The sequence below is a fragment of the Streptosporangium sp. NPDC006007 genome, assembly GCF_040614315.1.
In the GTDB taxonomy this organism is placed as follows: Bacteria; Actinomycetota; Actinomycetes; order Streptosporangiales; family Streptosporangiaceae; genus Streptosporangium.
On record NZ_JBEXUG010000044.1, the window covers coordinates 1 to 43,618 of the forward strand.

36 protein-coding genes, 1 pseudogene and 1 CRISPR repeat array are annotated in these 43,618 nt (G+C 70.9%); of the genes and pseudogenes, 23 read left to right on the forward strand and 14 right to left on the reverse strand.

Annotation, left to right across the window (positions count from 1 at the left end):
* Positions 1–143 precede the first annotated feature (143 nt).
* Together ABZ194_RS25565 and ABZ194_RS25570 are read left to right on the forward strand one after the other, a co-directional pair.
* Entirely contained in the window at positions 144–386 is a 243-nt protein-coding gene (locus ABZ194_RS25565; RefSeq protein WP_355599547.1) for a hypothetical protein, read from the forward strand.
* A 175-nt stretch (positions 387–561) separates the two neighbouring features.
* Complete coding sequence (locus tag ABZ194_RS25570; protein ID WP_355599582.1) at positions 562–735, forward strand: BldC family transcriptional regulator; 174 nt, start codon at positions 562–564, stop codon at positions 733–735.
* A gap of 208 nt (positions 736–943) precedes the next feature.
* Here ABZ194_RS25570 and ABZ194_RS25575 read toward each other — a convergent pair whose 3' ends face one another.
* Positions 944–1,072: a hypothetical protein gene (locus ABZ194_RS25575; protein WP_355599548.1), complete on the reverse strand. Its 129-nt coding sequence runs from the start codon at positions 1,070–1,072 to the stop codon at positions 944–946.
* Positions 1,073–1,205: 133 nt separating this feature from the next.
* Positions 1,206–2,881: direct repeats of the CRISPR family, unit length 28 nt; unit sequence GTGCTCCCCGCGCACGCGGGGATGGTCC.
* Positions 2,882–3,525: 644 nt separating this feature from the next.
* On the opposite strand from ABZ194_RS25575, the gene ABZ194_RS25580 reads away from it, so the two are divergent.
* Positions 3,526–4,029 (forward strand): hypothetical protein, encoded by a 504-nt coding sequence (locus ABZ194_RS25580; RefSeq protein ID WP_355599549.1) that lies wholly within the window; start codon positions 3,526–3,528, stop codon positions 4,027–4,029.
* An 89-nt stretch (positions 4,030–4,118) separates the two neighbouring features.
* On the opposite strand, the gene ABZ194_RS25585 is transcribed toward ABZ194_RS25580, so the two are convergent.
* The 3 genes from ABZ194_RS25585 to ABZ194_RS25595 all read right to left on the reverse strand — a co-directional run bounded on the left by ABZ194_RS25585 (position 4,119) and on the right by ABZ194_RS25595 (position 8,191).
* Positions 4,119–4,838 (reverse strand): universal stress protein, encoded by a 720-nt coding sequence (locus tag ABZ194_RS25585; protein WP_355599550.1) that lies wholly within the window; start codon positions 4,836–4,838, stop codon positions 4,119–4,121.
* Positions 4,839–4,921: 83 nt separating this feature from the next.
* Positions 4,922–7,519 carry a glycosyl hydrolase family 65 protein gene (locus ABZ194_RS25590; RefSeq protein WP_355599551.1) on the reverse strand — a complete coding sequence of 866 codons (2,598 nt, stop codon included), beginning with the start codon at positions 7,517–7,519 and terminating at the stop codon, positions 4,922–4,924.
* Between the two features lie 141 nt (positions 7,520–7,660).
* Entirely contained in the window at positions 7,661–8,191 is a 531-nt protein-coding gene (locus tag ABZ194_RS25595) for an STAS domain-containing protein (protein WP_355599552.1), read from the reverse strand.
* 360 nt (positions 8,192–8,551) lie between these two features.
* Here ABZ194_RS25595 and ABZ194_RS25600 point away from each other — a divergent pair.
* Positions 8,552–8,923, forward strand: a pseudogene (locus tag ABZ194_RS25600) (OsmC family protein); the annotation flags it as partial.
* Between the two features lie 16 nt (positions 8,924–8,939).
* On the opposite strand, the gene ABZ194_RS25605 reads toward ABZ194_RS25600, so the two are convergent.
* A complete protein-coding gene (locus tag ABZ194_RS25605) occupies positions 8,940–9,680 on the reverse strand; it encodes a phosphoribosyltransferase (protein WP_355599553.1) in 741 nt (246 codons plus the stop codon).
* Between the two features lie 734 nt (positions 9,681–10,414).
* Between ABZ194_RS25605 and ABZ194_RS25610 the strand changes: the two genes are divergently transcribed.
* Positions 10,415–11,290, forward strand: coding sequence for a universal stress protein (locus ABZ194_RS25610; protein WP_355599554.1), 876 nt, complete (start codon positions 10,415–10,417; stop codon positions 11,288–11,290).
* 6 nt (positions 11,291–11,296) lie between these two features.
* Here ABZ194_RS25610 and ABZ194_RS25615 read toward each other — a convergent pair whose 3' ends face one another.
* Together ABZ194_RS25615 and ABZ194_RS25620 are read right to left on the reverse strand one after the other, a co-directional pair.
* Positions 11,297–11,425, reverse strand: a complete 129-nt coding sequence (locus tag ABZ194_RS25615; RefSeq protein ID WP_355599555.1) for a hypothetical protein — start codon at positions 11,423–11,425, stop codon at positions 11,297–11,299.
* 66 nt (positions 11,426–11,491) lie between these two features.
* On the reverse strand, positions 11,492–13,375 hold the full coding sequence (locus ABZ194_RS25620) for an ABC transporter ATP-binding protein (RefSeq protein WP_355599556.1): 1,884 nt from the start codon (positions 13,373–13,375) through the stop codon (positions 11,492–11,494).
* Between the two features lie 556 nt (positions 13,376–13,931).
* Here ABZ194_RS25620 and ABZ194_RS25625 point away from each other — a divergent pair.
* Together ABZ194_RS25625 and ABZ194_RS25630 are read left to right on the forward strand one after the other, a co-directional pair.
* On the forward strand, positions 13,932–14,180 hold the full coding sequence (locus tag ABZ194_RS25625; protein ID WP_355599557.1) for a DUF6400 family protein: 249 nt from the start codon (positions 13,932–13,934) through the stop codon (positions 14,178–14,180).
* Positions 14,167–14,397 carry a hypothetical protein gene (locus tag ABZ194_RS25630; RefSeq protein WP_355599558.1) on the forward strand — a complete coding sequence of 77 codons (231 nt, stop codon included), beginning with the start codon at positions 14,167–14,169 and terminating at the stop codon, positions 14,395–14,397. The genes ABZ194_RS25625 and ABZ194_RS25630 overlap by 14 nt, the downstream gene beginning before the upstream one ends.
* Positions 14,398–14,487: 90 nt before the next feature.
* Here ABZ194_RS25630 and ABZ194_RS25635 read toward each other — a convergent pair whose 3' ends face one another.
* Positions 14,488–15,456, reverse strand: a complete 969-nt coding sequence (locus ABZ194_RS25635; RefSeq protein WP_355599559.1) for a magnesium transporter CorA family protein — start codon at positions 15,454–15,456, stop codon at positions 14,488–14,490.
* A 268-nt stretch (positions 15,457–15,724) separates the two neighbouring features.
* Here ABZ194_RS25635 and ABZ194_RS25640 point away from each other — a divergent pair, with 268 nt between their 5' ends.
* The gene (locus ABZ194_RS25640) at positions 15,725–16,207 is read left to right on the forward strand and encodes a hypothetical protein (protein WP_355599560.1); all 483 of its coding nucleotides are present in this window, start codon (positions 15,725–15,727) and stop codon (positions 16,205–16,207) included.
* 160 nt (positions 16,208–16,367) lie between these two features.
* On the forward strand, positions 16,368–17,585 hold the full coding sequence (locus ABZ194_RS25645) for an MFS transporter (RefSeq protein WP_355599561.1): 1,218 nt from the start codon (positions 16,368–16,370) through the stop codon (positions 17,583–17,585).
* Positions 17,586–17,595: 10 nt separating this feature from the next.
* Here ABZ194_RS25645 and ABZ194_RS25650 read toward each other — a convergent pair whose 3' ends face one another.
* Complete coding sequence (locus tag ABZ194_RS25650) at positions 17,596–17,919, reverse strand: hypothetical protein (protein ID WP_355599562.1); 324 nt, start codon at positions 17,917–17,919, stop codon at positions 17,596–17,598.
* 178 nt (positions 17,920–18,097) lie between these two features.
* Between ABZ194_RS25650 and rho the strand changes: the two genes are divergently transcribed.
* The 3 genes from rho (at position 18,098) to ABZ194_RS25665 (ending at position 22,073) form a co-directional block, all read left to right on the forward strand.
* Entirely contained in the window at positions 18,098–19,210 is a 1,113-nt protein-coding gene (gene rho, locus ABZ194_RS25655; protein ID WP_355599563.1) for a transcription termination factor Rho, read from the forward strand.
* A gap of 66 nt (positions 19,211–19,276) precedes the next feature.
* The gene (locus tag ABZ194_RS25660) at positions 19,277–20,131 is read left to right on the forward strand and encodes a putative RNA methyltransferase (protein WP_355599564.1); all 855 of its coding nucleotides are present in this window, start codon (positions 19,277–19,279) and stop codon (positions 20,129–20,131) included.
* 175 nt (positions 20,132–20,306) lie between these two features.
* Entirely contained in the window at positions 20,307–22,073 is a 1,767-nt protein-coding gene (locus ABZ194_RS25665; protein WP_355599565.1) for a prolyl oligopeptidase family serine peptidase, read from the forward strand.
* 159 nt (positions 22,074–22,232) lie between these two features.
* Here the strand turns inward: ABZ194_RS25665 and ABZ194_RS25670 are convergent, their stop codons facing one another.
* Positions 22,233–23,774 carry a SpoIIE family protein phosphatase gene (locus ABZ194_RS25670; protein WP_355599566.1) on the reverse strand — a complete coding sequence of 514 codons (1,542 nt, stop codon included), beginning with the start codon at positions 23,772–23,774 and terminating at the stop codon, positions 22,233–22,235.
* A 121-nt stretch (positions 23,775–23,895) separates the two neighbouring features.
* Here ABZ194_RS25670 and ABZ194_RS25675 point away from each other — a divergent pair, with 121 nt between their 5' ends.
* Together ABZ194_RS25675 and ABZ194_RS25680 are read left to right on the forward strand one after the other, a co-directional pair.
* Entirely contained in the window at positions 23,896–28,074 is a 4,179-nt protein-coding gene (locus ABZ194_RS25675; RefSeq protein ID WP_355599567.1) for a HAMP domain-containing protein, read from the forward strand.
* A complete protein-coding gene (locus tag ABZ194_RS25680) occupies positions 28,075–28,707 on the forward strand; it encodes a response regulator (RefSeq protein WP_355599568.1) in 633 nt (210 codons plus the stop codon).
* 180 nt (positions 28,708–28,887) lie between these two features.
* On the opposite strand, the gene ABZ194_RS25685 is transcribed toward ABZ194_RS25680, so the two are convergent.
* Positions 28,888–30,120, reverse strand: a complete 1,233-nt coding sequence (locus tag ABZ194_RS25685; protein WP_355599569.1) for an NYN domain-containing protein — start codon at positions 30,118–30,120, stop codon at positions 28,888–28,890.
* A 271-nt stretch (positions 30,121–30,391) separates the two neighbouring features.
* Here ABZ194_RS25685 and pyrE point away from each other — a divergent pair, with 271 nt between their 5' ends.
* A complete protein-coding gene (pyrE, locus tag ABZ194_RS25690) occupies positions 30,392–30,928 on the forward strand; it encodes an orotate phosphoribosyltransferase (RefSeq protein WP_355599570.1) in 537 nt (178 codons plus the stop codon).
* A 28-nt stretch (positions 30,929–30,956) separates the two neighbouring features.
* On the opposite strand, the gene ABZ194_RS25695 is transcribed toward pyrE, so the two are convergent.
* Complete coding sequence (locus ABZ194_RS25695) at positions 30,957–31,364, reverse strand: hypothetical protein (protein WP_355599571.1); 408 nt, start codon at positions 31,362–31,364, stop codon at positions 30,957–30,959.
* Positions 31,365–31,442: 78 nt separating this feature from the next.
* The gene (locus ABZ194_RS25700) at positions 31,443–32,168 is read right to left on the reverse strand and encodes a VTT domain-containing protein (protein ID WP_355599572.1); all 726 of its coding nucleotides are present in this window, start codon (positions 32,166–32,168) and stop codon (positions 31,443–31,445) included.
* A 165-nt stretch (positions 32,169–32,333) separates the two neighbouring features.
* Here ABZ194_RS25700 and fbaA point away from each other — a divergent pair, with 165 nt between their 5' ends.
* The 4 genes from fbaA to ABZ194_RS25720 all read left to right on the forward strand — a co-directional run bounded on the left by fbaA (position 32,334) and on the right by ABZ194_RS25720 (position 36,295).
* Positions 32,334–33,356: a class II fructose-bisphosphate aldolase gene (fbaA, locus tag ABZ194_RS25705; protein ID WP_355599573.1), complete on the forward strand. Its 1,023-nt coding sequence runs from the start codon at positions 32,334–32,336 to the stop codon at positions 33,354–33,356.
* A gap of 96 nt (positions 33,357–33,452) precedes the next feature.
* Complete coding sequence (locus ABZ194_RS25710) at positions 33,453–33,872, forward strand: DUF3151 domain-containing protein (protein ID WP_355599574.1); 420 nt, start codon at positions 33,453–33,455, stop codon at positions 33,870–33,872.
* 127 nt (positions 33,873–33,999) lie between these two features.
* Positions 34,000–35,283 (forward strand): adenylosuccinate synthase, encoded by a 1,284-nt coding sequence (locus ABZ194_RS25715; RefSeq protein ID WP_355599575.1) that lies wholly within the window; start codon positions 34,000–34,002, stop codon positions 35,281–35,283.
* Between the two features lie 88 nt (positions 35,284–35,371).
* The gene (locus ABZ194_RS25720; RefSeq protein ID WP_355599576.1) at positions 35,372–36,295 is read left to right on the forward strand and encodes a glycerophosphodiester phosphodiesterase family protein; all 924 of its coding nucleotides are present in this window, start codon (positions 35,372–35,374) and stop codon (positions 36,293–36,295) included.
* Between the two features lie 195 nt (positions 36,296–36,490).
* Here ABZ194_RS25720 and corA read toward each other — a convergent pair whose 3' ends face one another.
* Positions 36,491–37,630 (reverse strand): magnesium/cobalt transporter CorA, encoded by a 1,140-nt coding sequence (gene corA / locus ABZ194_RS25725; protein WP_355599577.1) that lies wholly within the window; start codon positions 37,628–37,630, stop codon positions 36,491–36,493.
* A gap of 495 nt (positions 37,631–38,125) precedes the next feature.
* Between corA and purD the strand changes: the two genes are divergently transcribed.
* The 4 genes from purD (at position 38,126) to ABZ194_RS25745 (ending at position 43,468) form a co-directional block, all read left to right on the forward strand.
* The gene (gene purD, locus ABZ194_RS25730) at positions 38,126–39,361 is read left to right on the forward strand and encodes a phosphoribosylamine--glycine ligase (RefSeq protein WP_355599578.1); all 1,236 of its coding nucleotides are present in this window, start codon (positions 38,126–38,128) and stop codon (positions 39,359–39,361) included.
* A 99-nt stretch (positions 39,362–39,460) separates the two neighbouring features.
* Entirely contained in the window at positions 39,461–40,498 is a 1,038-nt protein-coding gene (locus tag ABZ194_RS25735; RefSeq protein ID WP_355599579.1) for a hypothetical protein, read from the forward strand.
* 191 nt (positions 40,499–40,689) lie between these two features.
* Entirely contained in the window at positions 40,690–41,958 is a 1,269-nt protein-coding gene (gene murA, locus ABZ194_RS25740) for a UDP-N-acetylglucosamine 1-carboxyvinyltransferase (protein WP_355599580.1), read from the forward strand.
* A 223-nt stretch (positions 41,959–42,181) separates the two neighbouring features.
* Positions 42,182–43,468 (forward strand): GTP cyclohydrolase IIa, encoded by a 1,287-nt coding sequence (locus tag ABZ194_RS25745; RefSeq protein ID WP_355599581.1) that lies wholly within the window; start codon positions 42,182–42,184, stop codon positions 43,466–43,468.
* Positions 43,469–43,618: the final 150 nt, after the last annotated feature.

Below are 43,618 nucleotides of genomic sequence, written 5' to 3' on the forward strand. Positions count from 1 at the left end.
CCCGTTGAAAGGAGACGCCTTCCTCGCGGAGCAGGATGCGCAAGCCCTCATGGCTGATGTCGTCGACCACCCCCTCGGCGACCAGGAAGTCGGCCCGGCGGCCGGGCATCACCCGCCCGCCCCCACGCACCGTCAGGAGAGCCGTGCTCGACACCCTGATCCTCACGCTGTGGCTGTACGGCGCCGGCGCACTGGCCTGGCTCACCGGATGCGCCCTGCACATCGCCACCACCCCACGCCTCACCCACCGCCTCTTCACCCCCGGAGCCCGGCACCTGGGCATGCGCCCCCGCTCCCTGATCATCCTGGCCACGCTTGGCAGCAGCCTGCTGTGGCCCCTAACCGCCCTGCTGATATGCGCCAACCTGCTCCGGCGACGACCGTGACCGACCGCGACCTCGACATCATCACCCCGCCCGGCGTCATCCACGACCAGGCCCGCCGATAGTCCCCCCGACACCCACCAAGAGAGATTCCCCCATGCAAGACATCAAGGTCATCGGTGGCGACGGCTCCGCCCTCGTCACCCCCTTCCCAGCCCTCCCGCCCCGGTTCGAGGCGCTGCTCACCCCCACCGAGGTCGCAATCATGTTCCGCGTCGACCCCAAAACCGTCACCCGCTGGGCCCAGGCAGGAAAACTCACCAGCATCCGCACCCTCGGCGGACACCGCCGCTACCGCCAAGCAGAAGTCCTCGCACTCCTGGCAGACAGCACACAGAAACGCGACAAGTGACACGCCGCCTGCCGGGACGTCCCCGCTGACCCCGGACGGCTCGTGATGACGCGCCCCGCGAGCCGCCTGGGGCGCCACCGGCCGTCCGGGCACCACCCTGTCCGGGCGCCCCCTGTCTGAGCGGTTCCCGCTCACGCCGTCCAGGTCGCGGTCGCGCTCCCCGCGCACGCGGAGGGTGGTCCACAGGGACGCCCCGGGGTGCCGTCGGTTACCCGGTGGTGGCCGTCCACCGGCCGCGCCGCAGATGGATCGTCCCGTCCGGGGTGGTCCGTACCGTGGCGCCGTAGACGGGCGGGCCGCCGTACTGGAGCCGGTGGGTGCGGGCTGCGTCGAGCACGTCCCACGGCAGGCGTGGACTACCCTGCTGCAGGACGTGGAGACAACAAATCCAGGTGGCGCCCGAAATGTCCGACCCTTTGAAAGTGCTCGAATTTCACGCTCACCGCCGACAACCCCGCAGGTCAGGCAGAGTGCTCCCCGCGCACGCGGGGATGGTCCCAGCGGCGACGGGCAGCCGGTCACGCACACCCTGTGCTCCCCGCGCACGCGGGGATGGTCCCGCACGCTCAGGCACGAACAGGCCCCCGTGGGGGTGCTCCCCGCGCACGCGGGGATGGTCCCCTTGACCGAATAAAAGACATTACAAGTGGGGCGTGCTCCCCGCGCACGCGGGGATGGTCCCCGCCCGGCCTACCTGTCGACGTCACACGAGGTGTGCTCCCCGCGCACGCGGGGATGGTCCCATTTTGGCGTCCGGAATCCCCGGCATGAGCGGGTGCTCCCCGCGCACGCGGGGATGGTCCCGCCGGGAGGATGGCCAGCTCCCCCAGTGCGGCGTGCTCCCCGCGCACGCGGGGATGGTCCCCCGAGCCGACTCCCGTTGGTACCTGATGACCAGTGCTCCCCGCGCACGCGGGGATGGTCCCGGCCAGGGCGAGAACCTGCTGGGCATCACCCAGTGCTCCCCGCGCACGCGGGGATGGTCCCGTGTCGGGCCCGGCCCAGGTCACGGTCACAGCGTGCTCCCCGCGCACGCGGGGATGGTCCCAGATCCCGACAGCGTGGGAGGGCGACCCGACAGTGCTCCCCGCGCACGCGGGGATGGTCCCTGATCGGAAGGTGATCACATGTCACCGATGGCGTGCTCCCCGCGCACGCGGGGATGGTCCCGTTCCGGCATCTGTGCTCACGAAACTGGAGGAGTGCTCCCCGCGCACGCGGGGATGGTCCTCAGAGCGGCAAGAGCGGCCGGGCGGCCTTCATGTGCTCCCCGCGCACGCGGGGATGGTCCTCGCACCCTGAGAGGAAAATATGGAGAGCAGCCGTGCTCCCCGCGCACGCGGGGATGGTCCCTCGCAACCCTCGCGCGGGAGCAGATGCAACCGGTGCTCCCCGCGCACGCGGGGATGGTCCCGCCAGTGCCGCGTCCAGGTCGAACCGGTGGGCGTGCTCCCCGCGCACGCGGGGATGGTCCCGGGGCCGGCTCGCGCCGGTCTCGGCTCCCCCCGTGCTCCCCGCGCACGCGGGGATGGTCCCAGCGGCCGCGCGATCTCGTGTTCCTGCCAGAAGTGCTCCCCGCGCACGCGGGGATGGTCCCAGCCTGTTGGCCGCCCGGAACGCGGAGTTGGAGTGCTCCCCGCGCACGCGGGGATGGTCCCCGGGTCTCGCCGCGTGGCAGGGCATGGGAGGCGTGCTCCCCGCGCACGCGGGGATGGTCCCGTCGAGGCGCTCGCCCTGGTCTGGTCGGCGATGTGCTCCCCGCGCACGCGGGGATGGTCCCGCACCGAGCGGCAGGGGCCTTGACGGCCTGTCGTGCTCCCCGCGCACGCGGGGATGGTCCCAGGCACGTCTTGACGTGCGCGCCCTCCGGGACGTGCTCCCCGCGCACGCGGGGATGGTCCCGGAGACCTTCCACCGGGTGGTCTTCTGCCGTCGTGCTCCCCGCGCACGCGGGGATGGTCCCAGAGCGGCCAAGATTCCCTCTGCGTACTGCTTGTGCTCCCCGCGCACGCGGGGATGGTCCCGGCCTCCTGCCGCGTTCGGAACCGACTCCGTCGTGCTCCCCGCGCACGCGGGGATGGTCCCGTGGAGTCGCCCATCTTCTGCTGAATGCTGTCGTGCTCCCCGCGCATGCGGGGATGGTCCGAGTAGGTCACCTACCGCGTATTCGATCGAGGATTTCGCTGTGCCGGGCGAGGACGGCGGCCAGGTGTTCGGGGACCGACCGATGGAGGTGCGGACTCCGGCCGCGTGCTGAGCGGGTGTGAGCGACCGGTGGTGGGCGTGGCAGAACCCGATGACCTTCGTTCCACGGGTGGACTGAAAGCGACCAAGCCGGAACGGCCTGACGGGCGCGGGGGCGGGGGCGGGGGCGGGCAGGGTCTCTTGGCCATGGGGAAAGGGACCTTCGGCACTGCTTGCGGCGCCCGGTCGGGCCGTACCGTTTGTGATCAAGAGTTTTGGCGTGAGGAGGTGCTGCCTCTAGCGAATCTTGATGATGGAACAGGGCCGCTTGTCCGGCCTCTCTCGCCTGGGGGGCGAAGAGTTCTGTGCTGAACGGCGCCGCTGCCCTCGCCGTACGGTCTCCGCAGGATGGGCCTCGGAGACGGACGCGAGGGCTCGGCGCCGAATCGCCGTACCTGTGAGGCGCGGTGGTCATCGGGGGAATCTCGGACGTTCCGTCAGCGTGGCCGATGGGTCCCTGTGGATGAAAGACGGCATGGCGCGTGGTCCCACCGGGGCGGTGCGCGGGGAGGCGTGCCGAAAAGCGGGGGTAACGGGGGGCCGTTCATGGACGGCGTTGTGGTGGAGACGCTGGAACCGCTCATCGCCGAGCTGTGGTCCCGTGGTTTCACCGTTGTCGGGCCGACGGTGCGGGACGGGGCCGTCCGGTTCGCCGAGATCTCCTCCGCCGGGCCGCTGCCCGCCGGGCGAGGGGACGAGCAGCGGCCCGGCTGTTACCGGCTGACCGAGCGGGATGACGATCTGGTGTTCGGTTTCGCCGCGAGCCCCGACTCGGCCGAGCGCTACACCCAGCCGCCCCGGCAGGCGCTGTCCCGGATGCGCGACGGAGCGGTGGAGGGGGCCGGCCAGGAGGCTCCCCGCGTCGTCCTGCTGGGGGTGCGTTCCTGCGACTTGGCCGCGATAGCCGTACAGGAGCGGGTGTTCCTCGGCGGCAGGCACCCCGATCCGGCCTACCGCAGGCGGCGTGAGGCGCTGTTCCTCGTCGCGGTGAACTGCGCGGTGCCCGGTGGCACCTGTTTCTGCGTCTCCATGGGCACCGGGGACCGGTGACACCGGTCCCGCCCGTAGATCCGCGCGGGGACTCAGGCGGGGATCCGCGCGGAGGTTCGGGCGGGGCGGCGCCTCGGGGGCGGAACGCCTCAGGGAGGGGGCGGGGGCGCCGCACGCCGTGTCATCGGGATCAGCATGACCGGGACGTCGGCGTCGGCCACGATCCTGCGGACGGTCCGCGCCCTCCCCCGGCCGATCCGCCGTGACCAGCCCAGCGTGATGAGATCCACGTACTCCTCGACCGCCACGTTCACCACCTGCTCCTCCACGACCCCGCTGCGCAGTTCCATCCGCACGCCGGGATGCGCGCAGTGGCGGGCCAGGAACTCCTCCTCCCACGCCTGCCTGGCGTGTGCGGCCTGGTCCCAGCAGCGGGGAGTGGTCACCTGGTCGAAGACGTGCAGGACCACCAGGTCGACGCCGGTGCGGGTGAACAGCCCGGCCGTCTCGGTGACGGCGGCGGCGGCCTCGGGGGAGCCGTCCAGCGGCAGGAGCACCCGTGAGATGACCTTGCGAGACGCCTCGGGTGTTCTCATCCGCGAGGGCAGCAGGATGACCGGTTTGGTGGATCGGCGCACGACACGCCAGGAGACGTCCCCGGGCAGGGTGCCGTCGGCGAGGACGCCGAGGATCGTGCCCTTCTGTTCGAGCTCGTGGAGCACCGCCGTCTCGACGTCCCGCCCTCCGGAGCCCACGGCGATACGCACCTCCCGGACGTCCGCGCGCAGGACCTCCGCCATCGCCCCGGCGACGGCGATCACGCCCGAGGCTCCACCCGTGTCGTCGACGACGGCCAGCACATGTCGCATGTTCCCTCCCCTCGCGTGTGTCGTCTCTCCCCCGTGGTGTTATCCCTCCTCCCCGTGGCGCCTCTTTCCTCGCTTCCCCCGCGTCATTCGCGCCGCCGCGGCAGGCGGGCGGGGCCGTCCAGGCGCCGCGCCTCTGCGGCGTCCAGCCTCAGCCACAGTTCTCCGTCGGTCCAGACGTCCACCGACTCGCGGGTGATGTCCAGCCGGACGCGACGGCCCAGGCAGCGGAACCGCAGGCCGAGGCTCCCCCATGCCGTGGGCAGTCTCGGGTCGAGGCGGAGGATCCCGTCGTCGCCCACCCGCGCGCCGGCGAAGCCGGTGAGCAGCGCCTGCCAGACGCCGCCGAGCGTGGCCATGTGCAGGCCGGTGGCGGTGGTCCCGGTCAGATCGTCGAGATCGAGGGCCAGCGCGACGCGGAGCAGGTCGAGCGCCTCGTCCGGACGTCCCGCCCGGCTCAGCAGGCAGGCCGTGATCGCCGGTGAGAGCGAGGAGCCGTGCGCGGTACGGGGGCCGTAGAAGTCGAGGTTTCTCTCCAGCGAGCCGGCCTCGGCCTCTTCGGGCACCAGGTGGTGGAGCATGAGGACGTCGGGCTGTTTGATGATCTGCGTGGCGGCCAGCCGCTTCCGGCCGAGCAGCAGGTCCGCGGCGACCGGCGGGACGGCGACCTGCTCCATCGTCAGCGGTTCCAGCCGGAAGTAACCGGCGAACTGCTCATACAGGCCCGACGCGGGGTGGTAGCCGTCCACCAGGCGGTCCGCGAGCGCGCGCCACCGACGCCCCTCGGCGTGGTCGGGGCCGACCAGGTCGGCTGCCCGTCTCAGGTTCCACCGGGCCATCACATTGGTGAACGCGTTGTCCGTCACCGCCTCGTGATACTCGTCCGGCCCGATCACGTCGCCGAGGTGCGCCCCTCCCTCGTCGTCCACCTGGCAGCGCGACGCCCAGTAGCGGGCGGTCTCGATCAGGAGGGGACGCGCCGGGCCGTCCAGGAACCCCCGGTCGCCGCTCCACCGCGCGTGGTGGACGGCCGCCCAGGCGATGTCGGCGGTGATGTGCTCCTCCAGTTGCCCGGTGAGGATGGGGACGGCCTCACCGCCCAGATGCCCCGACTCGGGGGTCACGTCGTCGCCCGTGGCCGCGGACTCCCAGGGGAATCGCGCGCCCGCGCAGTCCACGGCCGCCGCGCGGGCCCGCGCGGCGGCCAGCCGACGGAGACGGTAGGCGACCATGGCCCCGGCCTCGGCGGGGCGCATGCTCGCCACGGCGGGCAGCACGAACACGTCGGCGTCCCAGAAGACGTGACCCGCGTAACCGCCGCCCGACAGTCCTCGCGCGCCGACGGCCACCTCGTCGCGGCGGTCGACGTTGTTCCAGAGCTGGAACAGCGCGAACCGGACGGCGAGTTGCGCGGCGGGGTCGTCGGGAATGGAGACGTCCACGTCCTCCCAGCGTGCGGCCCACGCCGCTCGCTGCTCGGCGAGCAACCGGTCGAATCCGGCCCGCTCGGCCGCCTCCAGCGCCGCGGCGGCGTCGCGGAGCACCGGCCGGCGGGCGGGGTCGGCCACGTAGGCGGCGATCCGCTCCAGGGTGCGCACCCCGTCGTCACGGCCCACCCGCTGCGCCGCCACCGCGGCCATCCCGGCGCGACCGGCGGCGACACGTGCCCAGCTGTGACCGTCGAGCCGGCCCTCGGTGACCTGCCCCTCCGGGGGAGGCCGCAGTGGCGATCCCGCGCGCAGCCGTCCGGCACCCGCCTCGGCGCGCATCGCCACCACCCCCGGACGGCTCACGCACGCCAGTCGCAGCATCCGCACGGGCGGTGTGTGGCCTGTCTCCTCCCGGGTCAGCACGCCGCTGCGCAGGTCGAGTGTTCGCAGATCCTCCTCGGGTGGCGGGTCAAGGAGGAGGCCGGTCCACAGGGGCCCCGGCAGCAGGTGCTGTCCGGCCCCGCCGCCGGTGTAGATCCCCGCGGCGAGCACCAGCGGAACCGATCCCGGGGTGGGCTCCTCCACCGATCCTCGGGTGGCGAACCCTCCGGCGCCCAGGGTGAACAGCGCCTCGGTCACCCGGTGCCGCGCCGGGTCGCCGCCCGTCTCGCGGATGGTCCACGCCGGATCGTCGTCCACGCCGGGGGTCCGCCGGTGCCGCCTGCGCCGTACCTGCCGGTCGAGCAGGCTCAGCAGCGTGGCCGGCCCTCCTCCCAGGTGGAGCACCTCGGGCGGTGAGCCGCCGGGTTCCGGCCCGACCGACACCGCGGTCGCCCGCGCCATCTCCGGGATGAGAGGGATCGAACCGCCGAGTGTCCCCCGGCCGGGCGGACCGAAACGATCACCGATGATCAGAATCAGCCCGGCGCCGACGCCGCGTTCCGCCAGGGAGACGAGAACCGCCCGTACGGCCTCGGCTCCGTCGTCCGGTCCGCCCTCGGTGGGTCCGCCGTCACCGCCGCGCACGCACAGCCAGAGGCGTCCCGGGCCGTCCGGCCGGGCGCGCGGCTCCCCGCCGACCGTGTCGCGGTCCCCGTCACCCATCACCACGACGTCCACACCGGCGGCGCGGAGCATAGCCACCCGGCGGCGGATCGGTACGGCGCAGGCCCCTCCCGGCACCCCCGTGGCGTACCAGTCGAACATCACCGCCTCGAAGGTGCGGTCGTACGGCCGGTGGTGCGGATCGTCCATTGGCCCTCCCCGTGGTGCTCAGCTCATGGCCGGCGCACCGCCTTCCGTCCGGACGAGGCGTTGTTCCCGCGGACTCCCCGGCCGATGGGTGGACAGGTCCACTGGGGCACCTCCTCACTCGCCGTCACCGTGCGCGTCCGGTCAGTTCGAGCTCTGATCGGCCTCGGGAGGCAGGCGCAGCGTCTCCCAGGACGAGGGGGACGTGCGCGGCGGGAATGTCGGCCGCACGGTTCCGGGGAGAGGGCGGTACAGCAGATGGGGGCGGGTGGGCGTGGAGTCGAAGCCGTTGAGCGTGGAGACGACGGGCGCGAAGGCACGCCAGAAGCCGCTGACCTCCATGAGCCAGAGCATCCGGTCGGACAGGCCGGCCAGCATCAGCGTGCCGTCCAGGGCGTGTACGTCCTCGCCGCAGCGTCGCAGCGTCCACAGGCCCGACGTGTCGCAGAAAGTGATCGCGGAGAGGTCGAGCGTCACCCCCGGCCCGCCACAGAGGACGGCGGTGTTCACCAGGTCGCGGAGCGGCTTCTCCGTGGCAATGTCCAGTTCGCCCCGGATCGACAGCACGATGACGCCGTGGGGACGGATCCGCGTGATCGCACGGAGCGGATTCCAGGGGCGGGACAGTATCTCGCCCCTGCCTGCCGGGCGACCACTCCACCTGAGTTCATCCATCTCCGTCGGAACCTCCGGTGCCGAAAACAGGAAACAGCGGTTATGAAAATGCTCGCGAGCGCTTATCCCCGCCCGTAGGGCCAAAAGTCCCGAAAATAACGGCCAAGCGGACCTAGTACTGAGACGGACGACCGGTGGAGACGATCGGCCGCCCGAATTGGACCTGAGGCCGTCACACCGAGGGCTTAAGTCCCTGGTCAGATGGGATCGTACGGGCACAGGTTGAGAGAGACAACGGGAAAAAAAAGGGGGCGTGCTCGATCTCGGTGTCGCGACCGTGCGGCAGTACGAGCGACGGACGGCCGCCGGGGCCTCCTCACCCCGGACGCCGGAGACTTGAACACACCCGGGGAGCCACCCATGGAGCAGAACCGGAACGGCACCGTGAAGATCAGCTGGCGTGGCGGCGACCGCTTCGACGTCCAGATCCGCCGGCACACCCTCCGAATCGACCAGTCCAGGGACTTCGGCGGAGGCGACACCGGCCCCGACCCGGTCGAGCTGCTCGTCGGGAGCCTCGCGGCCTGCGTCGCCCATCGCGCCGAACGCTATCTCCACCGGTGTGAGCTACCCGCCGGTGTCACCGTGACCGCCCACTACGACCTGGACGTACGGCCGGCGCGGGTCGGCCGGATCGAGTTGGTCGTCGAGGCCCCTGGGGTGCCCGAAGGGCTGCGAGACTCCTTCACCACGGTCATCGAGCACAGCGCCGTGCACAACTCCCTGCGACTGCCGCCGGAGATCATTTTTAAGATCCGCACCACGGAAGACGCCCCCACCACGGATCGGAATCCGCCGTACCCCCGGCGGGATCACCCGCGGGATCCGGTGAGTCCTCAGGACACCCACCCGGAGGAGACGCGGCCCGCCTGAGCAACTCGACCACCTGCTCATCGGTGATCTGCGTGAAATCGGCGTACCAGGAGCCGATCGCGTAAAGATGATCGGGCATCCGCAGACAGACCACCTCGTCGGCGACCTGGCGCAGATCCGCGATCGTGCCCGGCGTCCCCACCGGCACCGCGAGCACCACGCACGAGGCACCGCGTTCCCGGACGACCTCACAGGCCGCGCGGGCCGTGCCTCCGGTGGCGACCCCGTCGTCCACCACGATCACCGTACGGCCCACCAGGCTCACCGCGTCCCGGTCGCCGCGGAAACGGCGCGCGCGGCGCAGAAGTTCAGCCCGCTCTCGCGTCTCCACGGCGGCCATCTCGTCCTCGGTGAGGCTCGCGAGCCGCACGACATCGCGATTGAGGACGCGCACTCCGTCCTCACCGATGGCGCCGAACCCCACCTCCGGCTGGAACGGCACTCCGAGCTTGCGGACCACGATCACATCCAGCGGAACACCGAGGGCCCTGGACACCTCGAACGCCACCGGCACACCGCCCCTGGGCAGCCCCAGGACGACCGTGCTCTCCACGCCGGCCAGCCCATGCAGCCGTTCGCCCAGCTGCGCACCCGCGTCCTGACGATCTATGAACACTCCGCTCACCCCTCCCGGACGCTCATGGCGTCACCGCTCACCGGCGGGACGGCCAAGGCCGCTCGTGCTCGTACGGCTCACACGAGTCGTACGGCCCGGCATCGGAGGATCACCGCGACACCACACGTGGTAACCGGCGACGGCAGGTCTCACCCACCAATATCAGCCAAAAAGCAGGTCGGCGGAAGGGCTGAAAGTCCCGATTCAGGACTCCCCATCCGGGCACCGATCGGCCCGAGCCCCGGTCAGCACGAATGCCGTACCCGATCCCCAAAGATGTGGCCCTGTACGGACCAACGCCCCGAAGACAGGGGTCCTTGGCCCCTTTTCCGCGGGATGAGCCGGACCGGAGGATCAAGGGCACCGAACCCGGAGCGCGTTCAGGGCCTCCGGGAGCCCCCCCGGGGAACCCGGGGCGTTCGCTGAACGCCCCGGGTTCCCGCCCGCTCCGATACGTGTGTTTGACTTCCTCCCCACGGCTGAGGCCGGGGACTCCACCCTCACGGGATGGGGTTCCCGCTTCACCACCAGGTGCCCGCCGGACTGTCGCCCTTGAGGTCCTACCCTGGCTCTACAGGCGTTTTACCTCGCCGCCGGCCCGGCGGCGAGGAGACAACCACGCATCCGGTGGCCTGGTTATCGCCACCGCCGGGCACGCTACCAGCCCGTGCGGCGCCATACCGGCTCTCCTCCCCAGGGCTAAAGCCCGGGGTCTCCAGCCTCAAGGAGTTTCGATGACAAGGCCGATCGTCGTCGGCGTCGACGGGTCGACGCCCTCACTCCGGGCCGTGAGCTGGGCCGGTCAGGAAGCCGCGCTCCGCGACGTCCCACTCCGAATCGTGCACGCCGCGCTCCGGTGGGCCTACCACGTCCCCCTCGTCCCGCAACCCGCCCATTGGGGGGCGGAGGCGGAGGCCGCGGCGCAGGACATGCTGCGCCAGGCGGTCATCCACGCCCGGGCCGGCAGGCCGCGGCTGGAGGTCACCACCGAGATCGTCGACGGTGGAGCGTCCGAGGCGCTCGTCACCGCCGCCGAGGAGGCGCAGCTGCTCGTCGTTGGAGACCGGGGCCGCGGCGGATTCGCCGAGCTGCTGCTGGGCTCGGTGAGCCGCTACGTCACCGCCCGCGCGTCCTGCCCGGTGGCCGTGGTCCGGCGCTCACACGACGACTACGGGGAGGTCGTCGTGGGGGTCACCGGGGAGCCCGACCAGGACGCCGTCCTGGACCTCGCCTTCCGCGAGGCCGCGCTGCGACACGCCGCCCTGCGTGCCGTACACGCCTGGCGGCATCCCACCACCCGAGCGCCCGGGGACATGCAGCCCCTCGTCTACGACGTCAAGGACGTCGGCGAGGAGGAGGCCCGCCTGCTCTCCGAAGCCCTCGCGGGATGGCGCGAGAAGTTTCCCGACGTCATGCTCATCCAGTCGGTCGTTCACGAGCATCCGGCGAAGGCCCTGATCGAGGCGTCGGCGGACGCCGACCTCGTCGTCATCGGCGCGCACAGCCGAACGCGATCCCCGCTCGGCCTGGGAGCCACCGCGCATGCCGTGCTGCACCACTCGTCCGCCCCCGTCATCGTCCTCGGGCACCCTCGCGTCCATCGATGGTGATGTCCGTCAGGGCACCGCCGTCGCGACTCCCGCGGTCGCGCCCATCACGGTCAGCGCGGTGCACGGCCCGCCGGCGATCGCCGGCGGAGGACGGTGCGGGGTCATCGCGTAGACCATTCCAGCGAACACGGCCATGCCGACGGACCCGACGGACCCGACGAACCCGATGGACAAGGCTGACGGGGCTGACGGGGCGGGGCGTCAGTGGACGGGTTCGCCGGCGGGGGACTGATCGAACTGGGTCCGGTACAGCTCCTCGTAACGGCCGCCGACGGCCATCAGGTCGTTGTGCGTGCCGCGCTCCACGATCCGCCCGTCCTCGATCACCAAGATGAGGTCGGCGGCGCGGACGGTGGAGAGCCGGTGCGCGATCACCACCGAGGTCCGCCCGGCGAGCGCCTCGCCCAGGGCCTCCTGGACCGCCGCCTCCGAGGTGGAGTCCAGGTGCGCGGTGGCCTCGTCGAGGATGACCACCCGGGGGCGGGCCAGCAGGAGCCGGGCGATCGTCAGCCGCTGGCGCTCGCCGCCGGAGAGCCGGTATCCACGCTCACCGACGACGGTGTCCAGCCCGTCGGGCAGCGCGGCGACCAGGTCGGCGAGCCGGGCGCGGCGCAGCACCTCCCACAGCTCGTCCTCCGACGCCTCAGGCCGCGCCAGCAGCAGGTTGGCGCGGACCGACTCGTGGAACAGGTGGCCGTCCTGCGTCACCATGCCGAGCGTCTGGCGGATCGACTCGGCGGTCAGGTCCCGGACATCCGTACCGGACAGCCGCACGGCACCGCCGTCGACGTCGTAGAGCCGCGCCGCCAGCTGGGCGATCGTGGACTTTCCCGCGCCCGACGACCCCACCAGCGCCACCATCTGCCCCGGCTCGGCACGGAAGGACACGTTGTGCAGCACCTCGACGCCGCCTCGGTTGTCGAGGGTCGTGACCTCCTCCAGTGAGGCGAGCGAGACCTTGTCGGCGGACGGGTAGCCGAAGCGCACCCCGTCGAACTCCACCGCCACCGGCCCCTCGGGCACCCGCCGGGCATCCGGCTTCTCGGCGATCAGCGGTTTCAGGTCCAGCACCTCGAAGACCCGCTCGAAGCTCACCAGTGCGCTCATCACCTCCACCCGCGCGCTGGCCAGGGCGGTCAGCGGCGCGTAGAGGCGGGTGAGCAGCAGGGCCAGCGCGACGACGGCGCCCGGCTCCAGCTGCCCGCTCAGCGCGTAGAACCCGCCGAGACCGTAGACGACGGCCAGCGCGAGCGCGGAGACCAGGACGAGCGCGGTGATGAACACCGACTGCGACATCGCGGTGCGCACCCCGATGTCGCGCACCCGCCGGGCCCGGCCGACGAACTCGGCGGACTCGTCGGCGGGACGGCCGAAGAGCTTCACGAGTGTCGCCCCGGGCGCGGAGAACCGCTCGGTCATCTGCGTGGTCATGGCCGCGTTGTGGCTCGCCGACTCGCGTTCGAGCCGTGCCAGCCGGGTGCCCATCCGCCGCGCGGGCAGCACGAACACCGGTAGCAGCAGCAGCGCGAGCAGGGTGATCTGCCAGGAGGTCCCGAGCATCACGACGAGCGTGAGCACGAGCGTGACGAGGTTGCCGACCACGCCGGAGAGGGTGTCGCTGAACGCGCGCTGCGCGCCGATGACGTCGTTGTTCAGCCTGCTGACCAGCGCGCCGGTGCGGGTGCGGGTGAAGAAGGCGATCGGCATGCGCTGCACGTGGTCGAAGACCGTGGCGCGCAGGTCGAGGATGAGCCCCTCACCGATGCTCGCCGACAGCCAGCGCGTCATCAGCCCGAGCGCGGCCTCCACCACCGCGATGCCGGCGATGAGCGCCGCGAGCCTGATGACCAGGTCCACCGGCGCCCCCTGGACGATCGCGTTGACGACCCGCCCCGCGAGCACGGGGGTCGCGACCGCCAGCACCGCCATCACGACGCTGAGCAGCAGGAACCACACCAGCCACCGCCGGTGTGGCCGGGCGAACCCCGCGATGCGCCGAAACGTCGCCTTGGAGAACGGCCGCCGGTCGTCCTTGGCGTTCATCGCGTGGTGGAGCGACATCCACGCGGTCACTTCCATGTCCATCGGTTGTCTCCGGGGGGTCGGGCGGCCTCGGGGTCTCTGGCCGAGTCCTTCGAACTGGTTTACGGGTGCCATGAACAATCTCATCAGCCACCGACAGAATCGGAGGGCGTCCCCCGCCGGGGCCGTACGGGGACCACATGGAGGCCGCACGGGGCCGTACAGGGTTCCCCCGGACGCCGATGACATCGCCGCCACCCTCGGATGGCGATACATCGGGACCTTAGGACCTCAATCTATGTTGAGGTCAACCTCACACCCCGGGCGCCGCACGGAAGGGCACGGCACGGCACGAGAACGGGCGCGGGGCGGACGTGAAATGCGTCACGCATTGGGCAAGAAAAGCGACATAAGGTATAAAAAAGGATAAAGACCCTTAGTGGGTGGGGCTCCCGTTCCGACGCACAGTCGGGTCACCGCAAAGAGCGGGCCCCGTACCGACCCATACCGACCTGTACCGGCCCTCACACCGGCCGGCCCTCACCCCGGGACCACACGTGCCTCCCCGCCCGCCGATCACGTCCGTCACACGTTCGCCATCCCACCGGAAAGTCGCCACATGAGTCAGGACAGCAGCAGCGCACACGTCGCCTTCGAGCTCGACCTCACCCTGGAGGAGACGCGGCGGCGCGCCGCGATGATGGCGGCGCTGGAGCCGGGCTGGGATCCGCCCGCGATGATGCGCGCCGAGGAGGAGGCGTACGACCTTCTGTACTCCGGCCTCGACGAGCGGCAGCAGGCGGTCTACGACATGCTCGTCGCGGCCGAGGTGCTCCCGCGAAGGGGGCCCGGCCGTGCTGCCGCTTGATCCGCAGGCCGACATGGGGCGCAGGGCCTGGGTGCCCTGCCCCGGATGCCGGGACGACAGGGAGTGCGGCGACTGCGGCGACGGCCGGAACTGCGGAGCGCACTGGCGCTATCTCATCGGCAACACCGGGAGCCTGCTCCACCTGCAGTGCCCCGGGTGCACCCATCTCTGGAACCACGAGACCGGCTTCGGCGCGGGCGGCCCCCGGCCGTTCTGACTCGGGCAGGCCACGACCAGGCCGTCCGCCGATGGAAGGCGCCGGTGGAGGCCGGGGTCCTCCCCGCCCGACGGGTCCGGCCGGAGGCGGTCAGAGCCAGCCCCGCTTCTTGAAGATCACATAAAGGGCGGAGGAGACCACGAAGATGGCCGCGCTGGAGGTCCAGAAGCCGATCGGATGGCTGAAGCCGGGATAGGGCACGTTCTGACCGTAGAAGCCGGTGATCATCGTGGGTACCGCGATGATGGCCGCCCAGCTCGTGATCTTCTTCATGATGTCGTTGAGCTTGAAGCCCTGCTGGTTGATGTGGGCCTCCCGGACGTTGCCCACCAGTTCCCGCAGCGAGTCGGTCCACTCGGCGGTGCGCAGCGTGTGGTCGTAGACGTCCTGGTAGTAGGGGGCCAGCGCGGGGTCCAGCATCTCCACGCTCCTGCGGAGCAGGCTGCCCACGATCTCGCGCATCGGCACCGCCAGCCGCCGGAACCGCACCAGCTTCTTGCGCATCTCGAAGGTCTGGCGCTGGATGTACGCCCGGTCGCCCGGCCTGTCGTCGAAGAGGTCGTCCTCCAACGCCTCGACCCGGTCGTCCATCGCCTGCAGCACGTCGAAGTATCCGTCCACCACGTAGTCGAGCAGGCCGTGCAGCAGGTACGGCACGCCGTACCTGGCCATCTCGGTGTTGGCGTCCCAGCGCCTGATCACCTCGCCGATGTCGAACTCGGAACTCTCCCTGACGGTGACCAGGGCGTTCTTGGTGACGAAGATCGATATCTCGATGAGGTCGAGATTCCTGTCCGCCAGCTTCGCGCCGTAGACGGTGAGAAACAGGTGGCTGTCGTAGGTGTCCAGTTTGGGGCGCTGGCGGCTGTGGAGCGCGTCCTCGACGGCCAGCTCGTGCAGGCCGAGCTCCTCACTGATCTTCGCCAGGTCCGAGGGGGTGGGTGAGCACAGGTCGAACCACACCACGGCGGACGGGTCGCCGACGTGATCGGAGACCTCGTCGATGGGGAAACCCTCGGCCTTCAGGACACCGTTGCGATAAAGACGGGTGCGGTCCATATCGGTCAAGGTTAGCCGCGAGTTCGGTCCGTGAACCCTCTGCTCGCGGGGGCTCGTACATGCTCCGGGTGAAATGCGATGAACCGCGGCTTTCCCTGCGCCGTCAATGGCTTTCCCTGCGCCGTCGGTGGCCTCTCTCCGCGTCGGCGGCGACTTCTCCCCGGCGCCGTCGACGGATTTTCCCGGCGCCGTCGGTGTCCGGCGCATAATTCCGCCGCCACGGGGCAGCAGCGAACATCACAGCAGACGCAGCCTGAGGTGATGTCAGATGATAGTGCTGGGACTTCTCATGATCGTGCTCGCGGGTGCGGCGGTGGTCGCGGTCTCCTGGGACGAGGCCGCGACGGCGACCACCACCGCGTCGTTCACGGTCTTCGACCGCACATTCCAGCTCTCCCAGCTGGAGTTCTTCTTCGCCGGTGCCATCACGGGAGCGGTGTTCCTGTTCGGTGTCGCGCTCATGTTCAGCGGGATGCGCCGCTCCGCCGTACAGCGGCGCAGGCTTCGCGACTCCCGGTTGGAGGCGCGTGATCGCGTCAGCCGCCTGGAGAGGGAGAAGCAGGAGCTGGAGCGCCGGCTGGAGGAGACTCCGGAGACCCCTGCTCCCGCGCCCGTGGCCGACCGGGATCGGGACGGCGTCGACGACCGGGACGAGAGCACCGCTCCCCACCCGCGGGCCGACGTCCCCCACCAGTCCGCCGCCGACCAGCTCGTCGCCGGTCGTCGCGGGCGCCCGGCGACCGGACGGTAACGGGGCCCGGCCGGTCTTCCCGCTCCTCCGCCGATCATCGCCGCCCGAGCCGGCCCTCCGGCTCGGGCGGCATCTCGGGGGCGGCGTCTGAGGCACCGCTCTCCACTGTTCACGATGCCCCCAAAAAACCATAAAAACATGTAAAAGTAATATTCCCCTCATGTCGCCACAGGCGAAAGCCGTAATCTTCTGGGCCACGGGCGTACTCGCCTATGTCGTCGCCGTCTTCCACCGGCAGTCCCTCGGCGTCGCCGGCATCGAGGCCGCGGCGAGATTGGACGTCGGCGCGGCCGGGCTCTCCACCCTGGCGATGCTGCAACTACTGGTCTACGCGATCATGCAGGTACCGGTCGGAGTGCTGGTCGACCGGCTCGGATCCAAGTGGATGCTGGTCATCGGGGCGGCCGTGATGGCCGGTGGCGAGCTCGTCTTCGCGCTGGCCGACGGCCTCGTGCCCGGGATCGCGGGGAGGGCGCTGATCGGCTGCGGTGACGCGATGACGTTCATCAGCGTGATCCGGCTGGTGAACATCCACTTCCCGGCCCACCGCAACCCGCTGATGGTCCAGCTCACCGGCCTGATCGGACAGCTCGGCGCGATCGCCTCCGCGGTGCCGCTGATCCACTCCCTGCACACCTACGGCTGGACCCCCACCTTCATGGGCGCCGCCGTGGTGGGAGTGGTGTCGGTTCTCCTGCTGCTCACGGTGGTACGCGACTCCCGCCCCGAACGGGCGGAGCGACAACCCGGCCTGAGTGCCGCCTGGGCCGAACCCGGCACCCGGCTGGGCATGTGGACCCACGCGGCCACCCAGTCATCGGCCGCGGCGTTCCTGATGCTGTGGGGCTATCCGTTCCTGGTCCAGGGACAGGGCCTGACCCCCGCGACGGCGGGCGTGCTGCTGTCCACACTGACCCTGTGCGGCATGGCCTGCGGGCCGCTGCTCGGCTATCTCGCCGGGAGGTTTCCCCTCCACCGCTCCCGGCTGGTGTTCACCGTGATCGGCACCAGCGCCGGAACCTGGACCGCGGTGCTGCTCTGGCCGGGCCGGGCGCCGCTCTGGCTGCTCGTCCTGCTCGTGGTGGTGCTCGCGGCCAACGGCCCGGGATCACTGATCGGCTTCGACTACGCCAGGACCTTCAACCCGGCGGCCCGGATCGGCGCGGCCATCGGCATCGTGAACGGCGGCGGGTTCATCGCGTCGATGACGCTGATAGCCCTGATCGGCGTCATCCTGGACCTCAGGGGACAGGCCACCCTGGACGACTTCCGCTGGGCGTTCGCCGCCCAGTACCCGCTCTGGGCACTGGGCGCGGCGCAGGTGCTCCGCTACCGGGGCAGGACACGGCGCCTGGTGCCTGTAAGACAGCACCGGTGAACCGGGGCTCTCACCACCCGATCCGGGTGAACGGCTCGGCCTCCGGGGCCGTCCCCACCCTGGCGAGCCCGGCGCCGAGCGCCCCGGGGACCGGTGCCCAGCTCGACGCGGGCGAGCCCTCCGGGCCGACGCCCGTGTCGACCAGCACGGTCCGGCCCGACGTGTCCCGCAGCAGGTAGCAGTGGAAGTGCGGCACCCAGTCGTCGGACTCCCCGCGGCAGCCACCGGGGAACATCTCGGGCAGCGGACGTCGGATCGACTCCCCCATCGGCCCCACGGCGTCGCAGAGCGGGAGAACCTCGACCCCCGCCACGGTCATCGGCTGATGAGACATCCGGTCTCCTGTTCGAAACGGATTGACGGTGCTACCTTGATATCGGGCGTGACGCACCGCCGGCTAGGCCGCGTGCGATGATCCGCCCCCCTTTTCCCCGGCCACCGCCTCTTTTCGACCTGCGGTGCGCCTTTTCCCCTTGTGAAAGGTCACCATGACCCCCCAGTCTCAGGCAACGATGAAACCTCCCCGTCCCCGCGAGAGCGACGCCCCCGTCGAGATCGTGTCCGGCCTGCTCGACGTCGGCGACAGGAACGGGCACATCAGGACGCACGGCTACCTGGCCGGTCCGGGCGACGTGCGCGTGCCCCACGCCCAGATCAGACAGTACGGCCTGCGCCCCGGCGACCACGTCGTCGCGGGTGCGCGCAGGCCGTACGAGCGGCTGACGGAGGTGCGGAGCGTCAACGGCACGACGGCCTGGCGCGACAGGCCCGACTTCGCGGACATGACACCGATCCACCCCCGCGACCGGCTCCGCCTGGAGACCGAGTCGATGACCACCCGGGTCGTCGACCTGTTCGCGCCGATAGGCAAGGGCCAGCGCGGCCTGATCGTCGCGCCGCCCAAGGCCGGCAAGACGATGGTCCTGCAGGACATGGCCGCCGCGATCACCCGCAACCACCCGGACTGCCACCTGATGGTGGTCCTCGTCGGCGAGCGGCCCGAGGAGGTCACCGAGATGCGCGAGTCCATCCGGGGCGAGGTCGCCGCGTCGACGTTCGACCGTCCCGACCGGGATCACACCGCCGTGGCCGAGCTCGCGGCCGAACGCGCCAAGCGGCTCGCCGAGGCCGGCCGCGACGTCGTCGTGCTGCTGGACTCGCTGACCCGCCTGGGCCGCGCCTACAACAACCTCGCCCCCGGTGGGGGCCGTACCCTGGCCGGTGGCCTCGACGCCGCTGCCCTGCTCCCCCCGCGCCGTTTCTTCGGCGCGGCCCGCAACCTGCGTGACGGCGGCTCGCTGACCATTCTCGCCACCGCCCTGGTGGAGACCGGCTCCCGGATGGACGACACCCTCTTCGAGGAGTTCAAGGGGACCGGCAACATGGAGCTGCGTCTCAGCCGAGCCCTCGCCGACAAGCGTCTCTACCCGGCGGTGGACCTCGACGCGTCGGGCACCCGCCGGGAGGAGATCCTTCTCGACCCGCACGAGCGGGAGCTGACCTGGCGCCTGCGCCGCACCCTGGGCGGCCTGGAGAGGCAGCAGGCCCTCGAACTCCTCACCGGCAGGCTCAGAAAGTCCCCCTCCAACGCCGCCTTCCTCCGGCAGATCCAGTCGGCCGCCTGACCGCTCCGGCGCCGGCCCCGTCCCGCCGCCGGACCGGCCGGGTCCGGGGCGCGAGATGATGAGGGGATGCTGGCCGACGTCGTCGAACACCTCATCTGCCCGGTCTGCGCGGACGGCCTGGACCGTGGCGATCGGGCCCTGCGCTGCCGTGGGGGGCACACCTTCGACATCGCCAGGCAGGGGTATGTCAGCCTCCTGGTCGGTTCGCGGGTGCCCGGAACGGCCGACGGCGCGGCCATGGTCGCGGCCAGGGAGGCGTTTCTCGGAGCGGGACATTTCGGTCCGCTCGCGGAGGCGGTCGCCGGGGCGTGCCGTACCGGGGCGGAGGTGGCGTGCCCTGCCGGGGCGGCGGTGGTCGCGGACGCGGGCGCGGGGACGGGGTACTACCTCGCCGGGGCGCTCGACCGGCTGCCCGGTGCCGTGGGGATCGCGCTGGATGTGTCCAAACACGCGATCAGGCGGGCCGCGCGGGCGCATCCCCGGCTGGGAGCCGTGGTGGCCGACGTGTGGCGCCCGCTTCCCGTCGGGAGCGACTCGGTGGACGTGCTCCTCAACGTGTTCGCCCCCAGGAACGGGGCGGAGTTCGCCCGGGTGCTCAGGGGCGACGGCACGCTGATCGTGGTCACGCCGACGTCACGGCACCTCGCCCCGCTGGTGGAGCGGCTGGGCCTGCTCTCGGTGGACGAGTCGAAGGAACGGCGGGTGGCGGAGAGCCTGGGCGGCCACTTTCTCGAAACCGGGCGCGGTCTTCACGAGTTCGGCATGACGCTGGAACGCGGGGCGGTGGCGGCCGTCGTGGGGATGGGACCGAGCGCCTGGCACACCGACCCGGGAGCCATGCGTACAAAGATCATGGAACTACCTGAAACCAGTGAAGTGGCCGCTTCCTTCCGCCTGTCTACATTTCGGCCTCGGCTCTGATCAAGCGACCCACTTGACAGATACCCTAGAGGCGCGTGTTACTGGAGTGACTTTTAGCCCGAAAATCCCACACATTAGCGCAGCAAATCGGTGGTGGAAGCGACATACTGGACGGCAATCCGGCGAGCCCGCGCCTGGACGCTTGAAGTCATGCCTTGACGAGGGGAAGCGCCATATGAAGGCGGAGGAACGCTGGCAGGCCAGGTTCCGAGCGCCACGCGTGACGCTGCCCGTATGGGCGCGCCACGCCCCGGCCCGGGCCGTTTACCGCAGCAACGCCTCCGGCGCGTGGGAGATCTACACCTGGGATCGCTCGACAGGCATCACACGCCAGGCGACCGCCCGGCCCAAGGGCACCTCGCACGGCACCATTGACCCCACCGGCCAGTGGATCTGGTGGTTCTCCGACACCGCGGGCGACGAGTGGGGCGGCTGGACGCGCCAGCCCTTCACCGGTGGCCCCAGCGAGCCGATCGACCTGGAACCCGGCTTCCCCACGGGGATCGCGCTGTCCACGGCCGGCGAGGCGGCGATCGGCATGGCCAGGCCCGGCGAGGGCTTCAAGATCTATGTCATCCGGCCGGGCGAACCCGCGCGCGTGATCTACGAGCACACCGAGGCCGCCTCCGTGGCGGCCATGTCCCTGAACGGCTCGCTGATCGCGATCAGTCACAGCGAGCACGGCGACTCCCGTCACCCCGCGCTGCGGGTGCTCCGGCCGAACGGCGCCACCGTCGGCGACCTGCACGACGGCCCGGGAAAAGGCGTCCTCGGCCTGCGCTTCGCGCCTCTGCCCGGCGACCGCAGGATGCTCACCCTGCACGAGCGCCGGGGACGCAGGGAGCCGCTGGTGTGGGATCCGGAGAGCGGCGACCAGCGGGAGATCTGGCTGCCGGACTCCGGTGAGATCACCGCGGACTGGTACGACGACGGCCGCGCGCTGCTCCTGGTCCGCGCCAAACGCGGCCGCACCCACCTGCACCGCTACGACCTCGCGGGCGGCAGGCTCTTTCCGATCGACACCCAGCACGGCATGATCGACTCCGCCGCGCCCCGGCCCGACGGCTCGGTGGAGTACTCCTGGTCAAGCGGCGCCCACCCGCCGGTGATCCGGTCGACCAACGGCCACGTGGTCATCAACCACGGCGGGCCGACCTCTCCGCCGTCGGTCCCGGTCGAGGACGTGGACGTGGAGGGGCCGGGCGGGCGCATCCACGCCCTGGTGTCGCGTCCCGCGCGCGGCTCGGGGCCGTTCCCGACGGTCTTCCTGCTGCACGGCGGGCCGACCTCGCAGGACGACGACTCCTTCCTGCCGCAGGTGGCCACATGGGTGGACCTCGGCTTCGCGGTCGTGCGGGTCAACTACCGGGGCTCCACCGGCTACGGCTCCGCCTGGCGAGACGCCCTGAGCGGCGAGGTCGGGCACATCGAGCTGGCCGACGTGGCCGCCGTCCGGGAGACCATGATCGACCGCGGCGTCGCCGACCCGGACCGGCTGGTGCTGTCCGGCGCGTCCTGGGGCGGCTACCTCACACTGCTCGGCCTGGGCACCCAGCCCAAGTCGTGGGCGGCCGGCATCGCCACCGCGCCCATCGCCGACCACCTGTCCACCTACCGGGAGGAGACCGAGTCGCTGCGGGCCTACCACCGCGCACTGCTCGGCGGCTCGCCGGACGAGCAGCCGGAACGCTACGCGAACTGCTCGCCGATCGCCTACGTCGACCAGGTCGAGGCGCCGGTGCTGATCCTGGCCGGGAAGAACGACCCGCGCTGCCCCATCGGGCAGGTCGAGACCTACGTGTCCCGGCTCGCCGAGCGCGGTCACGAGCACGAGGTCTACCGCTACGACGCGGGGCACGGCTCGCTGGTCGTCTCCGAGCGGATCGCCCAGATGTCGGCCCAGCTCGACTTCGCCCGCAAGCACATCAAGACGGAGGGCTGACCGCCTCCGGCGCCCCGCGCGACCCGGCGCCCCGTGCGCTCCAGCTCAGGAAACACCCCCGCCGCCCCGGAGACCCGATCGGCGCCGGTGGGCGGCGCGCGACCCGGCGAACGCCCGTGACCGCCGGACCGCCGGGCCTCCGGGCCGCGGAAGCACGATCTATCGGGCGCGCAGGACCACGATCGCCAGGTCGTCCGCGCTCGGCTCGGGGGCGAAGTCCTGCACGGCCCGGCGGATCCGCTCGGCGACCGCCCGGGCCGACAGCCCCACGCACTCGGCGAGCAGCTTGGCCAGTCCCCCGTTGTCGTCGAGCAGCCGGCCGTCCTGGCGCCGCTCGGTCACCCCGTCCGTCACCGCGAGCAGGACGTCGCCGGGGTCGAGGTGGACGAGCTCGGCCTTGAAGGTCGCCTCGGGGAAGACCCCCAGCAGCGACTGGGAGGTCACCACGGTCTCCACGACACCGCTGGGCCGCAGCCGCAGCGCCTCCGGGTGGCCGGCGGAGACCGTCCAGAGGTCCAGCCCCCTCGCCACGGGCTTGATCTCCCCGTGCAGCAGGGTCAGGAACCGGGCCCGGTCTCCCTCCTCCAGGATCGCCTGGTTGAGGCGGTCGAGGACGGCCGCCACGCCGTACCCCTCCCTGGCGAGCAGGCGCAGGGTGTGCCGGGCGAGACCGGTGACCGCGGCGGCCTCGGGGCCGGTGCCGCAGACGTCGCCCACCGCGAACCGCCAGAAGCCGTCCCCTGCCGCGAACAGGTCGTAGAAGTCGCCGCCGACCTCGTTGGTCTCACCCGCCGGCTCGTAGACCACGGCGGAGTCGAGCCCCGGGATCTCGCCGGGCTCGTCGGGGGGCAGCAGACTGCGCTGGAGCGCCTGGTTGGCCGCCGCCTGGGTGGCGTAGAGCCGGGCGTTGTCCATGGCCAGGGCGGCACGGCGGCCGATGTCCTCGGCGTACTGCAAGACGTCCTCGGCGAAGCGGTCGGGGCGCCCCAGGCACATCACCCCGAGTGCCCGTCCCCGGGCGAGGAGCGGGATCACCAGCATCTGCGAGTCGCCGAGCTGCATGGAGCCACCGGTCTGGGGTATCCGGACCGTGGCGAGCTCCTCCCGTAGTCCGTCGATGCGCCGCTCATCGGTGTGCCACAGGTAGGCTGGGCGCTGCGGGCCGCCGCCGTCGCTCCAGGTGTAGACCGCGCACCAGGTGGCCAGCCGGGGCACCACGATCTGGGAGATGATGGCGGGCACCATGTCCGGGTTGAGGGTCCCCGCGAGCAGGTCGCTGGCGTCGGCGAGGAAGCCCATCCAGATCGGCCCGCGGCTCGGCTCCTCGGTGGACCACTCCGCGGCCTGGCGCTCGGCGGATCCGGGCAGCCAGAGCCTGGCCCAGTGGGTCCGCCGCTGCCCGGTGAAGGTGACGCCCCACTCGTCCACCGGCACGGTGGGACGGCTGGGGGCCCTGTCGGAGGTGTTCCGCTGCCGGACCTCGACCTGGAGGCCGTCGCCCAGATGGTTCCAGATCACCTCGAACGGCACACCGGTCGCCGCCTGTGCGGCGAGCTCCCCGGCGAGCGACTCCGCGGCGGACATCACGGACACGGCGGCCCAGGCGGTCATCACCTCCCTGGTGAACCGCCTGGCGGCAGGGACGGCCGTGTCTCCTGGGGCGAATGTCGCGGCCAGCACGGCGCGGGGAGCATTGGTCATTGTTCCGTGCCTACCACACTTCACGCTGACATGGGGTAAATCGAAGGCGGGACTCGGAGTTGCGCACCGTGACAGACTGGGATGACTCGCGGCTGCGCCCCCCGGGAGTCAAGGAGGTCTCATGACCACGGCCAACACCGTGTCCGGCGTCGAGGAGCGGCGTTACACCGAATCGGACCTGCAGCCGATTCTCCAGACACTGATCACCTGGCGCGACGGTGACTTCCGTCGCCGGGTGCCGCATGCCCCGCCGGGGATCCTGAGCGAGATTCGCCTGCTCCTCAACGAGCTCGCCGACCGCCGCGAGCACCTCGCCAACGAGCTTCACCGGGTCCGCCGCGAGGTGGTGCGGGAGGGGCGGTTCGGCGAGCGCCTCACCCCCGGCCCCGGGGTGGGTTCCTGGGCCGAGAGCGTCGACTCGGTGAACGCGCTGATCGACGCCCTGGTGGGGCCGGTCAGCGGGGCTGCGGACGTGATAGACGCGGTGGCCAAGGGGGATCTGTCCCGCAGGATCGACCTGGATCGCAGCGCCCGGGGCGAGGTGCGCCGTCTCGGCAAGGCGATCAACGGCATGGTCGACCAGCTCTCGCTGTTCACCTCCGAGGTGACGCGCGTGGCCCGCGAGGTCGGCACCGAGGGGCGTCTGGGCGGCCGGGCGAACGTGCGGGGCATGTCGGGGAGCTGGCGTGACCTCACCGAGGCGGTGAACACCATGTCCAGCCGTGTGTCCGCGCAGGTCCGCGACATCGCGCTGGTCACCACCGCGGTCGCGAAGGGCGATCTGAGCCGTAAGGTCACCGTCGACGCGGTCGGCGAGATGTTCGAGCTGAAGAACACCGTCAACACCATGGTGGACCAGCTGTCGGCGTTCGCCGAGGAGGTCACCCGGGTGGCCCGCGAGGTCGGCACCGAGGGTGAGCTGGGCGGTCAGGCGCAGGTGCGCGGCGTCTCCGGTGTGTGGAAGGACCTCACCGACAACGTCAACTTCATGGCGGGCAACCTGACCACCCAGGTCCGCGCGATCGCCTCGGTGGCGACGGCGGTGGCCCAGGGCGACCTGTCCAAGAAGATCACCGCCGACGCCCAGGGGGAGATCCTCCAGCTCAAGGACACCCTCAACACCATGGTGGACCAGCTGTCCATGTTCGCCGACGAGGTCACCCGGGTCGCCCGCGAGGTCGGCACCGAGGGCCAGCTCGGCGGCCAGGCCCGCGTCCGAGGCGTCTCCGGTGTGTGGAAGGACCTCACCGACAACGTCAACTCCATGGGCAACAACCTCACCTACCAGGTCCGCAACATCGCCGAGGTCACCACCGCGGTCGCGAACGGCGACCTCACCCGCAAGATCGACGTGGACGCCCAGGGCGAGATCCTCGCCCTCAAGACCACCATCAACACCATGGTCGACCAGCTCTCCTCCTTCGCCTCCGAGGTGAGCCGGGTGGCCCGCGAGGTCGGCACCGAGGGGCAGCTCGGTGGTCAGGCGCAGGTGCCCGGCGTGTCGGGCACCTGGAAGGACCTCACCGACAACGTCAACGTGATGGCCAACAACCTCACCACCCAGGTCCGTCAGATCGCGGCCGTGTCCACCGCGGTGGCCCAGGGCAACCTCTCCAAGAAGATCACCGCCGACGCCCAGGGGGAGATCCTCCAGCTCAAGGACACCCTCAACACCATGGTGGACCAGCTGTCCATGTTCGCCGACGAGGTCACCCGGGTCGCCCGCGAGGTCGGCACCGAGGGCCAGCTCGGCGGCCAGGCCCGCGTCCGAGGCGTCTCCGGCGTCTGGAAGGACCTCACCGACAACGTCAACTCCATGGCCAACAACCTCACCTACCAGGTCCGCAACATCGCCGAGGTCACCACCGCGGTCGCCAACGGCAACCTCACCCGCAAGATCGACGTGAACGCCCAGGGCGAGATCCTCGCCCTCAAGACCACCATCAACACCATGGTCGACCAGCTCTCCTCCTTCGCCTCCGAGGTCACCCGGGTCGCCCGCGAGGTCGGCTCGGAGGGCAAGCTGGGCGGCCAGGCGCGCGTCGAGGGCGCCGAGGGCATCTGGAAGCGGCTCACCGAGAACGTCAACGAGCTGGCGGGCCGCCTCACCACCCAGGTCCGCGCGATCGCCGAGGTCACCACCGCCGTCGCCAGGGGCGACCTGACCCGCTCGATCACCGTCGACGCCGAGGGCGAGATCGGCGAGCTGAAGGACAACATCAACACGATGGTGTCCAACCTGCGCGACACCACCACGGCCAACCAGGAACAGGACTGGCTGAAGTCCAACCTGGCCCGGATCTCCCGGTTGATGCAGGGTCACCGCGACCTGATGGAGGTCGCCAAGCTGATCATGAGCGAGCTGACCCCGCTGGTCTCGGCGCACTACGGCGCCTTCTACCTCGCCGAGCCCACAGGCGACCACGACCTCTACCTGATCGCCGGGTACGGCACGCGCGCCGGCTCCCGGATCCGGGGACGCTTTGCCACGGGCGAGGGCATCGTGGGGCAGGCCGCGCTGGAGGGCAGGGGAATCCTCCTGCAGGACGTCCCGGCCCGCTACCTGACCGTGGACACCGGTCTCAGCAGCTCCGTCCCGGCGCAGATCGTGGTGCTGCCGATCCTGTTCGAGACCCAGGTTCTCGGCGTGCTGGAGCTGGCCTCCTTCCGGGAGTTCAGCGAGATACACCACGACTTCATGAACCAGCTCGTCGAGACCATCGGCGTCACGATGAACACGATCATCGCCAACTCCCGCACCGAGGACCTGCTGACCGAGTCGCAGCGCCTCACCACCGAGCTTCAGGAGCGTTCCGACGAGCTCCAGCGCCAGCAGGAGGAACTGCGCCGCTCCAACGCCGAGCTGGAGGACAAGGCGGCGCTGCTGGCCAAGCAGAACCGGGCCATCGAGATCCAGAACTTCCAGATCGAGCAGGCCCGCCGTACGCTGGAGGAGCGCGCCGAGCAGCTGGCGGTCTCCTCGCGCTACAAGTCCGAGTTCCTGGCCAACATGTCCCACGAGCTGCGCACCCCGCTGAACAGCCTGCTGGTGCTGGCCAAGCTGCTCACCGAGAACGCCGACGGCAACCTCACCCCGCAGCAGGTGGAGTTCGCCAGGACCATCCACGGCGCCGGTTCGGCCCTGCTCCAGCTGATCAACGACATCCTCGACCTGTCCAAGGTCGAGGCCGGGCGGATGGACATCCACCCCCAGCAGATCTCCCTGTCGAAGTTCGTCGACTACTTCGAGTCCACCTTCGCCCCGCTGGCCCAGGACAAGGGGCTGTCGTTCGCGGTGGAGGTGGACCCGTCGGTCCCGCAGGAGCTCCGCACCGACGAGCAGCGCCTGCAGCAGGTGCTGCGCAACCTGCTCTCCAACGCGATCAAGTTCACCCCCAAGGGCGAGGTACGGCTACGCGTCGTCCCCGCCCCGCGGACCGTCGCCTTCGTGGACGACACCCTGCGCGGCGCCGACGGCATCCTGGCCTTCGAGGTGGTCGACACCGGCATCGGCATAGCCTCCGACAAGCTGGAGGTCATCTTCGAGGCGTTCCGCCAGGCCGACGGGACCACCAGCCGCAAGTACGGCGGGACCGGCCTGGGCCTGTCGATCTGCCGGGAGATCGCCCGCCTGCTCGGCGGTGAGATCCATGTGATCAGCGAGGTCGGACGGGGCAGCACCTTCACCCTGTATCTGCCGCCGTCCTACGTCGGCCCGCTGGCCGCACGCGACGGCGGCGCGGCGTCGCCGAACTCCCTGCCCCGCAACCGGACGATCGTCGGGGTGCTGGAGGAGGACGACGACCTGCCGGAGGTGACGATGCCGGAGGAGGTGCCGATCTCGCACTTCCCCGAGCACGACGTCCAGCCGTGGAAGGGCGAGGACCCGCTCACCGGGGCCAAGATCCTGATCGTGGACGACGACATCCGCAACGTGTTCGCGCTGACCAGCGTGCTGGAACGGTACGGCTCCACGGTGGTCTACGCCGAGAACGGCCGGGAGGGCATCGAGCAGCTGGAACGGAACGAGGACGTCGCCCTGGTGCTGATGGACATCATGATGCCGGAGATGGACGGCTGGGCCACCACGTCCGCGATCCGCCGGATGCCGCAGTTCGCCGATCTGCCGATCATCGCGCTTACCGCTAAGGTCATGCGAGGCGACAGGGAGAAGAGCATCGCCTCAGGCGCCTCCGACTACGTACCCAAGCCCGTGGACGTCGACCGCCTGCTGGAACGTCTGCGCGGCTGGCTCACCCGGGGCAAGCCGACGGGCGACTCCAACGAAGGGGCGCGATAGATGGCGGAGCGAGCCAAGATCCTCCTGGTCGACGACCGGGAGGAGAACCTCATCGCGCTTGAGGCCATCCTCAGCTCACTCGATCTGGTGCCCGTCCGGGCCAGGTCGGGCGAGGAGGCGTTGAAAGCCCTGCTCAACACGGAGTTCGCGCTGATCCTGCTGGACGTGCGGATGCCCGGCATGGATGGGTTCGAGACCGCCTCGCACATCAAGCGGCGCGAGCGCACCCGCAACATTCCGATCATCTTCCTGACGGTGGTCGACAGCGCCCCCGACTACGCCTTCCGCAGCTACGCGGCCGGTGCGGTCGACTATCTCACCAAGCCGTTCGACCCCTGGGTGCTCCGGGCCAAGGTCGCGGTGTTCGTCGAGCTCTACAACATGAACCGCCGCCTGGCGGAGCAGGCCGGGATGCTCCGCGAACGTCTGACCGCCGAGTTGCCCCCCGGCGACGCCGGCGACCAGGCGGCGATCCTCCCCGAGCTGTCGAGGCGGCTCACCGCGGTCGAGGACGAGCTCTCCCGGGTCGTCGAGCTGGCCCGCAAGACCAACGACCCGAGCCTCACCGGGCCGCTCTCGGACCTGTCCCACCGGCTCGGTCACCTCCGCGCGGGCTTCGACGCCCTCTCCTGACGGCTCGTCCCGCGTTCCGCGCGCCCCTGCCGTGCCTTTCGGGGGAACGCGGTCGCGGACCGGGCCTCCGTCACGCCCGGTGCCCCCTGCCGCGCCGCGCGGCGTCCCACCGCGCCGGGCTCGGTCACCGAGCCCGGCGGCGCCGGAGGGGCCTCGGGGCCGGCACGTCACCGAAGAGGTCTAACGACGGGCCCGCTCCAGGGCGTCCCAGAAGCCTCGGCGCAGCGCGTGACGGACCTCGTCGTGCAGCAGGAAGTCGATCGGCAGGGAGGAGCCCTGCAGGAGACGGGCCTCCAGGTCGGACGGCATGCGGGGTTTACGGGCGAGGACGGCTTCCAGCCACAGGGCGGGGGCGTCCTTGGCGACGGACTCGCCGAAGTCGTGGCCCTCCTTGTGCGCGGCCTTCACCGCGTCGGAGAGGGTGGGCGCGCCACCGGGGGCGTTCTGGACCGGCACGGGGGCCGGCTGGGGGCCGGTGTAGACGCCGAGCTGGCCCGTCTGATAGCCGTGGGTGCCGCCGGTGTTCCCCTGGCCGTACGGCGGGGCGGGCGGCAACGGGCCGGTCGGCGGGATCGACGAGCCCCGGGGGCCGGAGGGACCCGGGGAACCGGTGGGGGCCGGGGAACCGGGAGGGTTCGGGGCGGTGGGCGGCGGGGCTTGAGGGGCCGGGGGCTGCGGCGGCTGGGAGGCCGGCGGGGCGGGGACGTCCCGGGTATAGCTCGAATAGGCCGAGAGGGCGGGCTGGGAGGGGGCGGGCCGGGACTGCCGGGTCTCCTGGCCGGGGGCCAGGGGTGGGGCGTTGTGGCCGGGGGAGGCCGTGACCTGACCGTTCGCGGTGGGCTGGTGACCGTTGGCCAGGGCCGGCGACTCCCCCACACCGTTGATCAGGTTGACGTACGGCCGCAGGTGGCCGACGGTGATCTCGATCAGGTCGTCGCACTCCTGGCGGAGCGAGCGGGACACGGCCCAGCCGCCGTCGGCGGCGATGTGCACGACGGTGACGCGGACGCCGAGGTCCTGGGCGTCGCAGACGACCTGCGCCAGGTCCTCGTCACCGCTGACCACCACCGCGTCGCAGACCGCGCCGCTGCGGGCCAGGGTCATCAGGTCGCGGTGGACCTGGGCGTCCACCCCTTCGCGGCGTCCCGGGCGGATGCGCGACAGCCGGAGTTTGAGGCCGGGGATGTCGGCCAGCGCTTCGTGCTCGGGGGTGCGGCGGCCCTCGATGGTCGCCTCGTACCAGTAGCAGCGGAGCAGCGGCAGCCCGGTGCGCTCCTTGGACAGACTGTTGAGCAATTTGAGTAGACCTGGGTAATCCCACGAGACCACTTCGCGATGGCGGGTGCCGTGCACAGCCATCGCGCCGTCGGCAAGCAGGTAGCCAGCGTCCACGAAAAGCGCGCAGCGATCCACGCGACACCGCCCTTCCTCCGTGGCCCTGCCCTTCCCGGCTCGTAAAAGCCCGGAAGAACTTCTGAGAGACCAGCCGACGGCCCTGTCTCAGGGTAATCAAGCAACTGATCGCCTGAGGGTGAATCCCGACGATTCGACCGGCGCGTGACCATGGGCCGAAGTCTTCACCCAGACCGTACCAGTTTGTCCCGTTCGTAAGGCCGTGCCGGTGGACCCGGTCCGCGCCTCCACCCGCCGTCGGCTCCTCCAGGATCGCCCTAACCTTGTTGCCATGAGCGATCGTGAGAACCTGCTGACCGAGATCAAGCGCAAGGGCGTCGTGCACGGCCGTGTCGTCCTCTCCTCCGGCATGGAGGCGGACTTCTACGTGGACATGCGCCGGGTGACCCTTGACGGGCAGGCGGCGCCGCTGGTGGGCCGGGTCATGCTGGACCTCACGGAGGATCTCGACTACGCCGCCGTCGGCGGGCTGACCCTGGGGGCCGACCCGGTGGCGGCCGCCATGCTGCACACGGCGGCGGCCCGGGGCCGGACCCTCGACGCCTTCGTGGTCCGCAAGGCGCAGAAGGCGCACGGCATGCAGCGACGGATCGAGGGGCCGGACGTGGCGGGACGGCGGGTGCTGGTGGTGGAGGACACCTCCACCACCGGCGGATCCCCCCTGACGGCGGTGGAGGCGCTGCGCGAGGCGGGGGCCGAGGTCGTCGCGGTGGCCACGATCGTGGACCGGGGGGCCGCGTCCGCGATCGCCGGGGCGGGCCTGCCGTACCTGACGGCCTACGGTCTTCAGGACCTGGGTCTCGCCTGAGGAGACCGGGGAGAGCCCGCGCGGCCGGTCACCCGCGGACGGCGGTGAACTCCTGGCGTTCGCCGGGCTCGCCCGGGGCGCGGGGCGCGCCGTTCACCTCGACGCGGACGGCGGCGGAGTCGGCCAGCACCACATCGATCTTGGGATCGAAGAACCGGACCTGCTCGTCCTTGGCCATTTCCCGGTTGAGCAGCACGTCGCCCCCGGTGACCCTGAGGAAGACCGTGGGGCAGCGCTGCCGCGGGCACCGGACGAGGATGGTGGGGACCCGCTCGGCGAAGGGGGATGCGGCGAACGGCGTGGTGACGGCCGCGAAGGGGGCGGGCCGCCGCGGATCGGGACCGAGCGACCCGGTCAGGGAGAGCCCGCCGATCACGGCCATGGCGACCGTCGTCAGCACCGCCAGACCCGCGAGGACAAGGCGGGCGATACCCATCGGATCAGACCTGTGGCGTCCCACATTGTGGAGGGTAGCGGCTGATCATGAAGTTCTACGACCCCCCGGTGAGACCGGTCAGCGCTGGACGTCGCCGCCCGAGGGGGCGGGGGGCGCGCTCCGGTGGTGCTTGCCCTGCGGCTCGGGAACGCCGGAACCGCCGTTCCTGCGGCTCTTCACGACCTCCCGGATGATCGGGATGACGGAGAGCAGGATGATCACCATGGCGCCGGGCAGAATGTACTTGTCGATGTTCGGCACGGCCGAGCCGACCAGGCGGCCGAAGATCAGCAGACCGTCGGTCCAGATGACGCCGCCGACGCAGTTCCACAGGAAGAACCGCTTGCGGTCCATGCCGAGCATGCCCGCGACCGGGTTGAGAAACGTCCGAACAATCGGGATGAACCGGGCGAGCACCACGGCTCTGGCCGGGCCGAACCTCTGGAAGTAGTGCTCGGCCTTCTCGACGTACTCCCGCTTGAAGAGCTTGGAGTCGGGCCGGTCGAACATCCTGCGGCCGTACGTGGCGCCGAGGTGGTGACCGAGCTGGGCGCCGACGATGGCGCAGACGGGGGCCAGGACCAGCAGCAGCGGGAACGACAGCGGCTTGAGGCCGGGGATGGCCTGGGCCGCCTCGGGGGTGCTGAAGACCCCGGCGGCCACGAGCAGCGAGTCGCCGGGAAGGAAGAAGCCGAGCAGCAGCCCGGTCTCGGCGAAGATGATGCCGAGTACGCCGACGGTGGCGAACGGGCCGAGCAGGCCGAGCCACCACTTGGGGTCGAGGAGATTGTGCAGGAGGTCCATCGGCGTGAAGCCTACCCGTGCCCGAGACCTCACATCGATATCTCGCACGGCTCGGAGGGTTGCCCGGCATGTCAGCCCGGGAAGGAACCCGAGATACTGGACAACGGGCTGCGCCCGTAGGAGCCCCGTGCCAGCTGTTCACAGCCGTCTCTAGGGAGATGACACATGCCTATCGCGACTCCAGAGGTCTACGCCGAGATGCTCGACCGGGCCAAGGCCGGTGAGTTCGCCTATCCGGCGATCAATGTGACCTCGTCCCAGACCCTCAACGCCGCGCTCCGGGGTTTCGCCGAAGCGGAGAGCGACGGCATCGTCCAGGTGTCGACGGGCGGGGCCGAGTTCCTGTCCGGCACCACCGTCAAGGACATGGTGACCGGTGCGACGGCGCTGGCGGAGTACGCCCGGGTCGTCGCGGCCAAGTACCCCGTGACGGTCGCGCTCCATACCGACCACTGTCCCAAGGACAAGCTTGACGGTTTCGCGCGACCACTGATCGACATCTCACTTGAACGGGTGGCGCGCGGGCAGGACCCGCTGTTCCAGTCGCACATGTGGGACGGCTCCGCCGTGCCGCTGGAGGAGAACCTGGAGATCGCCCAGGAGCTTCTGGACAAGTGCGCCCGCGCGAGGATCGTCCTTGAGGTGGAGATCGGTGTCGTCGGCGGCGAGGAGGACGGCGTCGTCGGCGAGATCAACGAGAAGCTCTACACCACCGCCGAGGACGCCCTCGCGACCGCCGACGCCCTGGGGCTCGGCGAGCGGGGCCGCTACATGCTCGCGGCGACCTTCGGCAACGTGCACGGCGTCTACAAACCGGGCCACGTCAAGCTCCGCCCGGGCGTGCTGAAGGAGATCCAGGAGGCCGTCGGCGCCAAGTACGGCAGGGAGAAGCCCTTCGACCTGGTCTTCCACGGCGGTTCCGGCTCGCTGCTTGAGGAGATCCACGAGGCGATCTCCTACGGTGTGATCAAGATGAACATCGACACCGACACGCAGTACGCCTTCACCCGCCCGATCGCCGACCACATGTTCAGGAACTACGACGGCGTGCTCAAGGTGGACGGTGACGTCGGCAACAAGAAGACCTACGACCCCCGTTCGTACGGCAAGGCCGCCGAGACGTCCATGGCCGCCCGGGTCGCCGAGGCGTGCCGGCACCTGAAGTCCGCGGGCACCCGGCTCACCTGAGGGCCGGTCGGCGAACCCCTCCCCTCCGGGGGCGCGCCCCCGGAGGGGAGGGGCCGATCTTGGCCTGCCCCCGGTGTACCGGGTAGGACTATCCCTATGGAATCGCACGAGAACCTCCTGGCCGGTCCGCCGCCCACCCGGCTGCCGGACCTGCCCGAGGCCCGAGAGGCGCTGGAGTCCGGCGCCCACCCATCCGACGTCGCCGCGCGTTTCCCGGCCTATCCGGCCGCCTGGGCCGCGCTCGCGGACGAGTCCTTCGCGGCGGGACACGCCGTGACCTCCTACGCGTTCGCCCGCACCGGCTACCACCGCGGCCTGGACCAGCTCCGCGGGGCCGGTTGGAAGGGGCACGGCCCGATCCCCTGGGACCACGCGTCCAACCGGGGGTTCCTGCGCTGCCTGCACGCGCTGGGCCGCGCGGCTCAGGCCATCGGCGAGAAGGAGGAGGCCGAGCGCTGCCAGCGGTTCCTGAAGGACTCCAGCCCCGAGGCCGCCGCTGAGCTGAACGGCCGCTGAGACCGGGGTTCCTCCCTCCTCCCCGGTGGGCGATCCCCATTTCCGAGCAGGTCGGGTATTCTCACCACGCAAGAGCCCCTGCCGCGATTGCGTCAGGGGCTTTGGTTTTTGCGGTGGGAGATTAGCGATGCCGGCTGTCGTTCTCGTTGGTGCCCAGTGGGGCGATGAGGGCAAGGGTAAGGCGACGGACCTACTCGGTGACCAGGTCGACTACGTCGTCAGATACCAGGGTGGCAACAACGCGGGGCACACGGTCGTCATCGGCGACCAGAAGTACGCGCTGCACCTGCTGCCGACGGGAGTGCTCTCCCCGAACGTCATCCCCGTGATCGGCAACGGCGTCGTCATCGACCCGGGTGTGCTGCTGAGCGAGATAGAGGGGCTGGAGGCCCGGGGTGTCTCCTCGGAGCGGCTGCTGATCTCGGCCAACGCGCACCTGATCATGCCTCACCACAAGGCCATCGACAAGGTCAGCGAGCGCTACCTCGGCAAGGCCAAGATCGGCACCACCGGCCGGGGCATCGGCCCCGCCTACGGCGACAAGATCTACCGGATGGGCGTGCGGGTCCAGGACCTGCTCGACCCGGGCATCCTGCGGCAGAAGATCGAGGTCGCCCTGGGTGAGAAGAACCAGATCCTCACCAAGATCTACAACCGCCGGGCGATCGACGCCGGCAAGGTCCTGGAGGAGTATCTCGGCTACGCCGAGCGCCTCAAGCCGCACATCGCCGACACCTCGCTGATCCTGAACGCGGCGCTGGACGAGGGCAGGGTGGTGCTGCTGGAGGGCGGCCAGGGCAACCTGCTCGACATCGACCACGGCACCTACCCGTTCGTCACCTCCTCCTCGCCGACGAGCGGCGGCGCCTGCTCGGGTTCGGGCATCCCGCCGACCCGGCTCACCGGCGTGATCGGCATCCTCAAGGCGTACACCACCCGTGTCGGCTCCGGCCCGTTCCCGACCGAGCTTGAGGACGAGATGGGCGACTGGCTGCGCACCACCGGCGGCGAGTACGGGGTGACCACCGGCCGCAACCGCCGCTGCGGCTGGTTCGACGCGGTGATCGCCCGTTACGCCGCCAGGATCAACGGCGTCACCGACTTCTTCCTCACCAAGCTGGACGTGCTGTCGGGCCTGGAGCGGATCCCGGTGTGCGTCGCCTACGAGGTGGACGGCGTCCGCCACGACGAGATCCCGATGACGCAGACCGACTTCCACCACGCCAAGCCGGTGTACGAGGAGCTGCCCGGCTGGCAGGAGGACATCTCCGGCGCCAAGTCCTTCGATGACCTGCCCGTCAACGCGCAGTCCTACGTGAAGGCCCTGGAGCGGATGAGCGGCGCCCGCGTCTCGGCCATCGGCGTCGGCCCCGGCCGTACTGAAACGCTCCAGATTCACCCGTTGATCTGACCTTGTCACCCGCGAGGTTCGCGTCCGGCCACCCCCCGGACGCGAGCCGCGCGGGAAAATCGGGACGCGAGGTCGGTAAGGTCCCTGTGTGCATGCCGAGATTCATGGTCACAGGGGAGCCCGCGGGCTCCGGCCGGAGAACACCCTGCCCGGTCTCGCCCACACGCTGGAGCTGGGTGTCGACGCGCTGGAGTTCGACGTCGCGCTGACGGCCGACCGGCGGCTGGTGCTCACCCACGACCTGACGGTGTCGGCGGTGACCAGTGCCGACACCCGGCCGGCCGTTCCGTACGACCCGCTCTTCCCCTACGTGGGCAGGGCCGTCGGCGAGCTCACCCTGGCGCAGCTGCGCACCCTCGACTGCGGGGTACGGCTGCCGCGCCACCCCGGCGACCGTTTCGCCGCGACGCAGGTGCCGGTGCCCGGCGCCCGCATGCCGACGCTCGGGGCCGTGCTGGGACTGGTGGACGCCTACGGCGCCGACGGCGTGCGGATGCACGTCGAGCTGAAGTCGGATCCGACGAGGCCCGAGCTCAGCGCCGACCCCCACGAGTTCACCGAGCTGGTGGTCGCCGAGCTCGACCGGCACCGCAGACTCGGCGGGGCGGCGATCCTCAGCTTCGACTGGCGGATCCTGGACGCGGCCCGCTCACTGGCCCCGGCGACCCCGCGCTACGCCCTGGTGGAACGCGCCACCATGGACGGCGCCTGGTTCAACGGCCTGCGGCTGGAGGACTTCGACGGTGACCTGCCGGCGGTCGCGGCGACGGCCGGGGGCACCGCCCTCTCGCCCGACCACGTCCTGATGGACGAGGAGCTGGCGTGCCGGGCGGAGAAGGCGGAGCTGCCGGTGGTCGTCTGGACGGTCAACGAACCCGGCAGGGCCGCCGAGATGCTCGATCTCGGGGTGGCCGGGATCGTCACCGACTACCCCGACCGGATGCGCGCCCTCTGGGCCGACCGGGACATGCGCCTGCCCGCCCCGGTGACCTGCGGGCCCGGGACGAGCTGAGCGCGGGGGCGGGTTCGAGCGCGGGAGCTCAGGCGTGGGGGCTCGGGCGTGGGGGCTCGGGCGTGGGCTGAACGCAGGGGCGCGTATGAGCACGGGGGCCGGGGCGGGCTGCGCGCGGGGGCCCGGCGCGCCGTACGGGCCCCTGGAGCGCCGGGGAGAGGGAAGGCTCCGCTCTCCCCGCGGGGCCCGCGGGGGTCACAACCAGCCGTTGCGGCGGAAGCCCCGGTAGAGCAGCGAGCAGACGACCGCCATGACGGCGACCACGATCGGATAGCCGAAAACGGAGTCGAGTTCGGGCATGTGGGTGAAGTTCATGCCGTAGACCCCGGCGATCATCGTGGGGACGGCCATGATGGCGACCCACGAGGAGATCTTCCGCATGTCCTCGTTGGCGAGCGCGTTGGAGCGGGCGAGTGCCGCCTGCAGGATGGAGTTGCAGAGCTCGTTGGAGGAGTCGACCTGCTCGCAGACGCGGGCCAGGTGGTCGGCGACGTCGCGGAAGTACTCGCGCATCTCCGAGGGGATCATGCGGCGCTGGGCCAGCGTGGCCAGCGGCGACTGGAGCGGGGTGACCGACCGCTTCATCTCGATCATCTCGCGCTTGAGGTTGTAGATCCGGCCGATGTCCCGGGCGCTGACGTCGGCGAAGACCATGGCCTCGACGTCCTCAAGCTCGGTCTGCATCAGGTCGGCCACGGTGAGGTACTTGTCCACGACGTGGTCGGCGATCGCGTGCAGCACCCCGGTCGGGCCGCGGTTGAGGAGCTTGGGCTTGTCCTCCAGGCGTTCGCGCACCTCCGACAGCGGGCAGTGCCCGCCGTGCCGTACGGTCACCACGAAGTCGGGCCCGACGAAGACCATGATCTCGCCGGTGCCGATGATCTCGCTGGTGGCGGTGAGCACGTCGTGGTCGAGGTAGGCGACGGTCTTCAGGACCATGAACAGCGAGTCGCCGTACCGCTCGACCTTGGGGCGCTGATGAGCCTTGACGGCGTCCTCGACGGCGAGCGGGTGCAGGGCGAAGACCTCGGCCAGCCACTCGACCTCGGGGGCGTCGGGCTCGTGCAGGCCGACCCAGACGAAGGCGTTGTCCTTCTCCTCCGCGGCGTTGTGCTCGCGCTTCTCGGCGGCGTTGTGCTCGCGGACCAGCTCCAGGGCGTCGGTGATGCCCAGAGCCTCGATCTTCTTACCGTCGATGTAGGCGGCGTACTCGACGAGCGAGTCGCTCGGCGGGACGCACGGGGTGTTCATCCGGTCACGGACCGGAACGGCGGCGCGCGGCGCGCGGACCGCACGGACGTGCTTGATACGGGGAAAAAGGAGCGAAGAGCGCATGGCGAGCCTTTCCCGCCCGACCTGGCGCTGCCCACGCGCGACGCGATGTCACCTCAGTTCGAACGGGAATGCGCGTGGGGCCGGTCGGACACCGGTGTGAAGTGGTCGAGGGCGCGCACGGAACATGTGCGCGAGCACGTACTGCTGGGATCACCAGAGGACATCTCCAACCACCTCCAATCGGCACGGGGACAGGCAAAGCAGCCCAAAGGTAGCACAGGGCTGGGGAACGTCCCCCCAGGATACTCCCGCCCCGAGAGGCGATCATGCATACTCGGCGAAATTAGCGCCCTTTTTACGGCTGCATTCACCGTTTCGACATAGTGCGTCCATAGAGCCGGAGCCGCCGGAGCTAAAGACGGCCGGAACAAACGCGGCCGGAGTTCCGGAGATTCGAACGGATACCCGAACGGATACCCGGCGCGCGAACACCGCCCTTTCTCCGTCCACAACCTGCGGACGGGCGGCCGACCGGCGGCCGATAGGCTCTGGCGAGTGCGCGTTCTTGTGATTGGATCCGGCGGGCGTGAACACGCCCTGTGCCGGTCGCTGGCGGCGGACCCCCAGGTCACCGAGGTTCACTGTGCTCCGGGCAACGCGGGCGTCGCCCAGGTCGCGACCCTGCATCCGGTGGTCGCGACCGACCCGGCCGCGGTCACCCGGCTCGCCGGGGAGCTCGGAGCCGACCTGGTCGTGATCGGCCCCGAGGCCCCGCTGGTCGCCGGGGTCGCGGACGCGGTCAGGCGGGCGGGCGTCCCCTGCTTCGGACCGTCCGCCGAGGCCGCCAGGATCGAGGGCTCCAAGTCCTTCGCCAAGGAGGTCATGACCTCGGCCGGCGTGCCCACCGCGCGGTCCCGCACCTGCGTCACGCCCGAGGAGACCGCGGCGGCGCTGGAGGAGTTCGGCACGCCGTACGTGGTCAAGGACGACGGGCTGGCCGCGGGCAAGGGCGTGGTGGTCACCGATGACCGGCAGGAGGCGCTCAGGCACGCGGCGACCTGCGGGCGCGTCGTCGTCGAGGAGTTCCTCGACGGCCCCGAGGTGTCGCTGTTCGCGCTCTGCGACGGATCCACCGCCGTGCCGCTCCAGCCGGCCCAGGACCACAAGCGCGCCTACGACGGCGACCTGGGCCCCAACACCGGCGGCATGGGCGCCTACACGCCGCTGCCCTGGGCGCCGGCGGACCTCACCGGCCGGGTGATGGCCGAGACCGTCATCCCGACCGTGAACGAGCTGGCCGGGCGCGGCACGCCGTACACCGGGGTGCTCTTCGTGGGGCTGGCCCTCACCTCGTCGGGCCCGAAGGTGATCGAGTTCAACGCGCGGTTCGGCGACCCGGAGACCCAGGTCGTGCTCGACCGGCTCCAGACGCCGCTCGCCGGCCTGCTGCTCGCCTGCGCGACCGGGACGCTCGGCGGGTTCGGGCCGCTCTCCTACCGCGAGGGCGCCGCGGTGACCGTGGTGGTCGCGGCCGAGAACTACCCCGGGGAGCCGGTCAGGGGCGACGTCGTCGAGGGGCTCTGCGACATCGCCGGAGACGACGCCTACGTGCTGCACTCCGGCACCGTGTTCGACGGCGACCACGTCGTCTCCGGCGGCGGGCGGGTGCTCAGCGTGGTCGGCACCGGCCCCGACGTCGCCGCCGCGCGCGCGGCGGCCTACCGGGCGGTCGGCCGCGTCCGCCTGCGCGGCTCGCACCACCGCACCGACATCGCCGGACGCGGCGCCTGACCGACAATCCGGCCGACGAGGGACATGGCACCTGATCGGCGTGGTGCGATAGGCCCGGGGAGATCCTCCCCGTCCCGGCCGCTCCCCCACGGAGGAACGATGTCGCTCAACCACCCGGTGTCCCTGGAACGGATCGGCGACACCGGGGTACTGCGCTGGCCGGGCACCTGGCGGGTGTACGTGGCCACGCGCTGCGAGGAGATCCGGGCCGACGCCGAGCGCGCCCTGACCATGCGCGACGAGGCGGGCCAGCTCGTGTCCGTGGGCGAGGGCATCGGCACGCACCTGGCCCGCGCGGAGTCCTACACGCGGGCCAGGAACGGCCTGCGGCGCTGGCTGACCGGCCAAGCCGTCGAGGGTGCCTGGTCGAACGTCAACAGCGCGACCGTGATGCTGTACGGCGTGCTGCCGACGGCCGAGCTGCGCGGCCGGGGCCCCGAGGTGGTGGCGATCGGCCGGGCCTACCTGCCCGGTGACGACCCCCGGCTGACGCAGCTCCAGGCGAGGCTGTCGGCCGGGAACATGGGCGAGGACGACAGGCCGCTGATGCAGTCGGTGCTGCGGGCCGCCTACACCGCCCAGGCGATGGAGACCGGCCGGGTCCGCAACTTCCGCAACCTTTTGCTCGGCGGGGTGTTCATGCTGAGCCTGATCGTGGTGGCCGTGGTGGTCACCGGCGCGATCTGGCCCGACGCCATCCCGATGTGCGGAAACCAGGCGGTGATCCAGCCCCACGGGCTGCTGCCCGCGCAGATCTGCCCGACCGGGGGCCGCAGCCCCGGCCACGGCGACGTCCCCCTGGTCGCCCTGATCGGCGTTCTGGGCGCGGCCCTGGCCACGGCGGCCTCGCTCTCCAGCCGCTCCGAGCTGTCCACCCGCTACTCGCTGGCGGTGGTGCAGAACCTGCTCAAGGCACCGGCCGGGGTGGCGACCGCCGTACTGGGCCTGCTGATCCTGAACTCGGGCTTCGTCCCCGGCTTCACCGGGCTCGCCTCACAGCCCGCGATCCTGGTCTGGGCCATGGCCTTCGGGTACGGCCAGCAGGTCGTCACCCGCTTCGTCGACCAGCGTGCCGACTCCCTGCTGTCGGCCGCCTCCCCGCTGACCCCGGCCGGCCGGGGCTCCCGGGCCGGGTGAAACACCCTCGGGTCCTCCCGTGGAGGCGATCACGTGCGGGCTCCGGGGCGACTGAGTAATCGGTCACCCATGGGGTGGTTCCCGCACGAAGTGGCCGGTTCGGGGGCATCCAACGGCTAGTGTTGGCCGACGACCTCCGGCTGCCGCCCCCGCAGTACGAATAGCAACCCCACCCCCAAGGAGCATGACGCATGGTCCGTTACCGCGTGCGCGGCGGCAACCCCCTCCGTGGAACCGCCTTCATCCAGGGTGCCAAAAACGCCGTGCTGCCCATGATCGGTGCGGCGCTCCTGGCGGCCAGGGGCCGCACGGTGCTGCGCAACGTCCCCATCATCGAGGACGTACGCCGCGCGGTGGAGCTGGCCGAGGCGATCGGCGCCAAGGTCGAGCTGCACGAGGCGGAGCGCACGCTGGTGATCGACGCCTCCTCCCTGCGCAGCCCGGTGCTGCCCGCCGAGATCGCCCGCCGCTTCCGGGGTTCGGTGCTGTTCGTGCCCGCGCTGCTGCACCGTCTCGGCGAGGCGGTCATCGAGGGGGTGGGCGGCTGCAACCTCGGCAGCCGAAACCTCGACTTCCACTACCTGGGCTACAAGCGGCTGGGCGCGGTCGTGGACGAGGGCGACTCCGTCATCCACGTCAAGACGGCCGGCTTCACCGGCGCCACCCTGTACCTCGACACCCCCTCGCACACCGGCACCGAGAACCTGATCATGGCGGGCGCCCTCGGGCGCGGCACCACCGTGATCGAGAACGCGGCGCTGGAGCCCGAGGTCCTCGACGTGATCGAGATGCTGACCCGGATGGGCGCGAGGATCAGCGGCGGCGGGACCGGGTTCATCACCGTGGAGGGCGTGGAGGAGCTCCAGGCCGTCGAGCACACCGTGATGCCCGACCGCCTGGACGCGGGCGTGTTCGCCATGGCCGCGGCGATCACCGGTGGCGAGGTCAACCTGGTCGGCGCGGACCTGGACCACCTCGGCGTGGTCCGCTACAAGCTGGAGCAGATGGGCGTGGAGTTCGCCGACCAGGGCGCGGTGCTCCACGTGCGCCGGGACCGCCCGCTCCGCCCGATCAACGTGATCACCGACACCTATCCCGGCTTCGCCACCGACCTGCAGTCACCGATCATGACGGTCGCCTGCCTGGCCGACGGCGCCAGCTACATTCACGAGCGCATCTTCGACGGCCGGTTCGCCCTGGCCTCCGAGCTGAACAAGATGGGCGCCGACATCGAGGTGAAGGAGAACAGCGCCGTCGTCCGCGGCGCGACCCCGCTCACCGGAACCGACGTGACCGCGCACGACCTCCGCTCCGGAATCGCCCTGGTCCTCGCCGGTCTGGCGGCCGAGGGGGAGACCGTGATCGGCTCGGGATATCTCATCGACCGGGGTCACGCATATCTCGCCGAGCGTATGCAGGCGCTGGGCGCGGATGTGCGCCGAGAGATTTCACCATCATAATCAACCGGTTTCAGTCCCCCAAAAACCACTCTGACCTGTGTAAACACTAGGAGTCAGGGTTTAGACCGTGGGTTCCTCCAAGAATTAACGGCAAAACGGGCGTGACATTACGGCCCCCGCAAGCGATCGTTCCAAAAGAGAGCCGAAACAGACGGACGGCAGGATGGGACGAACATTGGTCGAGCGGGCCGAAGAAACTCCACGAGTGTCACGCCCAGGTGCTATGACACCGGACCTCACTATCGGTGTGGTGGGCCCCCATGATCTTGTGGAGCGAGTGATGCTTATGGGACACGCGGCGGCACCCCTGCCCTGTCGCCTGGTAGCCGCTGCCTACCGGGACGAGCAGGAAGCCGCCGACAAGGTAACCCGACTGGGAGCGGGGGTGGACGCATGTCTGTTCGCCAGCCCGGTCCCCTACGATCTGGCACGGCGTTCGGGGGTGCTGACGATGCCCGCGACCTATGTCCAGCTCGGCGGCGCCGCACTGATCGCCGCGCTGGCCAGGGCCGCACTGGACGAGCGGATAGACCCGCGAAGGGTCAGCGTCGACGTGCTGAACAGGGCCGACGTCGAGGAGGCGTACGCCGATCTCGGCCTGCCCTCCGGGGACGTACACAGCCGTGACGAGCCGGGGGCCACCGGCACGATCACGGCCTTCCACGAACGGCTGGCTCGCCAGGGCCACACCAGCGGGGCGCTGACCTGTCTGCCGGCGGTGGCCGACCGCCTGCAGACGTCCGGGGTCGCGGTGGTCAGGATCCGCCCGACCTCGGCGGCGGTCCGTACGGCGCTGCACACGGCGGCCCTGCTGGGAGCACACCACCGGCTGGAGGAGTCGCAGCTCACCGTGGTCCTGGTGGAGGTGCCCACGCTCCGTGAGCCGGTGCGCCGGGCGGCGCCGCGCTACTGGCGCGACGAGCTCCGGCTGTCCCTGCACCGGCTGCTGGTGCAGGAGGCCAACCGGATCAACGCGTCGGTGACCGCGGTCGACGACCACAGCTACATGGTCACCGCGACCCGCGGTTCGGTGGCCACGGCCACCGAGGGCTTCCGGGTGCTGCCGTTCGCGGCCCGGGTGCGGGACGAGCTCGGGCTGGCGGTGGAGGTGGGGGTCGGCATGGGCCGTACCACCCACGACGCCGAATCCCACGCACGGGCCGCGCTGGCACGCACGCAGGCGGGCAAACAGGCCCAGGGCTTCGCGGTGGACCGGGAGGGCCGGGCGCTGATCCCGGCGCCCCGGATGCCTCCGCAGGGCGGGGCGCTGAAGCCGAAGGGCGTGGAGGTGCTGTCCCGGCTGGCGGCCAAGTTAGAGGGCGGGGACACGGTGGTGGACGCGGAGAACGCCGGCAAGATGCTCGGCGTCACCCCGCGTACGGCACGGCGGCTGCTGCGCACGTTGGTCGACGAGGGACTCGCGTGGCCGCTTCCGCCGAACCGGACCCCGCAGCCCGGCCGGCCACGCCAGCTCTACCGGCTGATCGTGGAGAAACTCAGCGGTCGCTGAGGGCCTCCCAGGCCGCCTCGCACGCCCGGAGGTGGCCTGTGGGCCCTGGATGGCGCCGTGGGGGCGGGGGGCCCCCCCCGGGGGGGCCCCCCCCCCCCCCCCGCCCCCCCCCCCCCCCCGGGGGCGCGCCCCCCCCCCCCCCCCACCCCC

Bases quoted from the DNA above. Each gene is read 5' to 3' on its own strand.
- ABZ194_RS25580 (WP_355599549.1), top strand. From the start codon at position 3,526: ATGGACGGCGTTGTGGTGGAGACGCTGGAACCGCTCATCGCCGAGCTG.
- ABZ194_RS25585 (WP_355599550.1), bottom strand. From the start codon at position 4,838: ATGCGACATGTGCTGGCCGTCGTCGACGACACGGGTGGAGCCTCGGGC.
- ABZ194_RS25590 (WP_355599551.1), bottom strand. From the start codon at position 7,519: ATGGACGATCCGCACCACCGGCCGTACGACCGCACCTTCGAGGCGGTG.
- ABZ194_RS25595 (WP_355599552.1), bottom strand. From the start codon at position 8,191: ATGGATGAACTCAGGTGGAGTGGTCGCCCGGCAGGCAGGGGCGAGATA.
- ABZ194_RS25610 (WP_355599554.1), top strand. From the start codon at position 10,415: ATGACAAGGCCGATCGTCGTCGGCGTCGACGGGTCGACGCCCTCACTC.
- ABZ194_RS25615 (WP_355599555.1), bottom strand. From the start codon at position 11,425: ATGGCCGTGTTCGCTGGAATGGTCTACGCGATGACCCCGCACCGTCCT.
- ABZ194_RS25620 (WP_355599556.1), bottom strand. From the start codon at position 13,375: ATGGACATGGAAGTGACCGCGTGGATGTCGCTCCACCACGCGATGAAC.
- ABZ194_RS25625 (WP_355599557.1), top strand. From the start codon at position 13,932: ATGAGTCAGGACAGCAGCAGCGCACACGTCGCCTTCGAGCTCGACCTC.
- ABZ194_RS25635 (WP_355599559.1), bottom strand. From the start codon at position 15,456: ATGGACCGCACCCGTCTTTATCGCAACGGTGTCCTGAAGGCCGAGGGT.
- ABZ194_RS25640 (WP_355599560.1), top strand. From the start codon at position 15,725: ATGATAGTGCTGGGACTTCTCATGATCGTGCTCGCGGGTGCGGCGGTG.
- ABZ194_RS25645 (WP_355599561.1), top strand. From the start codon at position 16,368: ATGTCGCCACAGGCGAAAGCCGTAATCTTCTGGGCCACGGGCGTACTC.
- ABZ194_RS25650 (WP_355599562.1), bottom strand. From the start codon at position 17,919: ATGTCTCATCAGCCGATGACCGTGGCGGGGGTCGAGGTTCTCCCGCTC.
- rho (WP_355599563.1), top strand. From the start codon at position 18,098: ATGAAACCTCCCCGTCCCCGCGAGAGCGACGCCCCCGTCGAGATCGTG.
- ABZ194_RS25660 (WP_355599564.1), top strand. From the start codon at position 19,277: ATGCTGGCCGACGTCGTCGAACACCTCATCTGCCCGGTCTGCGCGGAC.
- ABZ194_RS25665 (WP_355599565.1), top strand. From the start codon at position 20,307: ATGAAGGCGGAGGAACGCTGGCAGGCCAGGTTCCGAGCGCCACGCGTG.
- ABZ194_RS25670 (WP_355599566.1), bottom strand. From the start codon at position 23,774: ATGACCAATGCTCCCCGCGCCGTGCTGGCCGCGACATTCGCCCCAGGA.
- ABZ194_RS25675 (WP_355599567.1), top strand. From the start codon at position 23,896: ATGACCACGGCCAACACCGTGTCCGGCGTCGAGGAGCGGCGTTACACC.
- ABZ194_RS25680 (WP_355599568.1), top strand. From the start codon at position 28,075: ATGGCGGAGCGAGCCAAGATCCTCCTGGTCGACGACCGGGAGGAGAAC.
- pyrE (WP_355599570.1), top strand. From the start codon at position 30,392: ATGAGCGATCGTGAGAACCTGCTGACCGAGATCAAGCGCAAGGGCGTC.
- ABZ194_RS25695 (WP_355599571.1), bottom strand. From the start codon at position 31,364: ATGGGTATCGCCCGCCTTGTCCTCGCGGGTCTGGCGGTGCTGACGACG.
- ABZ194_RS25700 (WP_355599572.1), bottom strand. From the start codon at position 32,168: ATGGACCTCCTGCACAATCTCCTCGACCCCAAGTGGTGGCTCGGCCTG.
- fbaA (WP_355599573.1), top strand. From the start codon at position 32,334: ATGCCTATCGCGACTCCAGAGGTCTACGCCGAGATGCTCGACCGGGCC.
- ABZ194_RS25710 (WP_355599574.1), top strand. From the start codon at position 33,453: ATGGAATCGCACGAGAACCTCCTGGCCGGTCCGCCGCCCACCCGGCTG.
- ABZ194_RS25715 (WP_355599575.1), top strand. From the start codon at position 34,000: ATGCCGGCTGTCGTTCTCGTTGGTGCCCAGTGGGGCGATGAGGGCAAG.
- corA (WP_355599577.1), bottom strand. From the start codon at position 37,630: ATGCGCTCTTCGCTCCTTTTTCCCCGTATCAAGCACGTCCGTGCGGTC.
- ABZ194_RS25735 (WP_355599579.1), top strand. From the start codon at position 39,461: ATGTCGCTCAACCACCCGGTGTCCCTGGAACGGATCGGCGACACCGGG.
- murA (WP_355599580.1), top strand. From the start codon at position 40,690: ATGGTCCGTTACCGCGTGCGCGGCGGCAACCCCCTCCGTGGAACCGCC.
- ABZ194_RS25745 (WP_355599581.1), top strand. From the start codon at position 42,182: ATGACACCGGACCTCACTATCGGTGTGGTGGGCCCCCATGATCTTGTG.